At 63.9% G+C, this 53,803-nt stretch carries 66 protein-coding genes, 1 tRNA gene, 3 pseudogenes and 2 riboswitches (2 of these 72 running past the window's edge); of the genes and pseudogenes, 37 read left to right on the top strand and 33 right to left on the bottom strand.

Annotated elements, in window-relative coordinates:
- From B5D38_RS14865 to B5D38_RS14845, 4 genes are all read left to right on the top strand, one after another.
- Positions 1-344, top strand: the 3' portion of a protein-coding gene (locus tag B5D38_RS14865; RefSeq protein WP_245319251.1) for a curli assembly protein CsgF. Its footprint begins 136 nt before the window's first position; the window shows 344 of its 480 coding nt (coding positions 137-480); the start codon falls outside the window, past its left edge; it ends in the stop codon at positions 342-344.
- Positions 345-497: 153 nt separating this feature from the next.
- Entirely contained in the window at positions 498-1,607 is a 1,110-nt protein-coding gene (locus tag B5D38_RS14860) for a CsgG/HfaB family protein (protein WP_207552962.1), read from the top strand.
- 99 nt (positions 1,608-1,706) lie between these two features.
- Positions 1,707-2,390: a LuxR C-terminal-related transcriptional regulator gene (locus tag B5D38_RS14855; protein ID WP_078709220.1), complete on the top strand. Its 684-nt coding sequence runs from the start codon at positions 1,707-1,709 to the stop codon at positions 2,388-2,390.
- A gap of 1,409 nt (positions 2,391-3,799) precedes the next feature.
- Positions 3,800-4,663 carry a transglutaminase family protein gene (locus B5D38_RS14845; protein WP_078709218.1) on the top strand — a complete coding sequence of 288 codons (864 nt, stop codon included), beginning with the start codon at positions 3,800-3,802 and terminating at the stop codon, positions 4,661-4,663.
- 38 nt (positions 4,664-4,701) lie between these two features.
- Here the strand turns inward: B5D38_RS14845 and trhA are convergent, their stop codons facing one another.
- The 9 genes from trhA to B5D38_RS22080 all read right to left on the bottom strand — a co-directional run bounded on the left by trhA (position 4,702) and on the right by B5D38_RS22080 (position 9,772).
- Positions 4,702-5,352 (bottom strand): PAQR family membrane homeostasis protein TrhA, encoded by a 651-nt coding sequence (gene trhA, locus B5D38_RS14840; protein WP_078709217.1) that lies wholly within the window; start codon positions 5,350-5,352, stop codon positions 4,702-4,704.
- A 921-nt stretch (positions 5,353-6,273) separates the two neighbouring features.
- Positions 6,274-6,552, bottom strand: coding sequence for a 30S ribosomal protein S21 (gene rpsU, locus B5D38_RS14830; protein WP_078709215.1), 279 nt, complete (start codon positions 6,550-6,552; stop codon positions 6,274-6,276).
- A 93-nt stretch (positions 6,553-6,645) separates the two neighbouring features.
- Positions 6,646-6,879, bottom strand: a complete 234-nt coding sequence (locus tag B5D38_RS14825; protein WP_078709214.1) for a hypothetical protein — start codon at positions 6,877-6,879, stop codon at positions 6,646-6,648.
- Positions 6,876-7,061, bottom strand: coding sequence for a hypothetical protein (locus B5D38_RS14820; protein WP_078709213.1), 186 nt, complete (start codon positions 7,059-7,061; stop codon positions 6,876-6,878). The genes B5D38_RS14825 and B5D38_RS14820 overlap by 4 nt, the downstream gene beginning before the upstream one ends.
- Positions 7,058-7,390, bottom strand: coding sequence for a hypothetical protein (locus tag B5D38_RS14815; protein WP_131829930.1), 333 nt, complete (start codon positions 7,388-7,390; stop codon positions 7,058-7,060). Before B5D38_RS14815 ends, B5D38_RS14820 begins: the two co-directional genes overlap by 4 nt.
- 420 nt (positions 7,391-7,810) lie before the next feature.
- Positions 7,811-8,023 carry a cold-shock protein gene (locus B5D38_RS14810; RefSeq protein WP_078709211.1) on the bottom strand — a complete coding sequence of 71 codons (213 nt, stop codon included), beginning with the start codon at positions 8,021-8,023 and terminating at the stop codon, positions 7,811-7,813.
- A 284-nt stretch (positions 8,024-8,307) separates the two neighbouring features.
- Positions 8,308-8,571: a hypothetical protein gene (locus tag B5D38_RS14805; protein WP_078709210.1), complete on the bottom strand. Its 264-nt coding sequence runs from the start codon at positions 8,569-8,571 to the stop codon at positions 8,308-8,310.
- Positions 8,572-8,614: 43 nt separating this feature from the next.
- Positions 8,615-9,424 (bottom strand): transglutaminase-like domain-containing protein, encoded by an 810-nt coding sequence (locus B5D38_RS14800; protein WP_078709209.1) that lies wholly within the window; start codon positions 9,422-9,424, stop codon positions 8,615-8,617.
- A 54-nt stretch (positions 9,425-9,478) separates the two neighbouring features.
- Entirely contained in the window at positions 9,479-9,772 is a 294-nt protein-coding gene (locus B5D38_RS22080) for a hypothetical protein (RefSeq protein ID WP_131829929.1), read from the bottom strand.
- Between the two features lie 498 nt (positions 9,773-10,270).
- On the opposite strand from B5D38_RS22080, the gene B5D38_RS14795 reads away from it, so the two are divergent.
- On the top strand, positions 10,271-11,659 hold the full coding sequence (locus B5D38_RS14795; protein WP_078709208.1) for a sensor histidine kinase: 1,389 nt from the start codon (positions 10,271-10,273) through the stop codon (positions 11,657-11,659).
- Here B5D38_RS14795 and B5D38_RS14790 read toward each other — a convergent pair.
- From B5D38_RS14790 to B5D38_RS14745, 10 genes are all read right to left on the bottom strand, one after another.
- Positions 11,652-12,041 carry a response regulator gene (locus B5D38_RS14790; protein ID WP_078709207.1) on the bottom strand — a complete coding sequence of 130 codons (390 nt, stop codon included), beginning with the start codon at positions 12,039-12,041 and terminating at the stop codon, positions 11,652-11,654. The genes B5D38_RS14795 and B5D38_RS14790 overlap by 8 nt on opposite strands.
- Before the next feature lie 4 nt (positions 12,042-12,045).
- A complete protein-coding gene (locus B5D38_RS14785; protein WP_116002752.1) occupies positions 12,046-13,152 on the bottom strand; it encodes a PAS domain-containing sensor histidine kinase in 1,107 nt (368 codons plus the stop codon).
- An 863-nt stretch (positions 13,153-14,015) separates the two neighbouring features.
- Entirely contained in the window at positions 14,016-14,258 is a 243-nt protein-coding gene (locus B5D38_RS14780) for a thioredoxin family protein (RefSeq protein WP_078709206.1), read from the bottom strand.
- A 13-nt stretch (positions 14,259-14,271) separates the two neighbouring features.
- Positions 14,272-15,342 carry a permease gene (locus B5D38_RS14775; protein WP_078709205.1) on the bottom strand — a complete coding sequence of 357 codons (1,071 nt, stop codon included), beginning with the start codon at positions 15,340-15,342 and terminating at the stop codon, positions 14,272-14,274.
- Complete coding sequence (locus B5D38_RS14770; RefSeq protein WP_078709204.1) at positions 15,339-15,629, bottom strand: ArsR/SmtB family transcription factor; 291 nt, start codon at positions 15,627-15,629, stop codon at positions 15,339-15,341. The genes B5D38_RS14775 and B5D38_RS14770 overlap by 4 nt, the downstream gene beginning before the upstream one ends.
- Before the next feature lie 151 nt (positions 15,630-15,780).
- Positions 15,781-18,246 carry an arsenate reductase (azurin) large subunit gene (locus tag B5D38_RS14765; protein WP_078709203.1) on the bottom strand — a complete coding sequence of 822 codons (2,466 nt, stop codon included), beginning with the start codon at positions 18,244-18,246 and terminating at the stop codon, positions 15,781-15,783.
- Between the two features lie 11 nt (positions 18,247-18,257).
- Positions 18,258-18,788, bottom strand: a complete 531-nt coding sequence (locus B5D38_RS14760; RefSeq protein ID WP_078709202.1) for an arsenate reductase (azurin) small subunit — start codon at positions 18,786-18,788, stop codon at positions 18,258-18,260.
- A 168-nt stretch (positions 18,789-18,956) separates the two neighbouring features.
- On the bottom strand, positions 18,957-20,270 hold the full coding sequence (locus B5D38_RS14755; RefSeq protein WP_078709201.1) for a sigma-54-dependent transcriptional regulator: 1,314 nt from the start codon (positions 20,268-20,270) through the stop codon (positions 18,957-18,959).
- Positions 20,260-21,711 (bottom strand): sensor histidine kinase, encoded by a 1,452-nt coding sequence (locus B5D38_RS14750; RefSeq protein WP_078709200.1) that lies wholly within the window; start codon positions 21,709-21,711, stop codon positions 20,260-20,262. Before B5D38_RS14750 ends, B5D38_RS14755 begins: the two co-directional genes overlap by 11 nt.
- Positions 21,704-22,603 carry a substrate-binding domain-containing protein gene (locus tag B5D38_RS14745; protein ID WP_425349336.1) on the bottom strand — a complete coding sequence of 300 codons (900 nt, stop codon included), beginning with the start codon at positions 22,601-22,603 and terminating at the stop codon, positions 21,704-21,706. Before B5D38_RS14745 ends, B5D38_RS14750 begins: the two co-directional genes overlap by 8 nt.
- A 196-nt stretch (positions 22,604-22,799) precedes the next feature.
- Here B5D38_RS14745 and B5D38_RS14740 point away from each other — a divergent pair, with 196 nt between their 5' ends.
- The 5 genes and pseudogenes from B5D38_RS14740 to arsH all read left to right on the top strand — a co-directional run bounded on the left by B5D38_RS14740 (position 22,800) and on the right by arsH (position 25,986).
- The gene (locus tag B5D38_RS14740) at positions 22,800-23,147 is read left to right on the top strand and encodes an ArsR/SmtB family transcription factor (RefSeq protein ID WP_078709199.1); all 348 of its coding nucleotides are present in this window, start codon (positions 22,800-22,802) and stop codon (positions 23,145-23,147) included.
- The gene (locus B5D38_RS14735; protein ID WP_078709198.1) at positions 23,144-23,674 is read left to right on the top strand and encodes an arsenate reductase ArsC; all 531 of its coding nucleotides are present in this window, start codon (positions 23,144-23,146) and stop codon (positions 23,672-23,674) included. Before B5D38_RS14740 ends, B5D38_RS14735 begins: the two co-directional genes overlap by 4 nt.
- A 7-nt stretch (positions 23,675-23,681) precedes the next feature.
- Positions 23,682-24,100, top strand: a pseudogene (gene arsC / locus B5D38_RS14730) (arsenate reductase (glutaredoxin)).
- 50 nt (positions 24,101-24,150) lie between these two features.
- Entirely contained in the window at positions 24,151-25,224 is a 1,074-nt protein-coding gene (gene arsB / locus B5D38_RS14725; protein WP_078709197.1) for an ACR3 family arsenite efflux transporter, read from the top strand.
- Between the two features lie 39 nt (positions 25,225-25,263).
- Positions 25,264-25,986, top strand: a complete 723-nt coding sequence (arsH, locus tag B5D38_RS14720) for an arsenical resistance protein ArsH (RefSeq protein ID WP_078709196.1) — start codon at positions 25,264-25,266, stop codon at positions 25,984-25,986.
- A gap of 499 nt (positions 25,987-26,485) precedes the next feature.
- Here arsH and B5D38_RS21870 read toward each other — a convergent pair.
- Positions 26,486-26,635: pseudogene (locus tag B5D38_RS21870) on the bottom strand (IS5/IS1182 family transposase); the annotation flags it as partial.
- Positions 26,636-26,639: 4 nt separating this feature from the next.
- Positions 26,640-26,867: pseudogene (locus tag B5D38_RS22580) on the bottom strand (DUF932 domain-containing protein); the annotation flags it as partial.
- Positions 26,868-26,954: 87 nt separating this feature from the next.
- Positions 26,955-27,084: riboswitch (TPP riboswitch) on the top strand.
- Between the two features lie 96 nt (positions 27,085-27,180).
- On the opposite strand from B5D38_RS22580, the gene thiC reads away from it, so the two are divergent.
- Genes thiC through thiE form a run of 3 tightly spaced genes read left to right on the top strand, consistent with a single transcriptional unit; the run spans position 27,181 to position 30,460 of the window.
- Positions 27,181-28,980, top strand: a complete 1,800-nt coding sequence (gene thiC, locus B5D38_RS14710; protein ID WP_078709195.1) for a phosphomethylpyrimidine synthase ThiC — start codon at positions 27,181-27,183, stop codon at positions 28,978-28,980.
- Entirely contained in the window at positions 28,977-29,786 is an 810-nt protein-coding gene (thiM, locus tag B5D38_RS14705; RefSeq protein WP_078709194.1) for a hydroxyethylthiazole kinase, read from the top strand. Before thiC ends, thiM begins: the two co-directional genes overlap by 4 nt.
- On the top strand, positions 29,783-30,460 hold the full coding sequence (gene thiE / locus B5D38_RS14700) for a thiamine phosphate synthase (protein WP_078709193.1): 678 nt from the start codon (positions 29,783-29,785) through the stop codon (positions 30,458-30,460). The genes thiM and thiE overlap by 4 nt, the downstream gene beginning before the upstream one ends.
- Before the next feature lie 110 nt (positions 30,461-30,570).
- On the opposite strand, the gene thiD is transcribed toward thiE, so the two are convergent.
- The 3 genes from thiD to B5D38_RS14685 form a co-directional block, all read right to left on the bottom strand.
- Positions 30,571-31,389, bottom strand: coding sequence for a bifunctional hydroxymethylpyrimidine kinase/phosphomethylpyrimidine kinase (gene thiD / locus B5D38_RS14695; RefSeq protein ID WP_078709192.1), 819 nt, complete (start codon positions 31,387-31,389; stop codon positions 30,571-30,573).
- Positions 31,390-31,496: 107 nt separating this feature from the next.
- Positions 31,497-31,615, bottom strand: a riboswitch (TPP riboswitch).
- A 242-nt stretch (positions 31,616-31,857) separates the two neighbouring features.
- Positions 31,858-33,063, bottom strand: coding sequence for a tyrosine-type recombinase/integrase (locus B5D38_RS14690; protein ID WP_078709191.1), 1,206 nt, complete (start codon positions 33,061-33,063; stop codon positions 31,858-31,860).
- Positions 33,060-33,488 (bottom strand): Arc family DNA-binding protein, encoded by a 429-nt coding sequence (locus B5D38_RS14685; protein ID WP_078709190.1) that lies wholly within the window; start codon positions 33,486-33,488, stop codon positions 33,060-33,062. The genes B5D38_RS14690 and B5D38_RS14685 overlap by 4 nt, the downstream gene beginning before the upstream one ends.
- A gap of 108 nt (positions 33,489-33,596) precedes the next feature.
- Between B5D38_RS14685 and B5D38_RS14680 the strand changes: the two genes are divergently transcribed.
- From B5D38_RS14680 to B5D38_RS14565, 24 genes are all read left to right on the top strand, one after another.
- On the top strand, positions 33,597-33,791 hold the full coding sequence (locus tag B5D38_RS14680; protein WP_078709189.1) for a helix-turn-helix domain-containing protein: 195 nt from the start codon (positions 33,597-33,599) through the stop codon (positions 33,789-33,791).
- 80 nt (positions 33,792-33,871) lie between these two features.
- Positions 33,872-34,192, top strand: a complete 321-nt coding sequence (locus B5D38_RS14675; protein WP_078709188.1) for a hypothetical protein — start codon at positions 33,872-33,874, stop codon at positions 34,190-34,192.
- Positions 34,189-34,476 (top strand): hypothetical protein, encoded by a 288-nt coding sequence (locus B5D38_RS14670; RefSeq protein ID WP_078709187.1) that lies wholly within the window; start codon positions 34,189-34,191, stop codon positions 34,474-34,476. Before B5D38_RS14675 ends, B5D38_RS14670 begins: the two co-directional genes overlap by 4 nt.
- Positions 34,473-34,682 carry a hypothetical protein gene (locus B5D38_RS14665; protein WP_078709186.1) on the top strand — a complete coding sequence of 70 codons (210 nt, stop codon included), beginning with the start codon at positions 34,473-34,475 and terminating at the stop codon, positions 34,680-34,682. Before B5D38_RS14670 ends, B5D38_RS14665 begins: the two co-directional genes overlap by 4 nt.
- Positions 34,679-35,542, top strand: a complete 864-nt coding sequence (locus B5D38_RS14660; protein ID WP_078709185.1) for a hypothetical protein — start codon at positions 34,679-34,681, stop codon at positions 35,540-35,542. Before B5D38_RS14665 ends, B5D38_RS14660 begins: the two co-directional genes overlap by 4 nt.
- Positions 35,539-35,811 (top strand): hypothetical protein, encoded by a 273-nt coding sequence (locus B5D38_RS14655; protein WP_078709184.1) that lies wholly within the window; start codon positions 35,539-35,541, stop codon positions 35,809-35,811. Before B5D38_RS14660 ends, B5D38_RS14655 begins: the two co-directional genes overlap by 4 nt.
- Positions 35,808-36,050 (top strand): hypothetical protein, encoded by a 243-nt coding sequence (locus tag B5D38_RS14650; protein WP_078709183.1) that lies wholly within the window; start codon positions 35,808-35,810, stop codon positions 36,048-36,050. The genes B5D38_RS14655 and B5D38_RS14650 overlap by 4 nt, the downstream gene beginning before the upstream one ends.
- Entirely contained in the window at positions 36,034-36,291 is a 258-nt protein-coding gene (locus B5D38_RS14645; RefSeq protein ID WP_078709182.1) for a MarR family transcriptional regulator, read from the top strand. Before B5D38_RS14650 ends, B5D38_RS14645 begins: the two co-directional genes overlap by 17 nt.
- Positions 36,292-36,396: 105 nt before the next feature.
- Positions 36,397-37,620 (top strand): phage portal protein, encoded by a 1,224-nt coding sequence (locus B5D38_RS14640; protein WP_245319244.1) that lies wholly within the window; start codon positions 36,397-36,399, stop codon positions 37,618-37,620.
- Complete coding sequence (locus B5D38_RS14635) at positions 37,610-37,996, top strand: hypothetical protein (RefSeq protein WP_078709180.1); 387 nt, start codon at positions 37,610-37,612, stop codon at positions 37,994-37,996. Before B5D38_RS14640 ends, B5D38_RS14635 begins: the two co-directional genes overlap by 11 nt.
- On the top strand, positions 37,996-38,529 hold the full coding sequence (locus B5D38_RS14630) for an HK97 family phage prohead protease (RefSeq protein ID WP_078709179.1): 534 nt from the start codon (positions 37,996-37,998) through the stop codon (positions 38,527-38,529). The genes B5D38_RS14635 and B5D38_RS14630 overlap by 1 nt, the downstream gene beginning before the upstream one ends.
- Positions 38,530-38,531: 2 nt before the next feature.
- Positions 38,532-39,671 carry a phage major capsid protein gene (locus tag B5D38_RS14625; protein ID WP_078709178.1) on the top strand — a complete coding sequence of 380 codons (1,140 nt, stop codon included), beginning with the start codon at positions 38,532-38,534 and terminating at the stop codon, positions 39,669-39,671.
- Between the two features lie 12 nt (positions 39,672-39,683).
- The gene (locus B5D38_RS14620; protein WP_078709177.1) at positions 39,684-40,073 is read left to right on the top strand and encodes a hypothetical protein; all 390 of its coding nucleotides are present in this window, start codon (positions 39,684-39,686) and stop codon (positions 40,071-40,073) included.
- 1 nt (position 40,074) lies between these two features.
- Positions 40,075-40,431 (top strand): HNH endonuclease signature motif containing protein, encoded by a 357-nt coding sequence (locus B5D38_RS14615; protein WP_078709176.1) that lies wholly within the window; start codon positions 40,075-40,077, stop codon positions 40,429-40,431.
- A 3-nt stretch (positions 40,432-40,434) separates the two neighbouring features.
- Positions 40,435-40,926 (top strand): hypothetical protein, encoded by a 492-nt coding sequence (locus B5D38_RS14610; RefSeq protein WP_078709175.1) that lies wholly within the window; start codon positions 40,435-40,437, stop codon positions 40,924-40,926.
- Positions 40,927-41,118: 192 nt separating this feature from the next.
- Positions 41,119-41,331, top strand: a complete 213-nt coding sequence (locus B5D38_RS14605) for a head-tail connector protein (protein ID WP_078709174.1) — start codon at positions 41,119-41,121, stop codon at positions 41,329-41,331.
- Positions 41,324-41,740, top strand: coding sequence for an HK97-gp10 family putative phage morphogenesis protein (locus B5D38_RS14600; protein WP_078709173.1), 417 nt, complete (start codon positions 41,324-41,326; stop codon positions 41,738-41,740). The genes B5D38_RS14605 and B5D38_RS14600 overlap by 8 nt, the downstream gene beginning before the upstream one ends.
- Positions 41,741-41,810: 70 nt before the next feature.
- A complete protein-coding gene (locus tag B5D38_RS14595) occupies positions 41,811-42,221 on the top strand; it encodes a DUF3168 domain-containing protein (protein WP_078709172.1) in 411 nt (136 codons plus the stop codon).
- Entirely contained in the window at positions 42,221-42,541 is a 321-nt protein-coding gene (locus tag B5D38_RS14590; RefSeq protein WP_078709171.1) for a phage head closure protein, read from the top strand. Before B5D38_RS14595 ends, B5D38_RS14590 begins: the two co-directional genes overlap by 1 nt.
- The gene (locus B5D38_RS14585) at positions 42,541-42,957 is read left to right on the top strand and encodes a phage terminase small subunit P27 family (RefSeq protein WP_078709170.1); all 417 of its coding nucleotides are present in this window, start codon (positions 42,541-42,543) and stop codon (positions 42,955-42,957) included. Before B5D38_RS14590 ends, B5D38_RS14585 begins: the two co-directional genes overlap by 1 nt.
- Positions 42,926-44,578 carry a terminase large subunit gene (locus B5D38_RS14580; RefSeq protein WP_078709169.1) on the top strand — a complete coding sequence of 551 codons (1,653 nt, stop codon included), beginning with the start codon at positions 42,926-42,928 and terminating at the stop codon, positions 44,576-44,578. Before B5D38_RS14585 ends, B5D38_RS14580 begins: the two co-directional genes overlap by 32 nt.
- A gap of 8 nt (positions 44,579-44,586) precedes the next feature.
- Entirely contained in the window at positions 44,587-46,905 is a 2,319-nt protein-coding gene (locus B5D38_RS14575) for a tape measure protein (protein WP_078709168.1), read from the top strand.
- 5 nt (positions 46,906-46,910) lie between these two features.
- Positions 46,911-47,264 carry a hypothetical protein gene (locus B5D38_RS14570; RefSeq protein ID WP_078709167.1) on the top strand — a complete coding sequence of 118 codons (354 nt, stop codon included), beginning with the start codon at positions 46,911-46,913 and terminating at the stop codon, positions 47,262-47,264.
- On the top strand, positions 47,261-47,608 hold the full coding sequence (locus tag B5D38_RS14565) for a phage tail assembly chaperone (RefSeq protein WP_078709166.1): 348 nt from the start codon (positions 47,261-47,263) through the stop codon (positions 47,606-47,608). Before B5D38_RS14570 ends, B5D38_RS14565 begins: the two co-directional genes overlap by 4 nt.
- A gap of 77 nt (positions 47,609-47,685) precedes the next feature.
- Here the strand turns inward: B5D38_RS14565 and B5D38_RS22405 are convergent, their stop codons facing one another.
- The 9 genes from B5D38_RS22405 to B5D38_RS14520 form a co-directional block, all read right to left on the bottom strand.
- Complete coding sequence (locus tag B5D38_RS22405; RefSeq protein WP_207552961.1) at positions 47,686-48,165, bottom strand: hypothetical protein; 480 nt, start codon at positions 48,163-48,165, stop codon at positions 47,686-47,688.
- Positions 48,166-48,704: 539 nt separating this feature from the next.
- Positions 48,705-48,908, bottom strand: coding sequence for a hypothetical protein (locus B5D38_RS14555; protein ID WP_078709164.1), 204 nt, complete (start codon positions 48,906-48,908; stop codon positions 48,705-48,707).
- Positions 48,905-49,336 (bottom strand): HIRAN domain-containing protein, encoded by a 432-nt coding sequence (locus B5D38_RS14550; protein WP_078709163.1) that lies wholly within the window; start codon positions 49,334-49,336, stop codon positions 48,905-48,907. Before B5D38_RS14550 ends, B5D38_RS14555 begins: the two co-directional genes overlap by 4 nt.
- A 164-nt stretch (positions 49,337-49,500) precedes the next feature.
- Positions 49,501-49,577: transfer RNA gene (locus B5D38_RS14545), tRNA-Met, on the bottom strand.
- 463 nt (positions 49,578-50,040) lie between these two features.
- Entirely contained in the window at positions 50,041-50,889 is an 849-nt protein-coding gene (locus tag B5D38_RS14540; RefSeq protein ID WP_078709162.1) for a transporter substrate-binding domain-containing protein, read from the bottom strand.
- Positions 50,890-50,950: 61 nt separating this feature from the next.
- Positions 50,951-51,733, bottom strand: coding sequence for an ABC transporter ATP-binding protein (locus B5D38_RS14535; protein WP_078709161.1), 783 nt, complete (start codon positions 51,731-51,733; stop codon positions 50,951-50,953).
- Positions 51,730-52,461 carry an ABC transporter permease gene (locus B5D38_RS14530; RefSeq protein WP_078709160.1) on the bottom strand — a complete coding sequence of 244 codons (732 nt, stop codon included), beginning with the start codon at positions 52,459-52,461 and terminating at the stop codon, positions 51,730-51,732. The genes B5D38_RS14535 and B5D38_RS14530 overlap by 4 nt, the downstream gene beginning before the upstream one ends.
- A complete protein-coding gene (locus B5D38_RS14525) occupies positions 52,458-53,180 on the bottom strand; it encodes an ABC transporter permease (protein WP_078709159.1) in 723 nt (240 codons plus the stop codon). The genes B5D38_RS14530 and B5D38_RS14525 overlap by 4 nt, the downstream gene beginning before the upstream one ends.
- A 65-nt stretch (positions 53,181-53,245) precedes the next feature.
- On the bottom strand, positions 53,246-53,803 hold the 3' portion of the coding sequence (locus B5D38_RS14520) for a transporter substrate-binding domain-containing protein (protein WP_078709158.1). 297 nt of this gene lie beyond the right edge of the window; 558 of the gene's 855 nt are visible here — the last part of the coding sequence; the start codon falls outside the window, past its right edge — the gene reads right to left on this strand; it ends in the stop codon at positions 53,246-53,248.

The raw sequence follows: 53,803 nt of genomic DNA, 5'->3' as shown, positions 1-53,803 counted from the left end.
TGCTGGCGATCGCAAGCGCCCAGCGCGATGCGACGGCCAGAGACGCGAACAAGGGTTCGGGCTCTGGCGGTTCAGGCGGCGGCAACGGAGGATCGGCAGGCAGCAGCCAGGCGGATCTCTTCGTCAGTCAGCTGCAGGGTCGTCTGCTTTCGGCGCTCGCGTCGCAGGTCACCGACGCGATCTTCGGCCAGAATCCTCAGGATCATGGCACCGTGAGGTTCGGCGATACCACGGTGACCTTCGACCGGACGCTGGATTCGATCCGGCTGAGCATCTTCAACGCGACCGACGGCACCACGACGGATATCGTCGTGCCGCAGCTTGTCACGAGCAGTCTGAACTAGTCCGCAGGCGCGAGTGGGCCAAGGGAAGGCTCGTGACGCGCCGGTGCGAGGGGGTAAAATGATGAGTGCGACCTGGCCGCGAGCCGGCTCGCGGCTTGCGATGATTGCGGCGCCATTCTTCCGATTTCGGGTTGTGTAACGCAGGAGGCGGTGTTGGACACGCCGCCGGTGGTCGCGCCGGTGTCGCGTCCCAACGATGATCTGCGCCGCATTCCTCCCCCCACGGAGAAGGTGGCTGTCGCGGTCTACGACTACGAGGATCTGACCGGCCAGTTCAAGGAGCGCGACAACGTCCAGTCGCTGTCGCGCGCCGTGACCCAGGGCGGTGCGGCGATGCTGATCCAGGCGCTGCAGGATGCCGGCGAGAGGCGCTGGTTCACCGTGCTGGAGCGCAAGGAACTCGATGACCTCCTGAAGGAACGCCAGATCGTCACCGAGATGCGCCGTCTCTACCGCAACGAGACCCAGCTCGACCCGAAGGTGATCCCGCCGCTGCTGCACGCCAACATCATCATCGAAGGCGGTATCATCGGTTACGACACCAACATCATGACCGGCGGCGCGGGGGCCGGCTTCCTCGGCATCACCGGCGATACGAAGTACATTCAGGACGTCGTCACTGTGACGCTGCGGGCGGTGTCGACCAAGACCGGCGAGGTGCTGAGCACCATCACCGTGCGCAAGGCAGTAGCGTCCTATTCGCTTCAGGGTGGCGCCTTCCGCTACGTCAAGCTGGACGAGTTGCTGCAGGCCGAGGCCGGCGTGACCTACAACGAGCCGAAGCAGATCGCCGTCCAGTCCGCGATCGAGAAGGCCGTCGAAGGGCTGATCGTCGAGGGCGCCCAGCTCGGAATCTGGTCGTTCCAGGATCGTGCCGCAGGTCAGGCCTATATTCAGGCATACCAGGCACAGGAATATGGCTCGCGCCTGACGGCCGCGGCCCAGACCGCGCCGGGGCCGGTGACGCGCGACCCTGCCGCGACGGTGCAGACCGTCCCGGCGAGCCCTGTGCAGGTGTCGCAAAGCCGCGTCGTCCGCACGCCGTCCGCCCAGGCCCCCACGCCCCGCGTCGTAGCTCCACCGCCGGCGCAGTACAATCTGCGCCAGCTGCCAGGAGTGCCGAGCAACGCGCCGGTACAGCGGCAGATCCAGGAGCAGGCGCCGCGCCAGCTGCCGCCCGCGCCGGCCGCCAACGAAGGGCCTGTCGGTGCCAACGAGCCGCGCGGCGGCAGACCGACGAAGGTGGCTGCCAACGTTACCTGAGGCTTCCCGTGGGTCATCTGGAGGGAGCCTTCGACGTCAACGACCTTCACCGGATACGTGTCGGTGGCGGTTCTTGGGCGCGTTACGGAAGGGGACGCGATGCCTGATCCGAAGACGGCGAAGCCGCTGAGGCTCGTAGTCGCGGAAGGGCATGCGCTGTTCCGAGCGGGGCTGCGCTACCTCCTGCAGGAACTTGCGGATGTCGTTGAGCTCCACGAAGCGGCAGCGCTCGATGATCTCTCGGAGCTGCTGGATGCCGGCGGCTACGATCTTATCCTGGTGGATTATCTCCTTGGCGGGCCCGAACACCACCTGGACATTGCCGGGATTCGAGCTCGAGCCGGCGGCATTCCCGTCGCGGTGATCTCCGGCAAGGACGACCCTTCGATGATCCGCGCCGCGCTTGAGGATGGCGCCGCCGGTTTCATCCCGAAGGACTCCTCGCCGCGCGTGATGATCCAGGCGCTGCGGCTGATCCTGGCGGGCGGCATCTACCTACCGCCGAGCATCCTGTTGCTGCTGCCGAAGGCGGCGCGCCAGGAGCCCGCCGACCCGCGTCGGGCTCCACTGACCACGCGCCAGCAGGAAGTGTGGAACCATCTGGCGCAGGGAGCCTCCAACAAGCAGATCGCGCGCTCGCTCGGACTTTCCGAGGGTGCTGTGAAGGCGCACGTCGCCGGGCTCTTGCGCCTGCTCGGCGCGCGCAACCGAACGGAGGCGCTGGTGCGTGCCGCGCAGGCCGGCTGGACCGATGGCCATGGGGCCACGCCGCCGGTGGGCTGAATGCCGGAGCGGAGCCGCGATGTCGGCGCGGCCGAACCCGAATCCCCCCTGGATATCGAACCGGCAAGATCGCCCCGCGCGCGGCAGTAGAGGTCTCAATTCAACGTCTGGTGCCTGCGTCCGCCGCTATAATCCCCACGGCGTGCCCACTTACACAGGGCAACAGCATGACACGACGATGGTCCATCGGCTCCGGCTTCGGCGACGAGGGACCATCGCAGACAGGAGCATCGGCGCCGGTTCATCCAGCGCTGCACGGTCGAAAGTGCAAACTCCCTTGTAAATCGGCGTTACCGTTTGCCGATGGATGGCTCCTCGTTGCCTCAGACGAACTCTCCACTCTCCCGACGCAAGTCCACAGTTGCCACCGGCCGTCAGCGACGCGGCGCGCCAAGTAACCGGCGCGCTCCCCCTGGATAACAGGCGCAGCATTTGCGACGGATGCTCGATGCCTCGCTATTTCATGCGCATGATGTGGGGGCCGGACTCGGTGAAGCTCATCCAGAACGCGCGCAAGCTTCATGCCGAGGCCAAGAAGCGGGCTTCTGCGAAGGTCCTTGGCTGAGGACCACCTCGACCGAGCGGACATTCTTTGACCGAAAGAAGGATGTCCGCGGCAGCTGGGGCAATGATGGCGGCGTGGTCACGGCCGAGGACTTGAAGAGGCTCCGTAAGGACACCGATCCTGCCAGCAGCAACCCGATCGTCCTCCAGATGCGCTGAGCGGGACATGCCAATATAAACGATACGAACGGCCGGAATAGATTTGGCCTTCCGGTTGTTTTGCTTCGCGCGGATGAGCTGATCTTAGCTCAGTCGCGCTGGCTCGTCAGCTTCATGACTATGATCTGTCATACATCGACCTGGAACAGAAAAACCTGCAGACCGTCGACAAGCCTCGTCTAGCAGGAGGTTGTCGCCCATGTCCTAGGTATGATCCGTTACCCACTCTCCGTGTCGGACAAAGGCGCAATGGTAGCGGAGGAGGGCAGGGAGCCCTAACCGCCTGATTTCCATCGTCTTTTGACCTCTTGGCGCCGCTCTCGCGGTTGACGTCTATCTGCTGGTACGAAGTCGTAGCATAGCGGGTTGGGTTTGGGAGCCCCCGAAGTTCGCCGCTGATGTCTCGTTGACGTCGGTAACGCGTTCATGATGGAAAACTTTGCCGGCTTTCGCCGATCCTGCGTGATCCTTCCCTAGCTGTCGCAGGCGGTGGCAGCGTCGGGTGATGAACCAAATTGCAATGTCTTCGTTTCGACTGGACGTGATGGAGAAGATCGCCGAGCGTCGGCGGATTCCCTCTGTCCGTGATAGGGAAGGTCTTGAGCCGGTTCCTCTTCTAGCGAAATCGATCCCGGCGTTCCCGCGCGGAGTGCTTCCGTGCCTCGACTACCGTTCAAGGAACCGTGTTGACCAGGCTCAGCATCCGGCATCGGACAGTCTATCACTACCGTGAGCCGGTGCGGCTGGGTCCGCATCGCCTCATGCTCCGACCGCGCGAAAGCCGGGACGTGCGCTTGGCCTCGATTGATCTCGATGTGGCGCCTCGCGCCGCCGTGACGTGGGCCCAGGACGTTTTCGGTAACGCGGTGGCGACCGCCAATTTCACTGTGATGACCGACAGTTTGTGGGTCGAAAGCCGAGTGGAGCTGGATCTCAGCACTGAGGCCTGGCCCGTCTTCGACGTTTCGGCCTCTGCAATCTCCTATCCTTTCCGATATTCCGACGACGAATGGACTGATCTCGGGGCGCTTGCGGCATTGCAACATCCCGACCCCGCCGGGCGCCTTTGCGCTTGGGCGCGCGAGTTCGTCTTCAGCAATCCCACGGACACGCTGTCCCTTCTGAAGGACCTCAGCGCCGGCGTCTCACAATGGATCTCCTATCAGAGCCGCGAGGAAGAGGGCACGCAAACGCCTCTGCAGACACTCGACCGCGGCTGGGGATCGTGCCGGGACTTTGCCGTTCTGTTCGCGGAAGCCGCCCGCAGCCTCGGGTTCGGCGCGAGGATCGTCTCCGGCTATTTGTTCAATCCGGACGGCGCCGGATCAGGTTTGTCCGCTCTCGGCTCGACCCATGCCTGGGCCGAGGCCTACGTCCCTGGCGCCGGATGGATCACCTTCGATCCCACCAACCGCAGTGTCGGCGGACACAATCTCATTCCCGTCGCCGTTGCGCGCGACATCGCGCAAATCGTGCCGGTGGCCGGCAGCTTCACCGGGCCTACTGACGCCTTCACCGGCATGACCGTCGAGGTGACCGTGACGGAATAAGGCGCACGATTCCGGCCATCCTCTTGGCAAGCCGGATGCTACGCGAGTGAGCACAGCCACACGGCTGAAAAATGCAAACCAGCCGCGGTCAGCACGAAGGCATGCCAGATGGCGTTCTGGAACGGTAGCCGTTCCCAGAGGTGGAATGGCACGCCGAGCGAGTAGACTAGGCCACCCGCCAACAAGAGGCCGAACGTCAGGGGCGAGAGCGTGTCAACGAGCGTGCCGAAGATCGAAACGCCGCTCCAGCCGAGGCCGAGATACAGCACGATCGACAGGCCATCGAGCCGCCCCGGCGCGGCGAGTTTGGCGAAGATTCCAACGGCAGCGATGAGCCAGACGACGGCCATCAGCATCCAACTTTGCGTTCTTAGCAGGAACGGCGTGTAAGTGCCGGCGATCAGCAGATAGATGGCCGAGTGGTCGAAGCGGCGCAGCCTCTGCTTATGGGCACTGGCCTCGGGCCAGATGTTGTAGGTGGCCGAGATTCCGATCGACGCCACCAGGGTGAAGAGATAGATCGCCGCGGCGCTCAGCACTGCGCCCGACGCCTGACCGGCCAGGCCCCAAACCAGGGCCGCCGAACCGACGGTAGCGAACGTGCCGCCGAGGGCATGGACGACGCCATCACTCCAGAGCTCGGCTGTCCTATATTGACGTTCTGAAGCAGTTTTTGGGCTTTTGTTCATCGGCACCTCGTCGTTCAGTGCGTGTCGGTGAAATGACGGAATAGCTTGACTGTCGATCCGGCAACATGCCACCTCCCGAGTGCAACATGACAAGGCGCAGCCACGATGGAAAAACAACGTGATCACCTCAGCGCCCTGGAAAAGGTTCGCGAAGTAATGGTCGGCGAACGTCGCCGTCTCGCTGGGCATATGGCCGACTCCGAGATGCGAAGCACCTCGGCTGCCGGCGACCTTCTTGCCATCCAAGAGCAGATCGAGGCGATCGATCGCGCCATCGCGGATGAGACGGTGCAACTGGCCGACATATGATCGGCTTCGCTGTCAGGCCACGGTCAGCCGTCTGCTGATGGCGGCGGGTGTGATGTCCCGCCGACCACGGATGAGAGAATAACACGCAAGAGAAGAGGACGTTCGCCGCCCACGGGGCAAGAGCCCTGTGGCGAGCGCTTAGAGGCGTGCTCTTTCGGGTCGCCTGAAACCCCTTCGGAAGCGATCGCGAAGCTCTCCCAGACCTGCCTTGGCGCTTCCTCGCCCCGGCTTTCCATGACAACGCGGACGAGATCGAACAGGTCCCTTCGATCAAGCCATTCTCTGTTCTTGTGGAAGGTCCTCGAGCCGCAGACGACGGGCCGAAGACGATGGGCGTCCGGCCGTTCGTCTGCTTAAGCGCAAACGGATGGCCGCACCGGCCATCTCTCCACATCTCCGGCTTTTCCGAGACGTTGGTGGCTGAAAACACCTGCATGAACGCGCGATCGGTATCAATTCCAGGGGCGGGTGTCCCGGCCCCTGGAAATCCGCTCGATCATGCCCCGATCCCATGGAAAGGCCAGACGGGCAAAAACATCATGCCAGGCTATGGCGCTCGGGCGAAAATGCGATTCTGATTGATCGCTTTTCGCCCTGGAGCGAGGTGCTGCATCACTCCGCCGCAGGCTGGGCAAACGCCTGGGGTCGCCGAGCCACTGCTTCTCTCGGCTTGCGCTTCGGACCGGGAATCAGCCCCTCGCGCTGCGCCTGCTTGCGGGCGAGCTTCTTGGCGCGTCGGATCGCATCCTTGTGCTCGCGAATGCGCCTTTCAGACGGCTTCTCATAGGAACGGCGCGCTTTCATTTCCCTGAAAACGCCCTCGCGCTGAAGCTTCTTTTTCAGGACCCGAAGGGCCTGATCAACATTGTTGTCTCTGACGTCTACCTTCAAAATGTCTCCTGTCGTAATGCGGCATGGTGCGCAACCAAGGGCTGCACATGAAATCCTGTTCAGCTTCTGGGCTGGCTCGCCGGTGAGGCTGCTTCAGCGATCAATCGACGAACGCGGCATGGCGACCAGCCCCCCGCCGAGGTCGTCGCCCGGCTGGATGGCCTGCAATGCAGCGATCGCGGCTTCTTCGGCGACACGTCGTCTGGCGGCCATGACAGGCCGCTTCGGATCATCTTCGAGATCGCCTTGCGAACTGAACACCGCAGCGGCGATGGCGCGGGCCATGCGTTCCTGGAGTGCCAGGCCGGAAGGGGATTCCGGGTTCATCGAACAACCTCGCTCACGACAGTCGCGTGCGGGTGTTCCATCCCGGCGAAGCCTATGAACAGGAACAGGCCGCCGAACACCAAGAGCGAGGTCGTCATAGCCAGAAGAATGGGCGCGACGGCGATCGGGCGTAAGCGATCACGCGTCGGCGAGAACATTCGAAGGGTGGCACCGAGGGTCATGATGATCCTCCTTGTGACGGGAGGTCTCCAGCGCTTTTTCTGGTGCGCGTAACGTCCGCGTTCGATGACGGCGGAATGCCGTAGCGGCGGCGATAGGCGATGAACTCGGCACTCCCGTAGAAGGCCTCGATCTCTTTGGCGCCATATGAGCCCTCGTCGGTGTCGACGCTGGCGCCGATTCGCTCCACCGACTGATCTTCGGTGGCATAGCAGATAGCCTCGGCCAGAGTTTCGAAGCGTTTGTGGCCGACGCCTCCCTTACCCGGCTGGCGGCGCCGGTTCTTGGCCCAGAACAGGTCCGCAGGGACTTCGAAATCCATCGCTTGCATGCCCGCCTCCTTGGCTGTCTTCAAAAGTTGGCACACGACACGAAGGTCCCGGACGCGCCGGATTGCGTCGGTGGTCGGCATAAGCGGATCGTGATCGCTTCAGCCCTTCTTCGGCGATCCCAGTGCGACCGGAGCGCCCTTTCCCAGCAGGATCGGCGCAGGATCAGACTTCTTCGCCTTGTCTGCCTTCGGCTTTCGGATCTCGCGATTGCTGCGTCTTTGTCCCTTGGCCATGAGAACCTCTCAACTGGGCAATGCCCAGAGATGAAAAAAGCCCCGCACCCGGATTGGGAGCGGGGCCGTGTGGCGTGGTGCCTCAAACGAAGCGCCGCGCATCGCGTGACAAGGTTCGCCAGTACATCCGTGGTCGACCAAGTCCGCCATGCGGGCCGATCGCGGCCTTAGCCGCGACCCATAGCGTCAGGCGACCAGCGCCAGATTGTCAGCCGACTTCTTGCCGGTTTTCCTGTCGGAGACGAGCTCATAGGAGACCTTCTGGCCCTCCTGGAGATCGCCGAGGCCGGCTCGCTCAACGGCACTGATATGCACGAAGGCGTCGCTGCTGCCATCTTCCGGCTGAATGAAGCCGAAGCCCTTTTGCGGATTGAAGAACTTTACGGTTCCCGTGGTCATGGCAATTCCTTTCCACGACAAAAGTTGAGATCGGCCTGACACCGCCAGGGCCGTTTCGAAGAGAAGTATCGGAAAAGATTTCTGGGAACAAAGCGCCGCTAGAGCGCGAAGGCCAATCAGGTCCGGCCGTCTATCGATGAATGAAATATCGGCGTTTATTCGTAAAATAACAAGGGCGGGATGGGATTTATTTTTTTGAGGGCAAACGGCAGCAATATTTCGGTTGGACCTTGACGATTTTTTAGCGTCGCCGTCCCTATCCAATTTTGGGGACAGATAGAGGATTACCGAGCAGACGAATCTCGCCAAGGGCTCGTTTGTGCCGAAGGGGCGTTCACGAGCGTCCCGATCAGGTGCAGCAATGCCTGGTGCTCGGGGCTGGACGAACCACGGCCAAGGAAGTCGCCGATTTCGATGCGACTCTTCGATCCGCCTGAAGGCAAATTCGCCTGATGCAGAACATAGCCATTTGCCGTCACCTCATCTCGGCAGAGGAACCAGCGGTCGCCGTTGGAACTGGAGGCGAATTCTCTCATGATCTCGGACATGGAATGTCCTTTCTGTGTTTGGTGGATGATCCGGGGCGGGTATTCAGGAGGCGATCTCGTCCGTCCAGACGCGAAATCCGACCAATTCGTTGGTCCCAAACGTGTGGGTCAGCGGCACGTCGGCCGCGTCACGGCCCTGGGCGATCAGGATGCGCCCGATACGTGGCGCGTTGTTGCGAGGGTCGAACACCCACCATTGGCCGCCGAGATAGACTTCCATCCAGGCGGCGAAATCCATCGGGCCGTGCGGTGGCGGAACGCCGATGTCACTGACATAACCCGTGCAATAGCGCGCGGGGATGTTCAGGCAGCGGCAAAACGTTATCGCCAGATGCGTGTAGTCGCGACAGACGCCGACCCGCTCCGCATAGGTTTCGGCGGCGGTTCGGGTGGCGCGCGAGTGCTCATATCCGAACGCTACGCGATCGTGGACGAAATCGCAGATCGCCTGAACGCGGGGCCAGCCCAGCGGGGTCTTCCCGAACAGCCGCCAAGCCTCATCGGATAGAAGATCCGTCTCGCAATAGCGGCTGGGAAGCAGAAAGCCCAACGCTTCCGAGGGAAGATCCTCGATCTTAAACTGCGGGGCGTCGAGCTTAACCGGATCGGCGTCCCCGTCGTCATGAACGATGCCGTCGGTGCCGAGCGTGAAGCGCCCGGCCGGCGCGACGAGGCGGTTGCACCAGTTGCCGAAAAGATCCCTGTAGCTCTGGATCGGAACCGAGGGAGCGGTGACGAGGTGATCCGGTCGCTCAAGATCGGCGAAACGCGAGAAATGGACGTTCAGGATAGCGATCATCGGTGTCGGTTGCGGCATGTCGTAGCTCAACTCGCATCCCAGGCGGATCTTCATGACGCTTTTCCTTCTGACGCCGATCATAGAATTTGCGGCCAACAGGGCCGATGGTCAGCGCTGGGACCTTGTATGGGCCGCCAGAGACGCTCGTGCCGTCAATTCAGCATGAAGCCGATCTCGCGCTTCAGAGACCCGGCGAATGTCACCGCTCATCACCACTCGCCACTCTGTCTGGGCAACCTCGGTGACAAGCTCCAGCCGAAACTCCTCCATGGCCGCGAGCCAGCGCTCGCATTCATCAGAAAGCGTGAGCACTTCGCGGTCGCCGAGGCCCAATAGCGCGGAGCGGTCTTCATAACCGACAGCGAGCGGCAGGGTATGGTTGTGTTCGATCGGTGTGCTCAAGCAAGGGTAGGCGGTGAACCAACGGCCTCATCGAGCCCAAGTTCCAACGTCATTGGCAGAGCCGTTGCATCGCAGGCGTGCCTCGGCATGACGATCGATCATCCCGCACGGTGTGGCTGTGACTCGGAAAGCCCCCGACGCACTACGAGAAGAACGAAGGTCGCTGGTTCATGGAAAGCGGGTTCGGGCCGTGTGCTGTCCGCTCACCCGATCCACTCGAGACGATCGAGGATGCCGCGGATTGGGTGGCACAGGTCATGGTCGACAGACGACAGTCCTGAGCGATGTCGGTGACAGCCATGAGCGCGTTTGTCGCCCTTCACTGTGGAAGCGCCGACCGATCTTGAAGTCGTGATTCCATTTCGATGCCGGCGGTCGCGTCAACGCGAATCCTCAAATACCTGGAAAAATAGCTTCGCCTGCAGCATATCGAAGGGGCGCTGAGCGGGCCATCCTCTCGGTTTGAGCGGGGAAGGCTTCCGGGTGCGGACTTTCGACATGGACACCATTTCGGCACAGGACATCGTCGACACCGTCAGCGAGGGGCTCGTCGTGCTCGGCCGCGACTTGACTGTCGCCTCCGCCAATCGTCGCTTCTATGAACTTTTCGCCGTCGCCCCAGAGGAGACGATCGGCCGCCGCATCACGGCCCTCGGCGATGGACAGTGGGACATTCCAGAGCTGCGTCGGTTGCTTGAGGAAATCCTGCCGCAGCGGAGAGTCGTCGATGCCTTCGAGGTTGATCACGTCTTTCCCGGTGTCGGCCGCAGGATCGTACACCTCAACGCCCGCAAGGTCTTTCGCCAAGGCAACCAGGTCGAGCATGTGCTCGTCACGTTCTACGATGTCACCGCGGTCCGGGAGGAGCAGTTGCGCGCGGCACGCGCGGCGATGGTTGCCCGCACAATCGTCGACACGATCCGGGACCCCCTCGTGATCCTCGACAAGGATCTGAAGATCACAATGGCAAGTCGCAACTTCGTCCGCATGTTCGGCGATGCCGAGGCGGACGTGGTCGGCAAGGAGATCTTCGATCTCAAGCAGGGACAATGGAACGTCGCCGCGCTGCGCGCGCAACTCGAACGCGTCGTCCCGGACGAGGCACCTGTCGAAGAATTCCTGATCGAGGACGAATTCCCAGATATTGGGCATCGTGCCTTCAAGCTGAACGCTCGCAAGATCCATGTTGACGGCAACCATGTCACGCAGCTTCTGCTCGCCTTCGAAGACGTGACCGAGGCCATCGCCGTGGATCGGCACAAGGATGTTCTCGCTGCCGAGCTCGCGCATCGGATCAAGAACTCGTTGCAGGTGATTTCGGCTTTCGTCGCCTTCGAGATCCGACGAGCCGCCGAGCCGTGCCGCGACGGCTATCTGGCAATGCAGAGTCGGATCAACGCTGTCGCCGAGCTCTACGACGTCGTTGCCCAGTCAAGCGCCTTTGGCCCGGTCAACGTTGAGACCTACTTCGAAGGCATCGCGGCAAGCATCCGATCGAGCCTTCTTGGCGAGGCATCGCAGATCGAGATCGTGGTTGATGCCGAGCCGCTGGCCCTCGTCGCCGACCATGCCGTGCCGATCGGCTTGCTGGTGAATGAACTGGCGACCAACGCGGTGAAATATGCCTTCCCTGAAGGGAGCGGAAGCATCGTGCTGGGCTTTCGGCAGCGGAACGGCGAGGTGGTGCTGTCGGTGGAGGACAACGGCGTCGGCTTCGATCACGGGGCGGCATCCGCGCCACCAGCATCGGGGATGGGAACCCGTTTCATCGATGCCTTCGTGCGCCAGATCAGCGGAACGCTGGCGCGGGCCAGCGGAGACACGGGCACGACGGTGATCGTTCACCTGCCGACAAGCGTCCTGACGACCCCTGACGGCGTTAGTTGACGATCCGCTCGGCGATCCCGTCCAGGGCGCAAATGATGGAGCTTGGCGGATAAGGCTTGGCGAAGAACACTCCGTTCTCCGGCAGCTCTTTCCTTGCCACGTTGACGTGGCCCGACGCGACGATGATGTGAACCGGAGGCCAACGGTCCTTGACCGCATGGGCGAGCTTCAGGCCATCCATCGAACCGGGCATGTCGACGTCGGTGAAGAGCACCCGGATGTCGTTTCTGCTTTCCAGGAGGCGAAGGGCCTCGTCGGCATTTCCCGCGCCATAGACGGTGAAACCGGCATCTTCGATCATGTCCATGGCATCCATCAGAAGCAGCGGCTCATCCTCGACCACCAGGATGGCGATGCGCCGCCGATCAAATGTCTTGCTCATGGCGTCAGTCCTCGGCGCGGCTCGGGCGACCCGCTCCAAGGGTTCCGCTCAATGTATAGGTGAGTCCCGCAGGAGCGTAATCCAACGCGGCGGTTCCCTCGAAATAGGCCGGCACGACCCTTTCCGTCAGCCGGGAGCCGAAGCCTCGTCGAGAGGGTGCCTCTACAGGCGGACCTCCGACCTCCCTCCAAGAGAAGGAGAACCCGTTCTCGCCGAAAATGTTCCAGTCAATTTTGACGGCGCCCATCTCCACAGAGAGCGCGCCGTACTTGACCGAATTCGTTGCCAACTCATGGATGGCCAACGCCAACCCCAAAGAGCGTTGCGCTTCCAGCTCAACACTTGGTCCCGCGACCTCGAACCTCTCATCCCGGTCGTGATACGGCTCGATTGACGCCCTCGTGATCATCTCGACGTCTGACGCCGCCCAGCTCGTCGACGTCAGCACATCCTGGGCGCGCGCGAGGGCTGTGATGCGGGCGTAAGCCAGCTCTGCGGCAACTTTCGGATCCGGAGCGTTCCGGAGGCTTTGCGACACGACAGCCTGGACCATGGAGAGCGTGTTCTTCATGCGGTGCGAGAGTTCCCGCTGGAGGACGCGCTGCTGTCGACGCGCCTCCTGCTGCAGCTCGACTTCGCGCTTCAGCTTCTCATTGGTCTCGACGATTTGCCTTCTTGCGAGCACCGACTGGGTCGTCTCAGTCACGGTATCGAGAAAGCCCATGATCCGCCCCTCGTCATCGCGCACCGGGCTGTAGGAGAACGTCCACCAAGTCTCCTCGGGGTACCCATTGCGCGTCATCGTCAGCGGCAGGTCTTCCTTCCAGACCGGCGTTCCCGCCATGGCCTGCTCTACCATCGGTCTGATGTCATCCATGACGTCGAACCAGACATCAGCCAACGGCTTTCCGAGGGCTGTCGCCGCGCGCTTGCCGAGGATCGGCCCAAAACCGTCGTTGAAGATCGTGGTGAGCTCCGGGCCAACCCAGAATGCAATGGGATGGCCGCATTCCACCAGGTTGGCGACGGTGGTGCGAAGCCACTTCGGCCAAGTTGAGATCGGGCCGAGCGGCGTTGTCGTCCAGTCGAACGCGCGGATCTCGGCGCCCATTCTTCCGCCATTGACCGGAAAGGGTGCGGCGGTTTGGCTGGACGGTGACTGGCTTTGGCTCACTGATGGCAATTCCGCGGGAGACAGGATTGCTGCTGAAAGCAATCATCACGCGACGGTATGTTGTTATCTTGAAAGGCTTGTCCAGCGGCAACGCCTAGTCGGTCTGGTTCCTGACCGACCCTTCGGCGGGTTTGGCATTCAGGAGAGGGGCGCCGGGATAGCGGCGCGGAATTCCATCTGCCTGCTTCTCCACCATTCAGCAGACGTTCTCGTTCCAAAAGGAATCGTTGCCTTAAGACCGGTTTTTCCGCTTCTGAGAACGGGAAGCGAGCCGTTGAACGACAAGAATGGGCGCTGATTGGAAGTGTTTTCCGCGAATGCCGATCCGGGATGGCTACCGCGTTTGGAGACTTGCCTCGGGCTTCGCCTGAGAGCGGCAGCGCGTTTCCCGCCCCATCCGGGCGATCGGTCCTCCTTGTCCCAGCCACCTCCCATCCGGTGCCTGAGGAGGGGCGGAGACCCCGAACCACCTGAATTCCATCGTCTTTTGACTTCAGATCGCGCCTCGCGCGGTTCAGGTCCATCTGCTGGTACGAAGTCGTAGCATAGGTCGGACGGCTTGAGAGCCCGGGACGCGGCGGCGCAGCCAGCTTTCCGCCGGGGTTGCCAGCCAGTGAACCTGGAAATGTTCTCGCCGAGATGGCAGATCTACAGCCCTACATGCACTTCAGTCCCGAAACTCTTCGGCCAACCTCCGGACTTGGTGCCGTCAGCGGGCTTGCCGCTCTGGGACAACGGAAACAGTCGTTTCCTTGGATGCGGTGGGTTTCCTCGCGCTTGTGCGGTTTGCAGCGCGGCGCTCACGAATCCTGGCGCAACCATCCTTCCAGGGCGGCTTCGTTGGGCAGTCCGCCGGCATGGACGACCTTGCCGTCGATAATAATGCCGGGCGTCGAGGCAATGCCGAACTTGGCAATCTCTGCGTAGTCGGTGACCTTTTCGACCGTGATGTCGACACCGAGCCGGGCGGCGGTTTCCTTGACCATCTGCTCCGTCGTCTGACAGCGTTTGCACCCCGAGCCGAGCACCTTGACCTGTTTCATGGGTTTTCGCCTTTCACGAGTAGAGCGCGTTGAAGAGAAAGCCGACGGCGAGGATGCCGGAGCCGACGACGCCGACGAAGACGGCGATCAGGCGCAGTGTCAGGACCTTCCGCAGGATGATCATCTCCGGCAGCGACAGCGCGATCACCGACATCATGAAGGCGAGCGTGGTGCCGAGCGCGGCGCCCTCACTGAGGAGCGCCTCGACGATCGGGATGACACCCGCGGCGTTGGTATACATGGGGATGCCGACGACGACGGCGGCGGGAACCGACCACCAAACGTTCGTTCCCATGATCCGCGCCATGAGATCGGCGGGCATATAGCCGTGGATCAAGCCACCGAGGGCAATCCCGACGACGATCCAGATCCAGACCCGCCCGACGATATCCTTGACAGCCTCGATCCCGAGCCGAATCCGGTCAACCTGAGTCAGGCGCGTCGCGGGAAGGTCGGCCGACGCTCCGCCGACCTGGATCGCCTTCACCCAGTCCTGGAGCCAGCCTTCCAGCTTCAGGTGACCGATGACCCAGCCGGAGACGATGGCAATGACGAGACCAAAGGCGAAGTAGGTGAGCGCCACCTTCCAGCCGACGAGGCCGATGAGAAGGATCAGCGCGACTTCGTTCACCATGGGCGCGGCGATCAGAAAGGAGAAGGTGACGCCGAGCGGCACGCCCGCCGACAGGAAGCCGATGAACAGCGGGATAGCGGAGCAGGAGCAGAAGGGTGTTACTGTGCCGAGCCCCGCCGCCATGACGTTGCCGATCCCCTCGCGCCGCCCCGAAAGGAGGGCGCGTGTCCTTTCCGGCGAAAAGAAGCTGCGCACGATCCCCATCGCGAAGACGATGAGGGCAAGCAGCATGACGACCTTCGGCAGGTCGTAGAAGAAAAAGGCCAATGCCTCGCCAAGACGGCTCGTCCGCTCGACCGGCAGCGATCCGACCAAAGCCTTCGAAGCGGCGGGAAGCAGGCTGTAGGTCACGCCCCAGAGGGCGAGGCAGACGAGAACCGAAGCCACCCATGGCCCGGTGTTCGGCGCGCGGGTCTCTCGCCCGCCGCGCGGAGAAACGGATTCGTTCATGCCGCCAACGCCTTCTGCTGGTGCGCCCTGACGGCGGCATCGACAACTGCCGCGAGGTCGTCGGCAAGAGCGGGGTTGCGGCGGTAGCGCACCCATTGGGCGTCGCGCCGGTCGGCGACTAGTCCGGCCGTCTTCAGCACCCCCATGTGCCGCGACATCCGGGATTGCGTGGCACCGAGCCGTTCCATGAGTTCGCAGACGCAGTGCTCGCCGCCATCCCACAGGATGACGATGGCGGCGAGGCGGGTCGGCTCAGCCAAGGCCGAGAGAAGCGGCAGGACGTCCATGGTGACCTTCACGCGTTTATGTGCATGAACGCATATGCGCGACAGCACCTATGCTTGGCGATCGGCCATTTCGTCGCATCCAGGCCAATCCACCATGGTCTCAGACGATGGCCGGACCAACCCGTCACGAAAGACGGGTTCGTCCGAGATGTCAGGAGGCGCGGTACTCCTTCGACTTGAAGGTCAGGTGGCGTACGCCCTCCGGAGCGTCCGCGATCTTTCGGATCGAGCCCCAGGTCTGCTTGTAGTTCGGTACGACCAACTCGTTCACCGCCTTGGAAACGGTGTTGCCCTGGACGCCCGTCGGAAATCCGAACAGCATGAAGGCCTGCTTGGGACGGGCCGTCTCCGTCGGATAGGCCATCGCTTGCGTCGAGCCGGTGTCGTTGTAGACCTCGACGAGATCCCCGTCCTTCAGGCCGAGGTCGGCCATGTCGTCCGGGTTCATCTCGATGAACGGGTAGGGCCAGCGGTCCATGACCAGCTCTTCATGGGTGTCGAGATAGGCGTTTTGCCATACGAGATTGGCCCGCCCATTGTTGATGAGATACGGGAACTTCTTGCGCTCCTCCTCCTTGCCGGGCGCCTGCAGGCCGCGCCATTGGGTTTCCATGAAGGTCGCCCGGCCATCGTCGGTGCCGAACTTGCCGTCCTCGTAGAGACGCTTCGTGCCGAGGATGGTGCCTGCGTCCCCCTGCCCGGTCGCCGGTTCCTGAAAGCCGTTCGTTCCCATGCCGCGAAGCGCGTCGTAGGTGACGAATTCGCCGCCCTTGGCGTGCTTGTGATACCCGTCCATGAAGGCGTCCTCCTCGGTCTTCCAGTCGAAGCCTTGGAACCTGTCTGCGATGTCGGCCTTGCCAGCGCTCCGGAACGTCGCTTCCAGATGGTTGGCGAGGCGCGCGGCGATCAGGCAGTCGGGCAGGGCCTGGCCCGGCGGGTCCATGTACCGTTCGGTCAGCCGCATGCGCCGCTCGCCGTTCATCGAGGTGAGGTTCATCTCGCCCGAGGTCGCGGCCGGCAGAACGACGTGGCAGGCTTCGCCGATCTTGGTGGGCACGATGTCGACGTCCACAGCGAACAGGCCGCCTTGCTGGATGGCACCCCAGATCGCCTCGACCAGGGCGTCGCGATTACCATAGGGAACGGCGTTCATCGCGTCCTTCACCAGGTCGGTGCGCTTTTTGTAGGCGCGCTTGAACTCCATGGCGTTGAGCGTCGTCTTGTAATGGTCGCATCCCCAGATGTGGTGGACACCTCCCTGGCCCTCGATCAACAGCTTGTCGATGTAGGGCGCCGGGCGCGGCCCGGGATAGTCCGGGCGCACGTAGCCTTCCTGATGGCCGCCCATGCGCACGCAGCCGCCGCCCGGCCGCCCGACATTGCCGGTGGCCAGCGCGAGATTCACGATGGCCGCGTTGGTGCGATAGTTGTCGTTGCCCCAGATGAGCCCCTTCTCGTAGGCGAACATCGTCCGCCGCCGGGTGCCGCCGTCCTTGGGCCGGGCGATCCATTCGGCCGCCTTGGCGATATCCTCCGGCTCGAGCCCAGTGATCGCTGCCGCCTCGTCGAGCGAGGTCCGGTTGGCGGCGAGCGCCTTGTCGAAATCCTTGGTCGAGGCGCCGATGAAATCGACGTCCGTCCAGCCCTTGTCGGCGACATGGGTGAGCAGCGCGTTCAGGAGAACGAGGTCGGTGCCCGAGTTGATCGCCAGGTGAAGGACGTTGTCCTTGCCGGCTTCGGTCTCGCAGGCATTGACCGTCACCGTGCGGCGCGGGTCGACGAGGATGATTCGCGCCGGAGCGACAGGCTCGTCGCCGAACTCTGCCTTCTTCTTGTCGAGCGAGGTGCCGCGAAGGTTCGGGACCCAGTGATTGAGGAAGTAGTTGGTCTGCGTCTCCAGCGGATTGTCGCCGAGCGCGAAGAGTGTGTCGGCGAGTTCCGCGTCCTCATAGCAGTTGTTGAGTTCACCAACGCCCATGTCGCGCGAGGCGTGGACCTCCGAATTATAGGCCGGGCGGTTGTGGATGCGGACGTTCTTGATCTTCATCGCCCCGAAATAGAGCTTGCCGGTTCCCCAGGTGTTCTCGTAGCCGCCACCGGCGCCGCCATGGTCATAGGCGGAGACGAAGAGGCCATCCCCGCCCTGTTCGGCAATCACCCTGGCGGTGACGCGGGCGACGATATCGAGGGCGTCGTCCCAGCTCGTCGGCTGCATCTGGCCATAGCGCCAGACGAGCGGATCGGTGAGGCGTTCGGTCTGCGTGCCGCGCGGCAGCGAGTGGCTCATCTCGGCGATGCGGGCGCCGCGCACGCTGCCAAGACCCGAATTGACGACGCAGGCCGGATCGGGCTTGACCACCAGATGAACGTCGCGACCGCTCTGGCGAACGAGATTGTACATCGAGGGCGCGTACCAGTTCGGCGTCTCGGCGTCCTGCTGCTGGGCGAGATCGACGCCGAACTTGTTGTCCGCTGGCGCTGTGCCGCCCTCGGTGCTCGAGTCCCATGTGTAGGCCTTGTAGCCGCATCCGACGATGCAGTAGTGGCAAACGACGTTGTGCTCCTTGGCGTTGGCCGGAACGATCGGAAGCCGGCCGATGTGGCGCTTGAAAGCCATGATTGCCTCCCTCAGATCACGTTGGACAGGCGGCCGTAGAGGAGTTCATCGATGCCCTCGGCATAGATGTCTCCGTGCTCGTCCACCCGAAGATCGTATTGCGGCAGGTTCTGCGTGGCATGCCCCCAGATCTGCTGGCCTCCCGCCTCCGGGTCGAAGCGCGAATAGTGGCCGGGGCAGTTGAACGAGCGATCCCCGGCGCTGTAGACGAGGGGATAGCCCTTGTGGGGACAGACCGCCGAAAAGCCGACGATGTCGCCGTCGGGTCCTGCGCCGCCGGGCACCGTCCGGCCGAGCTTGAGGAGCACCCCAGGCGCGTTCTCATCGGGGTAGCTGACGTCGAAGGGCTCGCCAACCCTGAGGTCCTTCACGTTGGCGAGCCTGTTGGCTGGGTATTTTACCAGCGCAGCCGCTGGCGCCGTGGCGGCCCGGGCCCGGCCAGACGAGACGAACGTCGTCGCTGCGGCTCCGGCCGTCGCAAGGCCGGCCCCGGCGAGGAATCGCCGACGCCCCTGATCCACGAGGCGATCGCATCTCTTCATGGTTTCCTCCCAGTCGTTTGATCCGACCAGGAAGGCATTGCATGTGTCGTGCCAGGGTCACGGAGTCCTGCGACCCCGTCGCTTTTGCCGCGTTCGTAGCTCTCGATATCCGGGTTCTCGAACATCCCGGCACGGCGAAATTCGGGAATCCGAACGCGAGAGCTCCAATCAACCGGCTCTCAGGCCGAGCTTCTGCATCTTTTCCCAAAGCGTGGTGCGCCCGATCCCAAGGATCTTGGCGGCCCGCGCCATCTCTCCGCTGGCGCAGCCAAGCGCTCGCTCGATATGACGTCGTTCGGCCTCATTGCGGACCTCCGCCAAGGATCCGAACGCGTCGACAACTTGGTGCTGGAGCGCCTCGGGGAAGAGATCGGAAGGCATCAACCAGGGCCCCAGGCCTAACGCGACCGCTCGCTCGACACGGTTGCGCAGCTCGCGAACGTTGCCGGGCCAGGGATGGTCTGCGGCGGCCTGTTCGGTAAGCGCGCTGACGCCTCGCAACGGCGTATCGACGAGGGCTGCGAACTCCTCGAAGAATCGGTCGAGCAGCCAGGCGATGTCCTCCTTCCGTTCGCGCAACGGCGGAACGGCCACGTTCAGCACGTCGAGGCGGAACAGGAGATCCTTGCGGAAGCGGCCGATCGCGACTGCCGCCTGAAGGTCGGAATTCGTTGCCGCCACGAGTCGAGCGCTGAACGCCAAATCCTTCTCACCGCCGACGCGCCGGAACGTGCGCTCCTCCACCAGCCGCAGCAGCTTCGCTTGAAGCTCCGGCCGCAATTCGCCGACCTCGTCGAGAAACAGGGTGCCTCCGCCGGCGCGCTCGGCATAGCCAAGATGGCGCTGGCCAGCGCCCGTGAACGCGCCGCGCTCGTGGCCAAACAATTCGCTTTCAAGGAGATCGGCCGGGATCGCCGCGCAGTTGATGGCGACGAAAGGCAACTCGCCAGACGAGGATGCGCCGTGCAGATAGCGCGCCGCCACCTCCTTGCCGGTGCCCGTTTCGCCGGTGATCAGCACGGTCGATCGGACCTTGGCGATCCGATCGAGCAGGCGTTGGACGCTGCGCATCGGCGGCGAGACACCGAGGCAGGCGCCGGCAAACTCCGATCGTCGTGGCAACAGGTCGGCGAGCCGTTCCAGGAAGACATCCTTTTCGAAGGGCTTGGTGAGAAAGTCGCCGGCGCCACCCTTCATCAGCCGAACGGCCTGATCGATGTCACCGAAGCCGGTGATGAAGACAAAGGGCGGCGGCATCTCGCTATTGGCCCACGCGAGAAAGACCTGCTCACCGTCGACATCGGGAAGGCGCAGGTCGCAGATGACGGCCTCGGGACGATGCCGAGGAGACGCCGCGATCGCTTCGCCACCGCTCCGCCACCAGGTGACGAGGGCTCCCTCGAGGGACAGCATCTGCACAAGGCTCTCGCCCATGATGGGATCGTCCTCGACAAGGGCGATGGATCTGTCCTTAAGCGACATCAAACATCTCCTTGGACGCGTGCTGGGGGACAGGCGCGTGAAGCGGGATCGACACGTCGACGATCGTGCCGTGCGGATCGGCGCGGCGAACGCCGATCGACCCACCCAGGTCATCGATCAGGTGCCGGGTGGCCCAAAGGCCGACGCCGCTTCCCAATTCGAGAATGGATGTGCTCGATCGACCTGTCAGGATTGCGGCTTCCCGTTCGGCGATCCCATGCCCCTCGTCGGACACGCTCGCCGTAAAGGACGCCGTATCGCACCTCGCCGACAGGACGACCTGGCTGCCGGGGGGTGACGCCGCGACAGCGTTCAGCACAAGATTGAGCAGAGCCTGACGGATGGGGCCGCTCGGCAGATCGATGGCTGCGGGAAGCGTGGCATCGATCCGCAGCAGGACATTGCGGCGCGCCGCTTCCGGGCCGACGAGCAGTCCAAGGTCCTCGATGTCGCAGGGTGCCAGCGCCCGAACGGCATCGGATCGATGCAGTGTGAGGGCGGCCTGCACGACATCGCGAATGCCTCGCAGACCGCGATCGAGGAGATCGATCGATCGCTGGCGCTGGAGCGGCTCTTCGCCATGGCTCCTCAAGGTTGCCAGCACGTTGAACAGGCCGGCGAGCGGGTTGTTGATCTCATGAGCGAGCGTTGAGGCAAGCCGGCCGAGACTGGCTAGCCGTTCCTCTTCGGCGAGTCTCAGGCGCAGGCTTTCGCGTTCCGCCAACCAGGTCGCCATGGCGTTGTAGGCCCGAAAGGATTGTGCGAACTCGCCGCCTTGCTGTGCGATCACACGAGCGGGGATCGATGCTGGGATCTGCCGTTCCGCCGATCCCAGATGATGCGTCAGGATGCGGACGGGCCGCATCATGCGATAGACCAGAAGCCATCCGGCGCCGGCCAGAAGAATGGTCAGCGTTCCGTTCGTGATGATCAGCGAGCGCAGCACGTCGCGTCGCTGGGCGGCCAGTTGCCGCGTGTCGAAGCGGGCGTGAATGATCGCGATTGTCCGGCCGGGATAGGAGATCTGCCGCGTTGCCTCTGCCTCGTTGCCTCCGGGGATGAAGGTGAACGGGGCTTGCGAGACGTTCGCCGGGATGCTCCCCAGTCGATGGCGCCGTGGATCAGAAGCGGCGATGACGGCCCCCTCGGTGTCGGTGACGACGGTTTCGATCGAACGGACGCCCTTGTTCAGGCTCTCCGCTCGTTCGATCGCATCGAACATTGCCCAGGTGTCGTCTCTCAGGATCGATGGCGCGAGTGCCGAAGAGAGCCCGTCCAAATAGCTTTGAGCAAGATCCATGAGATGGACCTTCTGCGTCTCGGCGAGGCCCGCGAGCACCCGCTCCGACAAAACCGCGCCGACCAGGATCATCAGGGCCGCAACCGCCAGCGGCACTTTCACGGAGAGGGGCCAGCGTTTGGGTGCGGCGAGGCTACGCATGCTGATCGAGCTTCGCAACGAGCGACGCCTTTCGGGCGATCGGCTCGAACAGGGAAGCGTCCTCACGCCCAAACCCGTCGAGGCGCAGCGTCTTCAGGATGATGGCTCCGTCGGAATCGGACGGCATGCCGAGGAGCGCCGCTTTGAGGACCTCGAGCCGCCGGGGAGAAACGGGCAGCAGCGGTGCGGCAACGGGAGGAAACCCCAGCCATTCCGAGCGGCGAAGCACACGCGTTCGGCCCGTCAGATCCGGCTCCAACTCGGAAATGACCTCATAGACGTAGCCGTCGACCGAGCCCGAGTCGGCCAGGCCGCTGGCGACGGCGCGAATGACGTCGCGGTGTCCATAGGTGAAGAAGGTGCGCGAGAAGAAGGTCTCGGCCCTCAATTCCCGTTCAGCCAAGAGGGCATTGGTGACGAGCCACCCCGAATTGGAATCTGGATCCGAGAAGGCGTGGATGTCGCCTCTCAGGTCGGCGATGTCGGCGGCCGGCGCGTGGTCCGCGCCGACGATGATGTAGGATCGGTAGAGAGGGCGCCCCCGCCAAATCGGGACGGCGACCAACTGCAACTGAGCCTGCGCCTCAACGAAGGGATAACCGCAGATCCAGGCGGCATCGAGTTGTCGCGAGATCAGCAGCGCTGTGATTTCCTGGTAGGTCCGCCGCGTCACCAAAAGAATCGGAAGACCAGTCACCTTTCGCAGATAGACCTGAAATCGATCAAGCAGTTCGAGATCGGAGTTCAGGAAGACGGGCGTCAGCCCAAAACGGATCTCGTCCTGGTCAAGAAAATCTTCTCCTTTGGACGGGCGCGCCGTGATTGTTCCCGCCAACGCCGCGAGTAGCAGCGAGCGCCGCGTCAGTGCTTGAGCACCACTTTTCGGTTGCACAGCCAAGTTCCTCCTTTAACTCGACCCTGCGATCAGCAAACTTGCCATTGCATCGACCGAGGAACAAGGAGCGGCGAGATTGGCGACGAAGCCTCTGACCACCGGAAAGCGTGGTGGCCGCATTCTTTTCACGGCAATGTGACGCGTCTGATTGCTTCATCCTTGAATATTACAACGATATTTGCATAATCGTATTATGGATGATGATACCGCTGTTTCCAGTCTTGCTGCCTTGGCGCATGCCGACCGCCTCGCCGCGTTCCGAATGTTGGTGAAGGCCGGGCCGAGCGGCATGCCGTCCGGCGAGATCGCGGAGGCGCTGGCCATTCCGCCGACGCGCATGAGCTTCCATCTGGCGGCGCTGGAGCGCTCCGGCCTGCTCACCTCCCGTCGTGACGGAAGGCGCATCTTCTATGCCGTCCATTTCGAGGAGATGCGTGCCCTGCTCGCCTTTCTCACCGAGGACTGCTGCAACGGCCGCCCCGAAATCTGCGGCGACATCGCCAAGTTTACCTCATCCTGTGATCGGGAGACCTGCACATGACCCGCACCCAGCCCTTCAACGTGCTCTTCCTATGCACGGGCAATTCGGCCCGCTCGATCCTCGGCGAGAGCATCCTGCGCCAGGACGGCGCGGGGCGCTTCAACGCCTTTTCGGCCGGCAGCCATCCCAAGGGGGAAGTACACCCGACGGCGCTCGCCCTTTTGGAGGACAACGGCTACCCGACGGAAGGCCTCAGGTCGAAATCGTGGGGCGAGTTCGCGGGCCCCAACGCGCCCATCATGGATTTCGTCTTCACCGTCTGCGACCAGGCGGCCGGAGAAGCCTGCCCGGTCTGGCCGGGCCAGCCAGTGACAGCGCACTGGGGAATCGAGGATCCGGCGGCGGAGACGCGGAGCGAGGCATTCACGCGGGCGGCCTTCGAGCGCGCTTTCCGGTACCTGAAGAACCGCGTCACGGCCTTCGCCGCGCTGCCGATCGAGCGGCTCGAACGTATCTCCCTCTCGGCAAAGGTCCGCGATATCGGGCGAATGGAAGGCGCATCCTTTTCCCGTCCCGACGTCGCCTGAGGCTCCGATGACCGTCACGATCTATCACAACCCCGCCTGCGGCACGTCGCGCACGTGCTCGCCATGATCCGCCAGTCCGGCGAGGAGCCGGATGTCATCGAGTATCTCAAGGACCCGCCGAGCCGGGAGCGTCTGGTCGAGCTGATAGGCCTGATGAAGACCTCGGCGCGCGATCTCCTGCGCCAGAAGGGGACGCCCTATGCGGAGCTTGGCCTCGACGATCTTTCCCTCACCGACGACCAGTTGATCGACGCGATGATCGCCCATCCGATCCTCATCAACCGCCCGATCGTGGTGACCGGCAAAGGCGCGAAGCTCTGCCGGCCCTCCGAGGCGGTGCTGGCACTGCTCGATCACCCGGTCGCGACCTTTACCAAGGAGGACGGCGAGGCCGTTGTCGCCGAGGATAGCCACCGCGCGGGCTGACCGGACACCGAGGCAATTCCTCCCGTTGCTGTTCTTTCACGGAGCTGTCCATGACCACGCCGCGTCCCGCTTCGCGCCTGTCCTTTCTCGACCGCTACCTGACGCTGTGGATCTTCGCCGCCATGGCGCTGGGCGTCGCGCTCGGCACCTTCGTCGACGGCCTGCCGCAGGCGATGGACGCGCTGTCGGTCGGCACCACCAACATTCCCATCGCCATCGGCCTGATCCTGATGATGTTCCCGCCGCTGGCGCGCGTCCGCTACGAGGCGCTGCACGAGGTGTTCGCCGACAAGCGCATCCTTGTCATCTCGCTGGTGCAGAACTGGATCATCGGCCCGGTCCTGATGTTCGCGCTCGCCGTGGTCTTCCTTCATGACCAGCCCGAATACATGACCGGCCTGATCCTCATCGGTCTCGCCCGCTGCATCGCCATGGTGCTGGTGTGGAACCAGCTCGCGCGCGGCGACAACCAGTACGTCGCCGGCCTCGTCGCCTTCAACTCAATCTTTCAGATCCTGTTCTTCTCCACCTACGCCTGGTTCTTCTTGAGCGTCCTGCCGCCGCTGTTCGGGCTGGAGGGCAGCGTCGTCGACGTCTCCTTCTGGACCATCACCGAGGCTGTGCTGATCTATCTCGGCATTCCCTTCGCCGCCGGATTCCTGACGCGCAAGGTGCTGATCCCGCGCATGGGGGCCGACTGGTACGCGACGAGGTTCCTGCCAAGGATCGGGCCGATCACACTCGCCGCGCTGCTCTTCACCATCGTCGCCATGTTCAGCCTCAAGGGCGGCGACGTCGTGCGCCTTCCGCTTGATGTGGTGCGGATCGCGGTGCCGCTGATCATCTATTTCGTCGTGCAGTTTCTGGTGAGCTTCGTCATGGGCCGGCTGATCGAGGCTGACTACCCGCGCACCACCGCCGTCGCCTTCACCGCCGCCGGCAACAATTTCGAGCTGGCGATTGCGGTCGCCGTCGCCGCCTTCGGGCTCGCCTCGCCGGTCGCCTTCGCCGCCGTCATCGGCCCGTTGGTCGAGGTGCCGGTGCTGATCCTGCTCGTCCATGTCGCCTTGCGGCTGGGAGACCGTTGGTTCCCCAGACCAAAGACAGAGGAGGCAAGGGTTTGATGCGTGCCGGGGAAGGAAGGAGACGGCGGGGAGGGACCATTGACCACACCCCCTGCTGATCTGCCCAACGTCGACGTCGCCCACCTGCGCCTAGTCGATCTGGCCGCACTGGCCGGGCCGGACGGACCGCGACACGCGCCGCGCATCCTCATCCTCTACGGTTCGTTGCGCAGCCGTTCCTTCTCGCGGCTGGTCTCCGAGGAAGCGAGTAGGTTGCTGCGCTGGTTCGGTGCGGAAACCCGAACCTTCAACCCGGCCGGTCTCCCTCTGCCGGACGGTGCGGACCCGGATCACCCCAAGGTGCAGGAATTGCGCGATCTCGCCGCCTGGTCCGAGGGTATGGTCTGGGTGAGCCCGGAACGCCATGGCGCGATGACCGGCATCATGAAGGCGCAGATCGATTGGCTGCCGCTTTCCCTCGGAGCCATCCGCCCGACCCAGGGCAAGACGCTGGCGGTGATGGAAGTCAGCGGCGGCTCGCAGAGCTTCAACGCCGTCAACCAGATGCGCATCCTCGGCCGTTGGATGCGCATGGTGACGATCCCCAACCAGTCCTCCGTTCCGAGAGCGTTCACCGAATTCGACGAGAACGACCGCATGAAGCCGTCGCCGTACTACAACCGGATCGTCGACGTCATGGAGGAGTTGGTGAAGTTCACCCACCTCGTGCGCGGCCGCTCCGCCTATCTCACCGACCGCTACTCCGAGCGCATCGAAAGCGCCGAGCAACTCTCCAAGCGGGTCAATCAACGCTCGACCTAGCCGGCGCGGTTAGAGTGGCCGCATGTGCCCGAGGGGACCGCCCGTAACTCTCGACCTCGACAACGGGTGTTCGAACCTTTGGAATAACCCAACTGATGTCGTGGATGTCCCACCCAACAGCATCTTGTATGCCAAGGCGGTTCTAGAAGAGCCAAGCGGAGGAGAGGTGGGGACCCCTAATTGCCGGATCTCCATCGTCTTTTGGCCTCGGATCACGCCTCGCGCGGTTGAGGTCTATCTGTTGGTACGAAGCCGTGACATAGGTCGGGCGACCTGGGAGCCCGGGACGTGGCGCCGCTGCCGAAACCGCAGCGTCTTTCGCGGTCAACGAGGCGGAAAAGTCCTCCGCCTGCGCAGTGGCTCTTTCTCCGGGTGCCGGCGTAACGGTGCCTCTGTCCGCCAAAGGCACCGAACCGTCTGAAAGAAACATGGGTTCCGGGTGCTGGTCGCGCTTGAACATGGAGCCATTGCTGCTTGAGTCGTCCGTGAAGAACGCAGATCAAGCCGCCTGGACGGACTCGGCCTGAGTGACGAGCGTGAAGAGGGCGTCGTTGATGAAGGCGACGAAGAGCCTGAGCCAGGCGAGGATGCGCCTGAAGTTGTAGCCGACGGCGGCGAGGACGGCGTTGGCGGCATCGCCGATGGTTCCGGCAAACGGCGCGCAGCTCGATGCGGCCATCCTCGATATCCAGCGTCTTCACCTGCTCGGCACGATGCGAGGTCAGGCCATATTGCAGGTTGATGCCGGCGAGCGCCGCTGGAAGCTGGCGCAGATTGGCCGCCGGCGCGTCGACGAGGCGCGAAAGCTGACCAAAACTCCAGTGCGTCGGGGCCACTGGCTGCTTCGCATCCGGCAGCATCAGGGCCAAGCGCTCGGGATCGCTCGATGCCGGGACTTTAGAAAAACGCGTATATTGTCAGCCGCCTGCATGGCGGTTGACAAGGTGCGGGGAGGGGCGCAGTCTTTGCGCATTCACCCGGGGGGTCCCGTCAAGGGGCTGAGATTCTGATAGCCGGTCCGGCAGGTCCGTGCAGCGCAGTGACCCGATGAACCTGATCCAGTTCATACTGGCGTAGGGATGGTGTACCCGCTGCGGCCACGGCCAGATCGCTCAGGCGCAACTGACGCAGCCCCTCTCCATTCATTACGGCGAACTGGGTCTCCAAGCTTCGAGCACCGGAGGCTCTAGACCGATGAAAGACCTTTCCCCGTCCGTCACCACGGGACCGTTGCCCGCCTCGCGCCGCGTTTGGCAGCGAGGGACGTTGCACCCCAGTATCCGCGTGCCCATGCGCGAGATCGAGCTGCACCCAACAGCAGGTGAACCACCCGTCGCTGTCTATGACAGCTCCGGGCCCTACACCGACCCAGAGGCTGAGATCGCCATAGAGCGGGGGCTTTCGCGGCCGCGCGAGGCCTGGATCGCCGCGCGAGGCGACACGGAACAGTACGAAGGTCGCCTTGTGAAGCCCGCGGACAACGGGTTTGCCCAGGGCGAGCGCCTGACGCCGCAATTCCCGGTGTGGAACCAACCGCGGCGCGCGAAGAACGGCCGCGCCGTCACCCAGATGGCCTATGCCCGCGCCGGTATCGTCACGCCGGAAATGGAATTCGTCGCCATTCGAGAAAATCTTGGCCGGCAGGCGGCAAAGGCTTTGATTCGCGATGGCGAAGCCTTCGGCTCCGAGATCCCCGATTTCATCACACCGGAATTCGTGCGCGACGAGGTGGCGCGCGGCCGGGCGATCATCCCGGCCAATATCAACCATCCCGAGGCCGAGCCGATGGCGATCGGCCGCAATTTCCTCGTCAAGATCAACGCCAATATCGGCAATTCGGCCGTGACCTCCTCGATGGCCGAGGAAGTCGAGAAGATGGTCTGGGCGATCCGCTGGGGCGCCGACACGGTGATGGACCTTTCGACGGGCCGCAACATCCACAACATCCGCGACTGGATCATCCGCAATTCCCCGGTGCCCATCGGCACGGTGCCGCTCTACCAGGCGCTGGAGAAGGTCGGCGGCATCGCCGAGGACCTCTCCTGGGAGGTCTATCGCGACACGCTGATCGAGCAGGCCGAGCAGGGGGTGGACTATTTCACCATTCATGCCGGCGTCAGGCTTCATATGATCCCGATGACGGTGAACCGGGTGACGGGGATCGTGTCGCGCGGCGGCTCGATCATGGCCAAATGGTGCCTCCATCATCACCGCGACAGCTTCCTCTACGAGCATTTTGACGAGATCTGCGACATCGCACGCGCCTACGACGTGAGCTTTTCCCTCGGTGACGGCCTGCGCCCCGGCTCCATCGCCGATGCCAACGACCAGGCGCAGTTCGCTGAACTGGAAACGCTGGGCGAGCTGACGCAGATCGCCTGGGCCAGGGACTGCCAGGTGATGATCGAGGGCCCCGGTCACGTGCCGATGCACAAGATCAAGGCCAACATGGACAAGCAGCTCGAGATTTGCGGTGAGGCGCCGTTCTATACGCTTGGGCCGCTCACTACGGACATCGCGCCAGGCTACGATCACATCACCTCGGGTATCGGCGCGGCGATGATCGGCTGGTTCGGCACGGCGATGCTCTGTTATGTGACGCCCAAGGAACATCTCGGCCTGCCCGACCGTGACGACGTGAAGGTGGGCGTGATCACCTACAAGATTGCCGCCCATGCGGCCGATCTTGCCAAGGGGCATCCGGCGGCGCGGATCCGCGACGACGCCCTCAGCCGCGCCCGGTTCGAGTTCCGCTGGGAGGACCAGTTCAACCTCTCGCTCGATCCCGACACCGCCCGGTCGATGCATGACGAAACCCTGCCGAAAGAGGCGCACAAGACGGCGCTCTTCTGTTCGATGTGCGGGCCGAAATTCTGCTCCATGCGCATCTCCCACGATATCCGTGCCGAGGCCCAGAAAGAGGGCATGGCGGCAATGGCGGAGAAGTTCCGCGAGGGCGGCGAACTCTACATGCCGCTGAAGGACGCGCAATGACCAGGACTCCGGGATATTTGCTCGCTGCGCTCAGGGCCGAACCGCCGCTGGTGCAGTGCATCACCAACTATGTCGCCATGAACATCGCCGCCAATGTGCTGTTGGCGGCGGGGGCCAGTCCCGCCATGGTTTCCGATGCCGACGAGGCGGAGGAGTTCGCCCGCATCGCCGGCGCGCTGACGGTCAATATCGGCACGTTGTCGGAGCCCTTCGTCGAGGGAATGCGCGCCGCCATCGCCGGGGCTGAAGCAGCGGGGCGCCCCTGGGTGCTCGATCCGGTCGCCTGCCAGGCGACCGCGTATCGCCGCCGGATCTCGGCCGAGCTGCTTGCGCTGCACCCGACCATCATCCGGGGCAACGCATCGGAAATCCTGGCGCTAGCGGGCGAAGTCAGCCGGGGCCGGGGCGTCGACGGACGTGATTCCGTCGCCGTCGCCGAGGATGGCGCGCGGCTCCTCGCGCGTAAACACAGCAGCGTCGTCGCGGTGACGGGCGCGGTGGACTTCGTCACCGACGGAACGCGTGCTGTGAGGCTCGAGGGTGGATCACCCTTGATGCCGATGAACACTGCCATGGGGTGCTCGCTGACCTGCCTGTGCGGAGCCTATGCGGCCGTCACCGGCGATCCCTTCGACGCTGCCGTCGGGGCGCTGGCGCATTTCGCCGTGGCGGGCAGTCTGGCTCATGAAGGCTCGACGGGGCCGGGCAGCTTTGCTCCGCGTTTCCTTGATGCCCTTCATGCCGCGACGCCGGAAAGGCTTGATGCCGAAGCATCGATCCATACGATCGAGGAGGTTAGGGCATGACGCCGTTCGATCTGTCGCTTTATCTCGTGCTCGATCCCTGTCTTTGCGCCGGGATCGGCATGGTGGAAACAGCCCGCGCTGCCGTGGCCGGCGGCGCGACCATGGTGCAGCTTCGCGACAAGACGGGTGATACGGCGCAACTGGTCGCCACGGGAAAGGTGCTGAAGTCCACGCTTGAGGGTACGGGCGCAAGGCTGATCGTCAACGACGATGTAGCGGCCGCCGTCGCCATCGGCGCGGACGGTGTCCATATAGGGCAGGGCGACATGTCTGCGGCCGAGGCGCGCGCCTGGATCGGGCCAGAGGCGATCCTTGGTCTTTCCGTCGAGACCCCCGAAATGGCCGCCGCAGCGGATCCCGCACTGGTGGACTATATTGGCGCTGGCCCTGTCTTTGCCACGCAGACCAAGCTGGATCACAAATTGCCAGTAGGATTTGACGGTCTCGCGGCGCAGATTGCCGCCAGCTCCATCCCGGCCGTCGCCATCGGCGGTCTCAAGCGACGGCATATCGCGTCGGTGCTGGCGGTCGGCGCGAGGGGCATCGCAGTGGTCTCGGCCATTTGCGGTCAGCGGAACCCGGAAGCGGCGGCGCGAATTCTTGCCACTGAAATCGACGCCATCCGGTCGCGGCGCTTGGAAAACGCAGCGCCTGGAGCTCTCGTGGCGGGCTGAGGCGTAAGGCCGAAATGTCGTACACCTTCTCGGCCTTACGCTCCCGATGAACCCTTTCCGGTTTCAGCACAAGCGCTTCGGCGGAAACGCGGTGCCGCCTGGTCTGCCTCTCACCGCGCCGGCTCGTGCTGGGGCCACAGACGATGGAAATGGTGCAGCGGCCCATGACCGAGGCCGACATCGAGCGCGTTGCTTGCCGCCAGTGCGCCGTGGAGGTACGCCTTGGCTTCCCGCACACTGTCCACCATGCCATGGGACGGCAAAAGCGCGGCGATAGCGGCTGACAATGTGCACCCCGTTCCGTGATCGTTGCGGGTTGCGATGCGCGGAGCTGGAAAGGCTGTCATTCCATCCCGTCCGAACAGCAGATCAGTGCTTTGCGCGTTGTCTTCCAGATGACCGCCCTTCAGAAGCACCCAGGCGCTTCCCAATGCCAGAAGATCGGGCAAGGCTGCCTGCATATCGTCGGCCGTCCAGCCGTCTTCCCGCGCGAGCAGCACGGCCGCTTCCGGCAGGTTGGGAGTGATCAGCGTCACAAGCGGAACAAGCAATTCTCGCACCGCGGCCACGGCGTCCGCATCAAGGAGTGAATGCCCGCTCTTGGCCACCATGACCGGATCGAGCACGATATTGCGCGCCGCATGGTAGCGTAGGCGATCCGCTACCGTTTCGGCAATCCGAGCATTGGCGATCATGCCGATCTTGACGGCATCGATCCGCACGTCGTCGAGGACGGCGTCGATCTGATCGGCCACGAATGCTGGCTCCAGGGCAACATAGGAGCGGACTCCTTGCGTGTTCTGCGCGACCACGGCGGTGATCGCTGACGCGGCATAGGCGCCGAGCGCCGAGAATGTCTTGATGTCTGCTTGGATGCCGGCGCCGCCGGACGGATCGGTGCCGGCGATGGTCAGGATGTTCGCGATCACGACAGCCAACTTTGTCCGATCGCGATGTCGGTTGCGACAGGGCAAATGGCGAAAATGAGGTTTGTTCTTCGGGGCATGGTGGCCTCTTTTGCGAGGCCGGCAAAGGCGGAAGGCAACGCGACCTGTCCCTTCGCCGGCATGATCCGGATCAGGTTCAAAGGGTCGCTGTGCTGCCGTTCGGCCAACAGAATCTCAGCCCCTTGGCGGGGCACCCCTCGGTAGCGTGATTATAGCACAGGCAGTCCGATGACGCTGCACTTGGCTCTTCGAGATGCCGCACATGCCCATCGCCTTGACGAGGTCATCGACCGAGCGCGTCGAGATGCCTTGAAAACCGATAGGGTAAACCATTGAAACCATTGCCAGACGCGCAATGGTAGCGGAGGAGGGACTCGAACCCCCGACACGCGGATTATGATTTTTCCTGCCGCCGCTGAAACTAAAGGACTTTTTGGCGACATGTCGCGTCTATGTCGCGTTGACCGCCATCAAAAGCCCTTCCGCCTTGGCCAAAGCTTGGGCTTCGTCGGCGGCCGGGAACAGGTGTCCATAGACGTCATAGGTCATCTGGATCGACGCATGTCCCATCCGGTTCTGGACCGCCTTCGGCGACAGCTCGAGCCCGCCATCCGACTTGGCGTTGATGCACCATGAGGCGTACCAGTGCCGCAGCGCGTGCATCCCCGTGTACTTAGCGGCGAGGATCGGCTTGCCCTCTTCGTCCACCTTGCCCGTCTCGACTGCCACGCCGGCCTTGATCATCGTCGGATGGAGCCCGCGGTTGATGATGTTGCCGAGGCTTTCGACGTTGCCGGCGGCGTTCGGGAAGACGAGATCGAGTTCGCTTTTCGGGCAGGCCAGACGCCATTCCTTCAGCGTATTGATCACCATCGGCGTCAACGGGATCGAGCGTTGTCCTGCCTCGCTCTTCGGCGAGCCGATCGCGTTGAACCTGTCGGCACGCTGCCGGACGTGGATCACCGCCTTGTCGAGATCGACATCTCGCCACGGCAGGCCGCGCAACTCGCTCGCCCGCATCCCGGTAAAGATGGCTGTGATCAGCAAGGGCCTATAGCGGCCCGTAGCGGCCTCCAGGATCGCGCGGACCTCTTCCCGCGTCGGAATGTCCACCCCGTACCGGAGGCGAGCCTTCTGGCGTTTCTCTGCCTTGGCGGCACCTTTCCCCCTTCGCTTCGACATCTCATGGACGGCGTTGCGCACGACAAGACCGCGCTCCTGGGCGTCGGAAAGGATGCTGCCGAGGCTCACCGTCACCCGCTTGACCATGGCGGCCGATCGGCCTTCCTCGCGTAGCTTCTCCTGGAAGGCTCGCACCGAGGGCACCGTGATCTTGTTCAGCTTCGTGGCGCCGATGAACGGATCAATGTGCAGCTCGACATGCTGGCGATATTGGTCCGTGGTGGACCGCTCCAGGCCCGCGCCTTCGCAAGTCTTCAGCCACAGCGCACCGGCTTCCTTGACCGTGACCGTCGCGCTGTCGGCGACGTGAACGCCCTCTCGAACTTCGACCGAGGCCGTGGCGGCGAAGGCGTCGGCTTCCTTCTTGCGCTGGAATGTGCGCAGCCGGCGCTTGCCGGTTCCGTCCACATAGTCGCAGACCCATGCCGTTTTCTCGACGCCCTTCGTCGTCCAGGTGCGCTTGCGGATGCTCACTTGTCGCTATCCTCGTCGTCGAGCTCCTCGCGGCTGTACTCGATCGCCTCTTCCCGGGCTTTTTCCCGCTTGTAGATCTGGTCTCGCCACTTCGCGAGATCCCGCCTCATGTGCTTGCGAACGTCCCCGTCCACTTCGGGAACTTGCCCGTTCGCGATCGCTTCCGCAGTCTCCAAGATCTGCTCAGCTATCGCGTCAATGGCCCCCTCATAGCCTCGCACCTTCCGAAAGGCGCCCATCAACGTAGCAATATCCCTTAAGCGCACATCAAGCGGCCAGGGCTCTGGATACTCCTTCTCCAGGGTCCGGATGATCTCCTCGTTCATAGAACGACCGCTGCGCTCGGCGGCGCTCTTTACCCGGTCGCGTAGCCCCCGAGGAAATCGGAGCATGTATTGGTCCGCTCCACGACCCGCCTTTGCCATTTCCACTGACCCCCAATTTTCACGTAGCACTGTCTTAGGTATCGCTTGACGTCAACCCTAATACGGTAGTACCCCTACGACCGTCTTATGAACGAAAGGTTACCGGGAATGACGAACGAGACTGATGAGCCCCTTGATCTGGTGTGGGGCATCAAGGCAATCGCGAAGCTGATCGGCCGAACGGAGCGGGCGACCTACGCCATGTGCGCAGACGGCAAGCTGCCGGCGCGGCGCGTGGGGGAACGTTGGGTGGCGAAGCGCGAAGCGCTGGAGCGGTTCTTCGCCGAGGTCGACGCCGCATGACCCACCAAACAGAAAGGCCCGGCCGGTGCGCCAACACCGCCGAGCCCGATTCCTCAGAACTTCCCCCGAAAGGAACCCCGATGAATGAGGGTAACGATACCACGCCGGCCGAAGAGGCGGCAAGCGAAGTGACATTCAAGGCGCTGATCGAGGCGGTTCACCACTTGGAGACGCCGCTTTCGAACGCCAAGAGCGCCGCCAACGTCCTAAGCCTGTTGGTGGAGAACAACATGGATCACGTCGACCTACTCGGCGGTAGTCGGGTGGTCATCCTCAACGAATCCACCGCCGAAGCGATCACCTGGAGCGTCTACCACTCCGAGCAGTTGGTGAAGGATTTCTACGCTTGCTGGGACCGCGTCAACGATCTCGCCTTCGCTCTGCGGAGGGCGGTGCGATGATCGCTGAGGCTCAAGCGATGATGGCTGACGCTTTCCGCGACTTGGAAGGTCCGCTCTACGAGGCGAAGGATCACGTCAACGCATTGTGGGTGCTGTGCAATCTCACCCTGGCCGATCTCGGACACCGATCCCTCTCAGAAGAAGAGGAGGATGCTTTCGTTCACCTAATCGGGGAGGCGGTGGATGCGAACCGCCGGCTCACCGAGGAATGGAACAAGCGCTGGAGCGAAGCGGTGCAACTCGACAACGCGGCGGAGCTGGCAAACCGAAGGAAGTCGTCATGAGCACGGTTCCCGTCGGCGGCAGCACCGGCCTTGATCACGAAAGCAGCGAGGCGGTCACCCTGGCGGCCCGCTGGCTGGCCACCACGCCACCGGATCAGCATCCGCGGCCGATCGTGCCCGAGTTGCGGCGCCGGTTCGGCTTGAACCCTGTTGAAGCCTGTCAGGCGCTTCGCGAGGCCAACCTGATCAAGGCGAGGGCGACATGAGCGCGCGCGTTCTGAAATGGCTTGGTCGTCAGACGATCAATGACCGGACCCTCACCACAATCCTGCGGACGCTCGCAGAAGCCGCCGACAAGGCGGGGTGCGTGTCTCTTCGCCAAGATGAGATCGCCAGCCGTGCGCTCATCACTGACCGAGCCGTACGCTCCGGGCTGAACCTCCTCGAACACTTCGGCGTCGTCAATCGTCAGTCCCGCGGCGCGAAGAAAGCGGGACGCATGGCTGACCTGATCACGCTCGCGATTGATCGTGACTTCGCCATCTCGAAGGAGGATGTTTCAGAAGGCCGTCGTTCCGGTTGCACCACTGCCAATTACCGGAAGCGTGGTTCCGGTTGCCCCAGGGAACATAACCGGAACGAAATTCCGCCTGGAGAAGCTGCCCTAACCTCTGAAAAAGTGCCGGACATATATATAGTACGCGCGCGCGCGTTTAACTTCGACGCTGCGACTGTTAAAACGCTGAAGGAAGCGAGAGCGCGGGTGTGGAAGGAACGGGAAAAGTGGCGCGCTCGATTGACCTATCAGGGGATGACTCTCGACCTTGGAAGGCATGAGTGCCGAGAGCTGGCCGAGGCTGAGTGCCGGGTCCGCCTTCTCGACATGGCCCATGCCTCTCAGGCGAAGTCAGGCACGCCTCGCGAGCCGGTCATCAATTCTGATCTTCAAAAGCTTGAAGGCGAAGCCCTCTGCGATTGGCTGGATTCGCCTCATCCTCAAGACGGGCCGGGCCGCGCAGCGGACCGGCCGAGGGTCCGGGCCAAAAGCCCGGGCGGGGGTGTGGGGGTGAAGCCCCCACTATCCGAAGGACAGAGCTCTACGTTCCGCGCGCGAGGTGCAGCATGATCGTTGAGAAAGGGCGCTCCTATCTCGACAGTCTTGGCCGCCGCTTTGAGTGTCGTGGCTTCGGAGAAAGAACCGGTCTCGCCATGGGTTATGCCGTCGATCTGCGCCGCAAGAATCGAAGGCACAGACCCGCCGGCTTTGATGAGCAGAAAGGCGACGTGCTCGGCTGTACGGGGACGTTCCTCGTCTGCCCTTGGCCGGACAACGATTGGACCGTCGTTGCCTATGGCGAGCAGCGCAACCGACCGACCGGAGGCGATGCCGCATGACGCAAGACATCACCCCTCGCAGCTTCGACCGGCTCGCCGTCCGGGACGGCAAGTCGGCGCCAAGGATCATCTGGACCCTGGCGGCGATCGGCCGTGAGATTGGCGTCGGTCCTGACTTCGTGCGGGATACCCTAGCGAAGCAGCCGGGCTCGCCGGTGAAGGAACTCGGCGGGCGCTACTATGCCTTCGAGGATGCCCTGATCTCATATATGCGGGGAACCGATGGGACGCGGTCTTAGCACTCTCCAGCGCGACCTATTGATGGTGCTTCAGGAGTATCCGAAGCCGGGCAACTACGGGCCGAAGTTCGCCCGGCCAAGGGACTTGATCGCGGCGCTAGGGCTGGAGAATACTGCGGCGACGCGAGCGGCTGTCTCGAAGGCGCTCCGGCGCCTTGCCGAGCGAGATCTGCTCACTGTCTACAGGGCCGAGGTGCGGCTCCAGGGCAATGGCTATCGGTACGGACCGGCTATCGGCTAACAACGTAACAGGTTGGCCCCTTGTTAGCCGATACAGCCAGGAGCCCCTTACACCCCTGTAAAACCACGAAATACCCTCTCAAACCGTTCGTAGTTTCGGGCGGGGATGGCGCATAAGCTGGGAATGCGCTGGCCGTTCACCCGATCTGCACCGCTTGAGACAAGAGACGAGGACCTATCCGACGAGTATGGTGTTCTCGCCGCTTTGTGGTCTGGCGCCTCGGCGGGCACCGTGGCCATCTCCGGCGCAGAGGCGCTGCGCATTCCCGCCGTCGCCAACGCGGTCCGCGTCATCTCCGAAGCCGCCGCGACCCTCGACCTTCGGGTGATGGAGATCGGCGCCGATGGCGTCGAGACGGAAGACCGGACGCACCCTATCGGCGTCATGCTGCGCGGCGACGTGAATGGCTGGACGTCCGGCTTCGACCTTATCCGCGACCTGACGGCGGATGCCCTCACCCGCGATTGGGGCGGGCTCGCCTATGTAAACCGCATACGCGGCGAGATGCGCGAGATCGTGCGCTATCAGCCCGCCGCGATCAGTGTCACTTATGATCCCTGGACCGGCGAGCCGACCTATAGGATTGAGGGGCAGATCATCCCCTCGGCGAATGTCCTGCATGTGCGCGGGCCTTTCGACCGCTCGCCGCTCTCGCTCGCCGCCGAGGCTATCGGCGTTGCTCGCGAGATGGAGCGCCACGCCGGCAACCTGTTCAAGCGTGGCGCCAAGCCCGGCGGCCTGCTCAAGACCTCGAAAAGCGTCGGCGACAAAGGCGTCAAGCGGATGATCGCCGCATGGCGCGCCGCCCATGAGGGCAGCGACAACGCCGGCAAGACGGCGATCCTCTACGACGGCGCCGAGTGGCAGCAACTGGCGCTGACCAGCGTCGACTCGCAGTTCCTCGAGCTGCGCAAGTTCCAGGTGATCGAAATCGCCCGCGCGTTCCGGGTGCCGCCCTCGATGCTCTACGAGCTGGACAGGGCGACGTGGTCGAACTCCGAGCAGATGGGACGAGAGTTTTTGACTTTCACACTGGAGCCGTGGCTTCGCGCTCTGGAAACGGCCCTCGGTCGGGCCCTGTTCTCCCGCGAGGAGCGCGCCCGCTACCGCTTCAGCTTCGATCGCGACGACCTGACCCGCGCCGACATGATTGGTCGCTCACAAGCGATCTCGTCGCTCATCGCGTCTCGCGTGATTAACCCGAATGAGGGCCGCAACTGGCTTGGCCTCGGCCCGCGCGATGGTGGCGAGGAGTACGCCAACCCCAACACCGGCAGCAACCAGCCCGGCGCCGCCGCACCGCAGGAGCCCAAGGCCAATGACGCTTGACGATATCCTTCACAACGTCGCCGATCAGGACAAGGGCCGCGAGTTCCAGCTTGTCGACCCTGTCACGGGCGCTCCGACCGGCATCAAGCTTTGGATCGTCGGACCCGATTCGGACACGGCCAACCGGGCGCGGATCGGCCTCTATGACGAGCTGGCCGAGATGGCGGACGCCGACGGCAAGGTCAGCGCCGAGAACCGCGAGAAGGCGCGTCTCAACTGCCTCGCCCGCCATGTGCTCCGCTGGGAAATCGTCGAGGACGGCCAGCCCGTGCCGTTCACGACCGCGAACCTCCTTCGGCTTCTCAAGGTGCAGTGGTGCCAGGCGCAAGTCGACGCCTTCGCCTCCGACCGCGTCGCCCATCGGGGGAATGTCTGATGGACCATCGCGACCTTGAGTTTCGATTTGCGGTCAGCGAGGCCGGCGAGTTCGAAGGATACGCCGTGCTGTGGGGCCAGAAGAACTTTCATGGCGAGGTCTATCTTCCCGGCACCTTCAAGCGCTCGCTGGCCGAACACCGCGCCAACGGCACCTTCCCGGCGATGCATTGGGCGCACCGCTCCGACCGCGTTCCGGGCGTCTGGACTGACATCGCGGAAGACGCCAAGGGCCTTCATGTCCGTGGCAAGCTCCTCCTCGACACGACGGACGGCAAGGACGTTGCCGCGATCATCCGCGAGCGCGCCGCCACCGGGCTTTCCATCGGCTTCCGCGCCGCCAAGAGCATGATGCAGCGCGGCGTTCGCATCATCCGCGACCTGGACCTCGCTGAAATCTCGGTGGTGTCCAACCCCTCCGCCAACCTCGCCCGCATCTCCTCCTATCGCCACGGCCGCCCGATCGAGGGCACGGTGGCCTTCGTCGACGCCTGCCGCAAGGCCCGTTGCGCCCTCGTCATGAAAGGACATTGAGCATGGATCGAGAGTTCATCCTCGAAACCCGAGAAGCGTCGGAAGACGATCCGCTCGCCGAAGCGACGGCCGTCGTCGAGGAGCTGCGCACCGGCTTCACTGAGTATCGCGCCGACGCCGAGGCGACGCTTGCCGAAATGCGCCAGCAGATCGCCGACCTCGAAACCCGCATGGCACGGCCACGCGGCCAGGGCACACCGAGCAATGACGAGGTGCCGCTTGAGCGCCGCGCCTTCACGAACTTCCTGCGCGGTGGCCGCGAGGCCATGGAAGCAGAGGAAGTCCGCGCCCTGATCGTCGGCGACGACACCAAGGGCGGCTATCTCGCGCCTGCCGAATTCGTGGCCGAGGTGATCAAGGGCATCGTCGAGGTTTCCCCGATCCGGCAGGCCGTGCGCGTCGGCTCGACCTCTTCCGGCTCTGTCATCCTGCCGAAGCTCACCAGCCGCCCGACCGCCCATTGGGTCGGAGAGGACGAGGAGCGCCAGGAGACGACGCAGACCTATGGTCAGATCGAAATCCCGGTGCATGAGGCCGCCTGCTTCATCGACGTGTCGCAGCGGCTCCTCGAGGACAGCGCCATCAACGTCGAAAGCGAGGTGGCGACGGAACTCTCGACCGAGTTCGGCCGCCTGGAGAGCAGCGCCTTCGTCAATGGCGATGGCGTCAAAAAGCCGCTCGGCATCATGAATGCCGTCGTGCCGCAGTACCTCAACGGCCACGCCACGACACTGAGTGCCGACGCGCTGGTCAAGCTCATGTACGACCTGCCGGCGCTCTACCGGAACACCGGTTCGTGGCTGATGAACGGCACGTCGCTCGGCATCGTGCGGACACTGAAGGACGCCAACGGCAACTATCTCTGGCAACCGTCCATCCAGGCCGGACAGCCCTCGACGCTCCTCGGCCGCCCGGTGATCGAAGATCCCGAGATGCCGGATATCGAGGCGAACGCCTTTCCGATCCTCTACGGCGATTTTGCCCGCGCGTACCGGATCTATGATCGCGTCCAGCTCTCCATCCTTCGCGATCCCTACACCGTGGCCACGAAGGGCCTGGTTCGCTTCCACGCGCGTCGTCGCGTCGGCGGCGGCCCGGTACTCACCGAGAGCCTTCGGAAGCTCAAGATGGCCACCGCCTAAGGAGAGACGCCCATGCGCGACATCGTCCACAACATCAAGGCCGTGGTGGCCGCCGCGTCGGCGACCCGCTCGGCCTCCTTCACCGGCGATCCCGTCGACCTTCTCGGCTTCGACAGCGTCGCCCTCGTCGTCAACACCGGCGCCGTCACGGGTGCCGGCGACATGACGGTGAAGCTTCAGGAGAGCGACACCACGACCGCCGACGACTTCACCGACGTCGATCCCGACCACCTCCAGGGCGACGGCCTCGCCGATCCGCTGGAGGCGAACTCGACGACCAAGATCGGCTATCGCGGCTTCAAGCGGTATCTGCGGGCCGTGCTCACCTTGAACAGCGGCACCAGCGTTTCGACCGGCGCCCTGTTCATCCTCGGAAACGCCCACGACCGCCCGGTGGCCTGACATGCCGTCTCGCGCTCCCCGTGCCTGTGGCCTTTGTGGTGGCGTCCATGCCCACGGCGAGCGCTGCCCGAAGGCCGAGGCACGGCACAAGGAGCGCAAGGCGCTGTCGGACAAGAAGCGGCCGAGCGCCAAGGCCCGTGGCTACACGGCCGAATGGGCGCGCGAGAGCAAGCGTTTCCTCGCTGTCTTCTCCTCCTGTCGCCGGTGCGGCGCGCCGGCGACCCTCGTTGACCACATCAAGCCGCACAAGGGCGACAAGGCCCTCTTTTGGGACCGCCGCAACTGGCAACCCTTGTGCACCTCCTGTCACTCCGGCGCGAAGCAGAGCCAAGAGCGCCTTTCCTCAAAGGGAGCCTGACCCATGGCTAACCTTCTGTTTGCCACCGCCGGCAGCAAGCTTGAGATCGGTGGCCCGCTCGCCTTCGAAGGCACCGACTTCGTTAAGGCTGACTTCGACACCGCAATGGCCAGCGCCGTCGTCATCGGCGGAACGACGAACTTGGGCAGTGCTGGCGACACCTCCAGCCTGATCACATCTGACCAGATCGCGGTAAGCCGCACCCGCAAGGCCAAGGGCACGCGCAACGCCGGCTCGATGGAGATCCTCTGCGACCTCGATTACAGCGACCCCGGCCAGCTCGCCCTGATCGCGGCCGAGAAGACGCCGCACTCATATGCCTTCCGGCTCACATTCAACGATGCTCCTGCGGGCGGCACGCCCTCGCAGCGCCTGTTCGTCGCCCTCGTCATGAGCGTGAGCGAGCAGCTCAACGAGGCGAACAACACGGTGAAGCTCGCCACGACGCTGGAGATCGATTCGAACATCGTCAGGGTCGCGGCGGCCGAGGCGTGACAGGTCCGGGGGTGGTCATGAACTTTTGGCCACCCCAAGGGACCGGCGCGGGTAGCACGACGCGAAACCAAGCGGTTTCCGCTCCTGTTTTCTGAAAGGCGACAATGGCGCTCACCGTCAACGATTTGAAGACGCACTGCAACGTCACCGGCGATGATGACGACGCGGTTCTGACGCCTTCTCGGGGCTGCTGTGGCCTATGTGGAGGCGCAGATCGGCTTTGCCCTGGGCGATGCCGTCGAGTTTCCTGACGGCACGCCGGCAGACGTGGAGCAGGCCGTGCTCATGGTGGCGGCGCACTTCTACGAGAACCGCGAGGCCACCCTCGTCGGCGTCAGCGCGCAGGAGATGCCGATCGGCGCTCTCGACATCATCCGCGAGCACCGGAGGTATAGTTTTGGCTGACGATGGCGGGCTCTCCAAGCTTCAGAAGCGCTTTGCGGCGATCCCTGAGGACGTGCGGCAGGCCGGCGCACGATCGGCATTGAAGCAGGCCGAGGCGATGGCGGCGACCATGCGTCGGCTCGCGCCGGAGGACAGCGGCGACCTGAGGGACAGCATCACAGTCACGCCCGGCGGGCAGTCGACGCCGCGCTATTCGCAACCGGGCGGCTCCTCTGTCGTGCCTGAGAACGCGGCGGCCGTGACGGTCGGCAACAGCGACGTGCGCTATCCGCACCTCGTCGAGTACGGCACCGCGAAGGCGCCGGCACAGCCCTATTTCTGGCCGGCGGTTCGGCTCCACAACAAGAAGGCAAAGGCCGCGATCAAGAGCGCGATCCGCCGCGCCGTGAAGAAGCGGGGCACGTCATGAGCGACTATCAGATCTTTTTGCTTGTTTTCTCCGGCTTCCTGATCGGCTGGGCGTTGCGAGGGATGGCGAAATGAGCGCAGCCCTTGCCGTCCAGAAGGCCATCCGCGCTCGGCTGGTGACGTCCATCGAAATTTCGATGCACGTCCCGGCCGCAAATATCCTCGACAGGAACAGCCGCCCGGCACCGGACCCGAGCATCATCATCGGCGAAGACCAGGAGGTCGAAGAGGGCGACATCGCCCGGCGCGTGGTGCGCGTCTACAGCACGTTGCACGTCTGGAAAAAAGAGCCCGGCCTCGTCGGCGTGAAGACCATCGCCGGGGCGATCCGGGCGGCGGTACGTCTCGGCAATTTTGCGGAGACGTCTGGCTTCCACTTCGGCGACTGCCGCGTTTCGTCGACCCGCTTCCTCCGCGATCCTGACGGAGAAACCGCCCACGCCGTGGTGACGATCGAAACCCTTGTCAGCGAGGTCGACTGATGCGCGCCGGCAAGCTCGACAGGATCATCACGATAGACGCCTACACCGCCGGCGAGCCCGACGAATACGGCAATTCCGTTCCCGGCTGGAACGGTTTCGCGACCCTCCGGGCGCAACTCGTCAGCATGTCCACCGACGAATATCTCCGGGCTTATGGCGAAATTTCCGAGAGCGTCATCGTCTTCCGTACGCGGTTCCTCGACGGCGTCACCACGACGCACCGCGTCGGTTATGAGGGCCGGCATTTCAACATCAAGGAGGTGAAGGAAATCGGCCGCCGCAAGGGCCTGGAGCTGCGCTGCGAAGAGGTGCGGAGCTGATGGCGCGCGGACGGAAGGCAGAGTTGAAGGCGGTCGACGGCGGCCTTGCTGGCGTGCCTCATGCGCCGGAGACGATACCCGCCGCGCTCCGCGGCGAGTGGAACGCGATCGCGGCCGACATGGTCGCGCGGAAGATCTTGACCACGCCCGCGCTCGGCCTCCTCGAAACCTACCTGATCGCGCGTTGGACCGTGCAGGAGGCACAGAAGGCGATTGCGGCCGATGGCGTGCTGGTGAAGGGCGCACACGGCGCCCCAAAGCCAAACCCCGCTTCCGGGCTCCTGTCGAAGGCGCTGGAGAGCGTTGCGCGCCTTGGGGCGGAGCTCGGCATCACGCCGGCCGCACGATCGAAGGGACAATTCCAGGCCAAGGGAGGGCAAGCCGATGAAGGCGCGCCGGCCGACTTGGATCTTTGACGACAGCGAAATCGAAGACCCGTTCGGACATGGAGAGCGGGCCGTCGACTTCCTGAAGCGTCTCCATCACCCGAAGAGCGAATCGGGCAAGTTCGAACTGCCCTCGTTCTGGGAGCGGATCGTTCGGCGCATCTATGGGCCGTGCTTCCCTGATGGCCGCCGGCAGGTGCAAACGGTCTTCGCCCTTCTCCCGCGCGGCGCCCGCAAGACCACGCTCGGCGCGGGCCTCGCTCTGCTCCATACCGTCGGCTATGAGCGCCGGCCGAACGGCCAGGCCATGGTCGCGGCCTCGGCCGAGGAAGACGCCCGGATTGCCTATGACGAAGCCGTCGGTATCGTGAAGGAAACGCCGTGGCTCGACGGCAGGATGAAGCTGAACGAGTCGACCTTCGCTCTGGCGCATCCAAAGTCCGGCGCATGGTTCCGTGCGCTCGCATCAACCGGCAAAGGCAAGCTCGGCAAGACACCGAATTTCGTCCTCGCTGACGAACTGATTGCGTGGGAGGGCGCCAACGCCCGGAAGATGTGGCAGGCGCTGCGCACGGGCCTCAGCAAGGCCAGGGGCTCGCTTCTGGTGATCATCACTCAGGCCGGGCGCGGACAGGAGAACCTTGCGTTCGATTTGCTCGGCTATGCCCGGAAGGTGCAGTCTGGCGAGATCGAGAACCCCGCCTTTCTGCCGATCCTGTTCGAAACCGATCCCGACGAGGAATCGAAATGGTCGGGCGACGGTGTCGAGGAGTTCGACGGCTGGGAGGATGAACGGCTCTGGCACTTCGTCAATCCGGGTCTCTCTCTCGGCTATCCCGATATCGACGGTTTGCGGGACTATGCTCGCGAGGCGCGCGAACGCCCCGCCGATCGTGACGCCTTCCGGCAGTTCCACCTCAACACCTGGAGCGACGCCAGCGCATCGCCCTTCGTCGAGATGGCGATCTATGACGAGGGAGCCGGCGAGGTCGATCTCGACGACAAGGAGGCTTCGCAGGAGTCGTGCTGGCTGGGCGTCGACCTGTCCAGCAACACCGACCTGACCGCCATCGTCGCGGCCTGGGGCAACCCTGAAGACGGCTATGACGTCTGGCCGTGGTTCTTCTGCCCGGCCGACAATCTCCAGCGCCGCGCCGATCGCGACGACGTTCCTTATCCGCTATGGGCCGAGCAAGGGCTGATCATCCCGACCGAAGGGAACATCGTCGATTTTCGGGCCGTCGAGGATCATATTCGCGAGCTTTGCGCCCGCTTTAACGTCGCCGAGATCGCCTTCGATCCGCACCTCGCAAGGGTGATGATGGCAAGCCTCGCAGAGGACGGCTTTCCCGCCGTCGAGATGCGTCAGGGCTGGGTGACGATGGCGCCGGCGATCAAGGAAGTTGAGCGCGCGATCATCGGCAGGAAGTTCCGGCACGGCGGCCACCCGATCCTTCGGTGGCACTTCGAAAACATCGCCGTCGAGAAGGACAAGGCCGGCAACGTCTCCTTTCACAAGGGCAAGAGCAAGGACCGCATTGACGGCGCCGTGGCGACAGCCATGGCCGTTGGCCGGGCGATGGCGGGCGATTCCAACCGATCCAGCTACGACGACGCAGACGACGACGTCGAGAGCTGGGCATGGGCATGAGGTGAAGAATGTCCGCTGTCACTGACGACGAACGGCTGATCGTCCTCGTCGAGGCGAGGATCAGGGACCTCGAGCGCAACATGGCGAGGGCCAGCGCCACCACCGGGCGCGAGTTCGGCCAAATGCGCCGTCACAGCCGAATGGCGACGACGGCCATGGAAGCAGACATGATCCGCTCGACGACACGGATCAACATGGCGCTCGCCTCCGTCTCAACCCGGATTGGAGCGGTCAGCACAGCGGCCAGCGCCCGGTTCGCGGCCATGGGCAGGAGTGCAACCGCACTCAGCGGCGCTCTCGGCATGGGCGGGCTTGCAACGATCGCGGGCGGCGCGGCTCTGACCAAGTTCGCGGGCGACTATCGCGACATTCAGAACGCGCTGAAGGTCGCCGGCCTTGAAGGCGAGAAGCTGACCGAGGTCTATGACAGACTGAGGGACTCCGCGCAGAAGAACGCCGCGCCGCTCTCTGCCCTCGTCGAGCTCTATGGCCGCGCCAGCCAGGTTCAAAACGAGCTCGGCGTCTCTTCCGAAGAACTCCTGTCCTTCACCGACCACGTCGCTCTGGCGCTCCGCGTGTCGGGCAAGAGCGCATCGGAGGCGAGCGGCGCGCTTCTTCAGCTATCGCAAGCCCTCGGCTCCGGCACTGTCCATGCCGAGGAGTTCAACTCAATCCTTGAGAACGCACTTCCCGTCGCGCAGGCGGCGGCGGCCGGACTGGAGGAGGCCGGCGGATCGGTGGCCAAACTCCGGGCGCTGATCAACGACGGCAAGGTGTCCAGCCAGGCATTCTTCCGCGCCTTCGAGGCGGGATCGGGTATACTGGAGGAGAAAGTTGCCGGGGCCGAGAAGACCGTCTCTCAGGGCTTCATTCGGCTGCAAAACGTGCTGATCGACACCACCGGCAAGCTTGACGACACGGTCGGGATTTCCGACGACGTGGTGGGCGCGCTGAACTCCATCGCAAGCGCTGTCGAGAACGCCGGCAGCTTCTTCGACCGCTTCGGCGGCGACATCAAGGGCGCGATCGACTGGCTCGATCAGCTTGAGACGAAGGCATACGACGCGGCCGAGGCTCTCGGCATTGCTGCCGGGCGCGCCATCAAGGGGGCATCTCCTGACGGGATGGTGAAGGATGCCTTCAACCGAACGGAAGGCTCCGGCAGCGGAGATGCCGCCAACGATGCCGCGATTTCCGATTGGCTCAACGGCAGGGGCAAGGGCGGCGGGCTCGTCATCGACATCACCGAAGGCACTCGGCCGAAGCCGGTCAGCCTGGACGACTATCCCGTCACCGGTGGCAGTGCCAAGGGCGGCAAGAAGGGGCGGGCCAAGGTCGACAGCTATCAACGCGAAATCGACCAGATCAAGGAGCGCACGGCCGCCATTCAAGCCGAAACGGCCGCGCAGGCCGGGCTTGATCCGCTGATCGATGATTATGGCTATGCCGTCGAGAAGGCCCGCGCGAAGCAGGAGCTTTTGAACGCCGCACAAGAGGCCGGCATCGCGATCACGCCCGAGGTGACGGCCAATATCGAGAAGCTCGCCGATGCCTATGCCAGCGCCTCAGCTTCCGCCGATAAGCTGGCGGAAAGCCAGGACCGGGCGCGCCAGTCGGCGAAGGAAATGGCGGGCGTTGGCCAGGAGGCAGTCAAGGGCTTCATCTCCGACCTGCGCGGCGGCGCCAGTGCTGGCGATGCCTTGAGCAACGCCTTGAACAGGATCGCCGATAAGCTGATCGACATGGCCGTCAATAAGCTGATGGAGAATGCCCTCGGCGGCCTCGGCGGGGCAGGCGCGGCCGATCCATGGGCCGGACTCCGTGGCACTGGCGGCGGGGGCCTTGGCGGACTCGGCGGATTAATCGGCGGCGTCCTCTCGCTTCTCGGCCTCGCTGAAGGCGGTCAGGTGGACGGGCCTGGAACGGCCACCTCCGACAGCATCCCCGCCATGCTCTCCGATGGCGAGTTCGTGGTGAACGCCAAGGCGGCGAAGAAGCACGGCTCTCTCCTCGAGGCGATCAACGGCGGCGGGCTGGAACACTTCGCCGCTGGTGGCGCGGTAGGAGGCGCCCGTTCCTATGCGCCCGTGTCGCCGAGGGCTCCAGCCGCCAGCCATGCGCCGCAGATCAACTTCAAACAGGAGGTGGTGAACAGCTATGGCCCTGACGTCTCCGTCCGCAACGAAGAGCAGGACGACGGACAAGGCGGGAAGGTCATGCGGACCTTTGTCGAGAAGATCGTAGACGATCGGACGCTCAAGGGCGGCACGCCGCTACAGCGCAGTCTCAAGCGATCCGGCATCCGCGGGCCGTTGAGGACGGGGTGATTGCGATGAACGTCTGGCCCGCCACCCTTCCGCAGCGTGCCCAAGTCGAAGGCTATCAGGCCGGCCTCGGCGACGGCCGCTTGCGTAGCACGACCGACGCCGGCGGCGCGAAGGTGCGTCGGCGGTTCTCCTACGCGCCGCGCCCGCTCAAGCTGACGATGGAGATGAACGCCGATCAGCTGGCCACCTTTCAGACCTTCGTCGAGGGCTCTCTCGGCGGCGGTGTTCTGCCGTTCCAGATCCCCGCACAGGGCGAGGAAGGCACATGGATCGTGCAGCTCGGCCAGTCCATGCCGCAGTGGTCGCCGATCAGTTGGAACCTTTGGCGCGTCTCGCTCGACCTGTTGGTGCTGTCATGAACGCTCAAGAACGCCTTCAACGCCAGCTCGTCGCCGCTGTCACCAGCGCAAAGCCGCGTGTGCCGGAAGCCGGACGCCTCCTTTGGCGCTGGTTCGGCGAGCTTCACGACGCGCGCGGCTACGGAATGACCGGGCCGAACCCGATCTCCTTCGCCGAGATCGAGGCATGGGCGCGCCTTCGCCGGTTGCCGCTCCAGCCGCATCACGTCGAGATCCTGCGGGCCATGGACGCGGCCTGGATCGAAGCGGCGCAAAAGCGGAGCGCTCCAGGCGCGCCGCCGGCGGCGGCACGCACGACAGACCAGAAGATCAATCCAGCAGCTTTCGACGCGGTGTTCGGGTAATGGGAAAGCGACGCGGAACATACGAGATCGACTTCGGCCGTGGTTGGTCGAGCGGCTATAGAGAGTATCGCTACGGCTCATTGAGACCAGTCACGCTCGCCGGCAAGAAGCCCGATCCGGTCTTCCGGGGCGATCAGCGGGAGCACGCTGTCGAGCGCGCAATGGGTGTTCTGCGCGACTGGAAGCAATCCCCGTTTGAGCACGAGGGGCCGGTCAGGGCCGGCATCCGCTCCGCGCTCTGCCTTCGCGGCCACGGCTGGCACAAAGCCGATAGACAGGCGGAAACGATCGTCAGCGATGCCTTTCAGCTCCTGGGGGTGAAGCGCCCGAAATGGGAGGAAGGCCAGCGCCACTATGTCGAGCCGCGAGAGAACTGCAAATGGTGCTCCGCTCCTATCGAGGATGGCGACCGACTTTCCGGGTTCTGCTGCCTTGAGCATGCGCGCGCAGCACACCAGCATTGGGGCTTCGAGACCCGCACCAACGCAAACCGGGCTTATGCCGAGGTGAGCCGGGCCATCAGCCGGCTCGGCCAGAAACCCCGCGTCTGCGATCAATGCGGCGCGAGATTCCGACCGCAGTGGGAGACATCGCAGCAGCGGTTCTGCTCTCGCGAATGCCTGGCACTATCCCAGCGCGTTCCGACGAGGGTATTCACCTGCGCCGCATGCGGGAAGGGTTTCGAGGTCGACGCGACGACGTCAAGAGGTAGTCGAGGGCGCCGCTTCTGCTCGCCGGAATGCGGCAAGATGGCCCCGAAGCTCCAGCCTACGACGATCCGCGAATGCGTGGTCTGCGGCAGCCGCTTCGCTGCGAAGTCATCCCTCGCGAAATTCTGCGGGAATGCGTGCAGCCTGACCCATGGCCGGCTCAGCAGGGGGAAGATGCCCAAGAGCGCGACGCCGACAGCTTTCGACTACATGCTCGTGCAGCAGGGCGCCAGGATCACAGGAGAGGTGAGGTTGGTGGCTTAGCCTCGCACCCGCGCGCGTGGAGCCACGGACGTGGCAACGGGCAAATTTGCCCGAGGTTGCCTCCCTTATCCTCAGACTGAGGAAAAGCGGTAGGCTCTCGCACGCGCGCGCGAGATCAGTGCCTACCTGAACAGCCTCGCCAGCAGCGACCAAAAGCTGATGCTGGTGCGGCTGTAGACCCGGTTGTAGGCAGCGCGCTTTGGGTTGGTCAGCCAGCCATAGCCGCGCGGCGCCTTGAGCCCGAGACTGTGCCGGACGAATCGCGCCGGAGATGTCCGAGCCGCGAAGCTCTTGCGGATCGATGGGCGTCGGACGCCGAATTTCATCGGGGCTCCTCTCTGATCGTCAGCGGCATGTCGACGTCTAGCTTCACGCCATAGTGGCCTTGCCCACGGCGACCACGATTCCATCCCCCGACAATCAGCGCGTCAACCTTCAGGTGCTCGCCGGAAAGCTTCTGTCGGCTAAGGAGTTGCCGGTAGGCCGCAGCATCGTCGCGCGGTAGATACGCCACCACCAGCCCGTCAATGACTACAGCGACAGCATTCGAATCGTAGGGGTTGGTCGGCTCCTCGACGAGCAACGCCTCGACTTCCATCTCGTGGCCATCATCGGTCTTGCCTCCGCATATGCGGTTCAGTTCGGCCTGATAGTGGCTCTCTCCGACGACATCGAGCTCATAGTCGCCCGATCCCTCTATCGCGTACTGCACTCGCTGCGGCTTCGATCCAAACAGCCAGCCGAGCAGACCCATGGCAGCACCCTTCCATGTCGCATCCCATGTCGCGTGGATTTGCCGAGTGTCGCAGGAAACCCCTGTAAATCAAGGGAACTGGTCTGCAACATGGTGTGACATGAAAGCGGGCAATGGCGGTGACGACCTTGCCCGTAAGAACCTAATTTCACTAAAGGAATTGGTGGTAGCGGAGGAGGGACTCGAACCCCCGACACGCGGATTATGATTCCGCTGCTCTAACCAACTGAGCTACTCCGCCAGCTCTTGAGGCGACCGGGATATAGAAGGTCGCTCGGGCGCCTGTCAAGCCGGCAAGCTGCATCGCAAAGCCGATATCAGCCGGGCCGAGAACGACGGTACCCTCATGCTCTCGCGGCCAGAAGGCCAGGCTATCGGAGGCTTCGTCTCCGACGGCGGGTTCCCCTCCGCTTTGCGCCATTTCACCTACGGGCGCGTGGCCAGGGAGGCCCGGTCCGACTGGCGGCCGAACGGGAAGCCCGCTCGGCCGTATAGCGGCCGGGGTGAGCCGTGACCTGTTCGGGACGCCATTTCACCCGGGGGATCGGCCTTTCACGAAAGTCTCCGAAGCGTTTTGATGCTTCGGAGATTCAGCCCGGTTGCCTGTGCCAAGGCGCAGCCCGACGCGGCGCTACGTAAGGCCGAAGGCGCTCCTCGCTGGCCAAGACGGTAACGCGCGAGGCGGGCTGTCGCTGCTCCGGCCGTCAGTAGACGGTGACGTCGAAGCCGAACCATTTCTCCGACAGCTTCTTGATCGTGCCGTCGTTTTTCGCCTCCTCGATGGCCTTGTCGAACATGGCCTTGAGGTCGTCGTCGCCCTTGCGCAGACCGATGGACGAGCCCTTGCCCAGCATGCCGCCCTGGAAGCGAGGGCCTGCCGCCGTCATCTCCTCGTTGCCGGGCTCCTTCGACGCCGTTCCGACATAGGCCATGGACGCCATGATGGCGTCGACGCGCCCCGAGGCGAGGTCGAGATCATGCTCTTGGGTCTTGCCGTATTCGCGGATCTCGGCGACGTCTGCGAAGTTCTTCTGAAGGAAGCCCTCGGCGATGGACGAGGCCTGGACGCCGATCACCTTGCCCTTGAAGTAGGGCTTGATGGTTTCGATGGCCTTCGCGGTTTCCTCCGGCTTGGAGGCAAGCGGGAAGAGCTCGCCGTTCAGCGGCAGCTTGGCGAGGTCGCTCGACTTGGACACCGCGAAGGTCTGGCCGGTCGAGCCATAGGGCTCGGTGAAGGCGATGACTTCCTCGCGCTTGGCGGTGGCCGACATGCCGGACATGATGGCGTCGAACTTGCCGGCCTGAAGCGCGGGGATGATGCCGTCCCACGACTGGATGACCCAGTTGCACTTGACCTTCATGCGCTCGCACAGATCGGCTGCGAGATCGATCTCGAAGCCTTCCAGCGTGCCGTCCGGCTTGGTGGCGTTCCACGGAGGGAAGGCGCCCTCCGTGCCGATGTTGACCGTGGTCCACTCCTTGGCGAGCGCCGGAGCGGCGAGCATCGCGACAGCGGCGATGGTGAGCCCTGCGAGGCGGGCGAGGGTCTTCATGCGTCATTCCCCCTGTTTCGGTTGTCGCGCCGGATCATTTTGCGCGGGGTTGTGCCGGCGTCTAGCCGGCGATGAACTTCTGGAAGCGCTCGGAGCCGCCGCCCGAGAACAGGTCTTGCGGCGCGCCTTCCGCCTCGATGAGGCCCTGATGCAGGAACACCACGCGGTTGGAGACATCGCGGGCAAAGCCCATCTCGTGGGTGACGACAAGCATGGTGCGACCCTCCTCGGCAAGGCCGCGCATCACTCTCAGCACCTCCCCCACCAGTTCCGGATCGAGCGCCGAGGTCGGCTCGTCGAACAGCATCACCTCGGGCTGCTGGGCGAGAGCCCTGGCGATGGCCGCGCGCTGTTGCTGGCCGCCGGAAAGATGCGCCGGATAGTGGTCGCGCTTGTCGGCGATCCCGACCTTGTCGAGCAGCGCCTCCGCCTCCTCGATGCATTCGCGCTTGTCCCGGCCCTGAACGTGAACCGGCGCCTCGATGACGTTTTCCAGGATGGTCTTGTGGGACCACAGATTGAAGGTCTGGAACACCATGCCGACCTTGGTGCGCACCCGGTCGACCTGACGCCGGTTCGCCGGGCGCGGCCGCCCGCGCCGGTCCGTTTCGAGGGTGATGGTCTCCTCGCCGACGGTGACGGTGCCAGAGGTCGGCACCTCGAGCATGTTGATGCAACGCAGCATGGTGGATTTGCCGGAGCCCGAGGCGCCGAGGATCGAGACGACCTCGCCCTCGCGCGCGTCGAGCGAGATGCCCTTCAGCACCTCCAGCGGGCCGAAATACTTGTGAAGGTCTTCAAGACGAACGGCCACCTTGGCCGATGGCGTGGCGGCGTCTCTCACGCGTGTTCTCCTGCGCTGTCGGCCGGCAGCTCTCTTGCCTCCGGGCGTTCGCGCAAATGCGGCGTCAGCCAGAATTCGAGGGCGAGAATGATGCGTGTCAGCACGAAATTGATGATGAGGTAGATGGCGCCGGCCACCACGAACACCTCGATGACGCGGTAGGTGTCGGAGATCAGCTTGGCGGCGCGGCCGGTGATCTCCATCAGCGTGATGATCGAGGCGAGCGAGGTGGCCTTCACCATCAGGATGAGCTCGGTGCCATAGGCCGGCAGCGCCTGGCGGATGGCCTGCGGCAGCACGATGCGCCGAAACAGCAGGAGACCCGACATGCCGACGGCGCGCGCCGCCTCCACCTGCCCGTGCGGCACGGAGAGAAGGCCGCCGCGCACCACCTCGCTGCCATAGGCGCCGGTGTTGAGGGACAGCGCGATGATGGCGCACCAGAAGGGCTCGCGCAGCACCGGCCAGAAGACGGACTGGCGCACTGCCGGAAACTGGCTGAGGCCGTAATAGATGAGGAAGATCTGGACGAGCAGCGGCGTGCCCCGGAAGGCGAAGACATAGGCGCGCGCGAAATAATCCAGCGGCAGAACACCCGACAGGCGCATCAGCGCCAGCGTGACCGCCAGAACGGCGCCGATGGCGGTCGAGAGAAAGGCGAGCTCCAGCGTCAGCGGTACGCCCGGAAGAAGCGTCAGGAGCGTTTCCTGGAAAAAGGCGAAGCTCATCGGGACCGCCTCACGCCGCGGCTGAAATAGCCTTCCGCCTGGCGAAAGGTGATGCTCGAAAGGCTGGTGATGACGAGATAGAGGATCGCGGCCGCGAAATAGAAGGTGAAGGGCTGGCGCTCGGAGCCGGCGCCGACCTGCGCCTGACGAAGCAATTCGACCACGCCCGTCACCGAGACGAGGGCCGATTCCTTGAGGACGATCTGCCAGATGTTGCCGAGGCCGGGAAGCGCGTAGCGCAGGACGAGCGGCGCGATGATGCGACGAAAGCGCAGGAAGGGATGCATACCCGCCGCGATCGCCGCCTCGATCTCGCCGCGATGGACTGCCCGGAAGGCGCCGCGAAACACCTCGGTGTGCTGAGCGCCGGAAACGATGCCGATGGCTATGGCGCCGGTGGCAAAGCCCGGCAGGCCGATGAAGCCGTCATGGCCGAAGAGGCGGCCGATGGAGGTCAGAACCGTGCTGCCGCCGAAATAGAAGAGATAGATGACCAGAAGGTCGGGAATGCCCCTGAGCACCGTCGTATAGATATCGGCGATCGTGCGCGCGATGCGCCCGCCCGCGATCTTGGCGAAGGCTGCCACGGCGCCGAAGACCGCGCCGATCGCAAAGCCGCAAAGGGCGAGGGCGAGCGTCACGAGCGCGCCCGTCAACATGGCCGGACCCCACCCGCCGGGGCCGAAGCTCATCAGATCGAAGAAGCCCGGTTGCTGCATCTTACTCCGCGCTGTGCGTCACGCCTTCCGGAGGTAGGGCGCCGATCGCGGCGCCCCACTGTTGGTCACTTCGAGATCGACTGGTCGGGGGTCAGATCCAGCTTGCTCCACTTTACGGAGAGTTCGCGGATCGTGCCATCCTGAGCCGCCGCATCGATGGCCTTGTCGAAGAGGGCCTGGAGCTCGGGCTCGCCCTTGCGTATGCCCAGCGCGACGTTGGTGGCCAGCATGGCGCCCTTGAGCAGGGGGCCCGACATCTTCAGCTCGGCATCGCCCTCCTTGGCGAGCATCGACGTCTCATAGACGCCGCTGTCGAAGCCGGCGTCTATGCGCCCGGACTTGATGTCGAGATCACGCTCGCCCGAGTTCTGGTAGCTGCGCACGGTGACCTTGTCGCCGAAATAGGCGTTGATCAGCTGCTCCTGGCTGGTGGAGGCGACGACGCCGACGGTCTTGCCGTCCAGCATGTCGCCGATCTCCTTCATCACCGGGTCCGCCTTGTCCTTGTCGTTGAGGTTCAGCTTCTCTCCCGTCATCGGCAGTTCGGCAGCGTCCTTGGGCATCAGGAAGGAGGCGACGCCGTTGGCATAGGGGGTGGTGAAGTCGATCACCTCCTTGCGCTT

The organism is Consotaella salsifontis (assembly GCF_900167365.1).
Taxonomy (GTDB): domain Bacteria; phylum Pseudomonadota; class Alphaproteobacteria; order Rhizobiales; family Rhizobiaceae; genus Consotaella; species Consotaella salsifontis.
This window is presented reverse-complemented; position numbering and strand designations above follow the sequence as displayed.

Coding starts and splice junctions, on each gene's coding strand:
- B5D38_RS14855 (WP_078709220.1), top strand. CDS start 1,707: ATGCCTGATCCGAAGACGGCGAAGCCGCTGAGGCTCGTAGTCGCGGAA.
- trhA (WP_078709217.1), bottom strand. CDS start 5,352: ATGAACAAAAGCCCAAAAACTGCTTCAGAACGTCAATATAGGACAGCC.
- B5D38_RS14825 (WP_078709214.1), bottom strand. CDS start 6,879: ATGAACCCGGAATCCCCTTCCGGCCTGGCACTCCAGGAACGCATGGCC.
- B5D38_RS14820 (WP_078709213.1), bottom strand. CDS start 7,061: ATGACCCTCGGTGCCACCCTTCGAATGTTCTCGCCGACGCGTGATCGC.
- B5D38_RS14815 (WP_131829930.1), bottom strand. CDS start 7,390: ATGCAAGCGATGGATTTCGAAGTCCCTGCGGACCTGTTCTGGGCCAAG.
- B5D38_RS14810 (WP_078709211.1), bottom strand. CDS start 8,023: ATGACCACGGGAACCGTAAAGTTCTTCAATCCGCAAAAGGGCTTCGGC.
- B5D38_RS14805 (WP_078709210.1), bottom strand. CDS start 8,571: ATGTCCGAGATCATGAGAGAATTCGCCTCCAGTTCCAACGGCGACCGC.
- B5D38_RS14800 (WP_078709209.1), bottom strand. CDS start 9,424: ATGAAGATCCGCCTGGGATGCGAGTTGAGCTACGACATGCCGCAACCG.
- B5D38_RS14795 (WP_078709208.1), top strand. CDS start 10,271: ATGGACACCATTTCGGCACAGGACATCGTCGACACCGTCAGCGAGGGG.
- B5D38_RS14790 (WP_078709207.1), bottom strand. CDS start 12,041: ATGAGCAAGACATTTGATCGGCGGCGCATCGCCATCCTGGTGGTCGAG.
- B5D38_RS14785 (WP_116002752.1), bottom strand. CDS start 13,152: ATGGGCGCCGAGATCCGCGCGTTCGACTGGACGACAACGCCGCTCGGC.
- B5D38_RS14780 (WP_078709206.1), bottom strand. CDS start 14,258: ATGAAACAGGTCAAGGTGCTCGGCTCGGGGTGCAAACGCTGTCAGACG.
- B5D38_RS14775 (WP_078709205.1), bottom strand. CDS start 15,342: ATGAACGAATCCGTTTCTCCGCGCGGCGGGCGAGAGACCCGCGCGCCG.
- B5D38_RS14770 (WP_078709204.1), bottom strand. CDS start 15,629: ATGGACGTCCTGCCGCTTCTCTCGGCCTTGGCTGAGCCGACCCGCCTC.
- B5D38_RS14765 (WP_078709203.1), bottom strand. CDS start 18,246: ATGGCTTTCAAGCGCCACATCGGCCGGCTTCCGATCGTTCCGGCCAAC.
- B5D38_RS14760 (WP_078709202.1), bottom strand. CDS start 18,788: ATGAAGAGATGCGATCGCCTCGTGGATCAGGGGCGTCGGCGATTCCTC.
- B5D38_RS14755 (WP_078709201.1), bottom strand. CDS start 20,270: ATGTCGCTTAAGGACAGATCCATCGCCCTTGTCGAGGACGATCCCATC.
- B5D38_RS14750 (WP_078709200.1), bottom strand. CDS start 21,711: ATGCGTAGCCTCGCCGCACCCAAACGCTGGCCCCTCTCCGTGAAAGTG.
- B5D38_RS14740 (WP_078709199.1), top strand. CDS start 22,800: ATGGATGATGATACCGCTGTTTCCAGTCTTGCTGCCTTGGCGCATGCC.
- B5D38_RS14735 (WP_078709198.1), top strand. CDS start 23,144: ATGACCCGCACCCAGCCCTTCAACGTGCTCTTCCTATGCACGGGCAAT.
- arsB (WP_078709197.1), top strand. CDS start 24,151: ATGACCACGCCGCGTCCCGCTTCGCGCCTGTCCTTTCTCGACCGCTAC.
- thiC (WP_078709195.1), top strand. CDS start 27,181: ATGAAAGACCTTTCCCCGTCCGTCACCACGGGACCGTTGCCCGCCTCG.
- thiM (WP_078709194.1), top strand. CDS start 28,977: ATGACCAGGACTCCGGGATATTTGCTCGCTGCGCTCAGGGCCGAACCG.
- thiE (WP_078709193.1), top strand. CDS start 29,783: ATGACGCCGTTCGATCTGTCGCTTTATCTCGTGCTCGATCCCTGTCTT.
- B5D38_RS14685 (WP_078709190.1), bottom strand. CDS start 33,488: ATGGCAAAGGCGGGTCGTGGAGCGGACCAATACATGCTCCGATTTCCT.
- B5D38_RS14680 (WP_078709189.1), top strand. CDS start 33,597: ATGACGAACGAGACTGATGAGCCCCTTGATCTGGTGTGGGGCATCAAG.
- B5D38_RS14675 (WP_078709188.1), top strand. CDS start 33,872: ATGAATGAGGGTAACGATACCACGCCGGCCGAAGAGGCGGCAAGCGAA.
- B5D38_RS14670 (WP_078709187.1), top strand. CDS start 34,189: ATGATCGCTGAGGCTCAAGCGATGATGGCTGACGCTTTCCGCGACTTG.
- B5D38_RS14665 (WP_078709186.1), top strand. CDS start 34,473: ATGAGCACGGTTCCCGTCGGCGGCAGCACCGGCCTTGATCACGAAAGC.
- B5D38_RS14660 (WP_078709185.1), top strand. CDS start 34,679: ATGAGCGCGCGCGTTCTGAAATGGCTTGGTCGTCAGACGATCAATGAC.
- B5D38_RS14655 (WP_078709184.1), top strand. CDS start 35,539: ATGATCGTTGAGAAAGGGCGCTCCTATCTCGACAGTCTTGGCCGCCGC.
- B5D38_RS14650 (WP_078709183.1), top strand. CDS start 35,808: ATGACGCAAGACATCACCCCTCGCAGCTTCGACCGGCTCGCCGTCCGG.
- B5D38_RS14645 (WP_078709182.1), top strand. CDS start 36,034: ATGGGACGCGGTCTTAGCACTCTCCAGCGCGACCTATTGATGGTGCTT.
- B5D38_RS14640 (WP_245319244.1), top strand. CDS start 36,397: ATGGCGCATAAGCTGGGAATGCGCTGGCCGTTCACCCGATCTGCACCG.
- B5D38_RS14635 (WP_078709180.1), top strand. CDS start 37,610: ATGACGCTTGACGATATCCTTCACAACGTCGCCGATCAGGACAAGGGC.
- B5D38_RS14630 (WP_078709179.1), top strand. CDS start 37,996: ATGGACCATCGCGACCTTGAGTTTCGATTTGCGGTCAGCGAGGCCGGC.
- B5D38_RS14625 (WP_078709178.1), top strand. CDS start 38,532: ATGGATCGAGAGTTCATCCTCGAAACCCGAGAAGCGTCGGAAGACGAT.
- B5D38_RS14620 (WP_078709177.1), top strand. CDS start 39,684: ATGCGCGACATCGTCCACAACATCAAGGCCGTGGTGGCCGCCGCGTCG.
- B5D38_RS14615 (WP_078709176.1), top strand. CDS start 40,075: ATGCCGTCTCGCGCTCCCCGTGCCTGTGGCCTTTGTGGTGGCGTCCAT.
- B5D38_RS14610 (WP_078709175.1), top strand. CDS start 40,435: ATGGCTAACCTTCTGTTTGCCACCGCCGGCAGCAAGCTTGAGATCGGT.
- B5D38_RS14595 (WP_078709172.1), top strand. CDS start 41,811: ATGAGCGCAGCCCTTGCCGTCCAGAAGGCCATCCGCGCTCGGCTGGTG.
- B5D38_RS14590 (WP_078709171.1), top strand. CDS start 42,221: ATGCGCGCCGGCAAGCTCGACAGGATCATCACGATAGACGCCTACACC.
- B5D38_RS14585 (WP_078709170.1), top strand. CDS start 42,541: ATGGCGCGCGGACGGAAGGCAGAGTTGAAGGCGGTCGACGGCGGCCTT.
- B5D38_RS14580 (WP_078709169.1), top strand. CDS start 42,926: ATGAAGGCGCGCCGGCCGACTTGGATCTTTGACGACAGCGAAATCGAA.
- B5D38_RS14575 (WP_078709168.1), top strand. CDS start 44,587: ATGTCCGCTGTCACTGACGACGAACGGCTGATCGTCCTCGTCGAGGCG.
- B5D38_RS14570 (WP_078709167.1), top strand. CDS start 46,911: ATGAACGTCTGGCCCGCCACCCTTCCGCAGCGTGCCCAAGTCGAAGGC.
- B5D38_RS14565 (WP_078709166.1), top strand. CDS start 47,261: ATGAACGCTCAAGAACGCCTTCAACGCCAGCTCGTCGCCGCTGTCACC.
- B5D38_RS14555 (WP_078709164.1), bottom strand. CDS start 48,908: ATGAAATTCGGCGTCCGACGCCCATCGATCCGCAAGAGCTTCGCGGCT.
- B5D38_RS14550 (WP_078709163.1), bottom strand. CDS start 49,336: ATGGGTCTGCTCGGCTGGCTGTTTGGATCGAAGCCGCAGCGAGTGCAG.
- B5D38_RS14540 (WP_078709162.1), bottom strand. CDS start 50,889: ATGAAGACCCTCGCCCGCCTCGCAGGGCTCACCATCGCCGCTGTCGCG.
- B5D38_RS14530 (WP_078709160.1), bottom strand. CDS start 52,461: ATGAGCTTCGCCTTTTTCCAGGAAACGCTCCTGACGCTTCTTCCGGGC.
- B5D38_RS14525 (WP_078709159.1), bottom strand. CDS start 53,180: ATGCAGCAACCGGGCTTCTTCGATCTGATGAGCTTCGGCCCCGGCGGG.